The 57,671-nt window shown below is 39.2% G+C and carries 59 protein-coding genes, 2 tRNA genes and 5 pseudogenes (2 of these 66 running past the window's edge); 33 read left to right on the plus strand and 33 right to left on the minus strand.

All coding sequences use genetic code 11. The features are described 5' to 3' along the window. On the minus strand, positions 1-1,130 hold the 5' portion of the coding sequence (locus F895_RS10555; protein WP_005240956.1) for an efflux RND transporter periplasmic adaptor subunit. The gene continues 61 nt to the left of window position 1, outside the view; 1,130 of the gene's 1,191 nt are visible here — the first part of the coding sequence; its start codon is at positions 1,128-1,130; its stop codon lies beyond the left edge, outside the window. A gap of 182 nt (positions 1,131-1,312) precedes the next feature. Further along, the gene (locus tag F895_RS10550) at positions 1,313-1,765 is read right to left on the minus strand and encodes an Lrp/AsnC family transcriptional regulator (RefSeq protein ID WP_005240958.1); all 453 of its coding nucleotides are present in this window, start codon (positions 1,763-1,765) and stop codon (positions 1,313-1,315) included. A 152-nt stretch (positions 1,766-1,917) separates the two neighbouring features. Here F895_RS10550 and F895_RS10545 point away from each other — a divergent pair, with 152 nt between their 5' ends. Then, positions 1,918-2,535, plus strand: a complete 618-nt coding sequence (locus F895_RS10545) for a LysE family translocator (RefSeq protein ID WP_005240961.1) — start codon at positions 1,918-1,920, stop codon at positions 2,533-2,535. 72 nt (positions 2,536-2,607) lie between these two features. Here F895_RS10545 and dapC read toward each other — a convergent pair whose 3' ends face one another. From dapC to F895_RS10525, 4 genes are all read right to left on the minus strand, one after another. Next, positions 2,608-3,777, minus strand: a complete 1,170-nt coding sequence (gene dapC, locus F895_RS10540; RefSeq protein ID WP_005240962.1) for a succinyldiaminopimelate transaminase — start codon at positions 3,775-3,777, stop codon at positions 2,608-2,610. 25 nt (positions 3,778-3,802) lie between these two features. Further along, positions 3,803-6,466 (minus strand): [protein-PII] uridylyltransferase, encoded by a 2,664-nt coding sequence (gene glnD, locus F895_RS10535; RefSeq protein ID WP_005240963.1) that lies wholly within the window; start codon positions 6,464-6,466, stop codon positions 3,803-3,805. 71 nt (positions 6,467-6,537) lie between these two features. After that, positions 6,538-7,755 carry a formate-dependent phosphoribosylglycinamide formyltransferase gene (gene purT, locus F895_RS10530; RefSeq protein WP_171057878.1) on the minus strand — a complete coding sequence of 406 codons (1,218 nt, stop codon included), beginning with the start codon at positions 7,753-7,755 and terminating at the stop codon, positions 6,538-6,540. A 122-nt stretch (positions 7,756-7,877) separates the two neighbouring features. Next, positions 7,878-8,267 (minus strand): tautomerase family protein, encoded by a 390-nt coding sequence (locus F895_RS10525; RefSeq protein WP_005240967.1) that lies wholly within the window; start codon positions 8,265-8,267, stop codon positions 7,878-7,880. Positions 8,268-8,454: 187 nt separating this feature from the next. Here F895_RS10525 and F895_RS10520 point away from each other — a divergent pair, with 187 nt between their 5' ends. Continuing rightward, positions 8,455-8,919, plus strand: coding sequence for a hypothetical protein (locus tag F895_RS10520; RefSeq protein ID WP_026040200.1), 465 nt, complete (start codon positions 8,455-8,457; stop codon positions 8,917-8,919). Positions 8,920-8,979: 60 nt separating this feature from the next. Here the strand turns inward: F895_RS10520 and F895_RS10515 are convergent, their stop codons facing one another. Both F895_RS10515 and F895_RS10510 read right to left on the minus strand, forming a co-directional pair. Next, the gene (locus tag F895_RS10515; protein ID WP_005240970.1) at positions 8,980-9,297 is read right to left on the minus strand and encodes a hypothetical protein; all 318 of its coding nucleotides are present in this window, start codon (positions 9,295-9,297) and stop codon (positions 8,980-8,982) included. 209 nt (positions 9,298-9,506) lie between these two features. Then, complete coding sequence (locus tag F895_RS10510; protein ID WP_026040201.1) at positions 9,507-10,214, minus strand: Crp/Fnr family transcriptional regulator; 708 nt, start codon at positions 10,212-10,214, stop codon at positions 9,507-9,509. Positions 10,215-10,318: 104 nt separating this feature from the next. Between F895_RS10510 and F895_RS10505 the strand changes: the two genes are divergently transcribed. Beyond that, on the plus strand, positions 10,319-10,852 hold the full coding sequence (locus tag F895_RS10505; protein ID WP_005240974.1) for an Mpo1 family 2-hydroxy fatty acid dioxygenase: 534 nt from the start codon (positions 10,319-10,321) through the stop codon (positions 10,850-10,852). A gap of 82 nt (positions 10,853-10,934) precedes the next feature. On the opposite strand, the gene ychF is transcribed toward F895_RS10505, so the two are convergent. From ychF to F895_RS10470, 7 genes are all read right to left on the minus strand, one after another. Beyond that, a complete protein-coding gene (gene ychF, locus F895_RS10500; protein WP_004653068.1) occupies positions 10,935-12,026 on the minus strand; it encodes a redox-regulated ATPase YchF in 1,092 nt (363 codons plus the stop codon). 99 nt (positions 12,027-12,125) lie between these two features. After that, positions 12,126-12,785, minus strand: coding sequence for a methionine ABC transporter permease (locus F895_RS10495; protein WP_005240976.1), 660 nt, complete (start codon positions 12,783-12,785; stop codon positions 12,126-12,128). Further along, a complete protein-coding gene (locus F895_RS10490) occupies positions 12,766-13,836 on the minus strand; it encodes a methionine ABC transporter ATP-binding protein (RefSeq protein WP_005240978.1) in 1,071 nt (356 codons plus the stop codon). The genes F895_RS10495 and F895_RS10490 overlap by 20 nt, the downstream gene beginning before the upstream one ends. Before the next feature lie 11 nt (positions 13,837-13,847). Beyond that, positions 13,848-14,678: a MetQ/NlpA family ABC transporter substrate-binding protein gene (locus F895_RS10485; RefSeq protein ID WP_005240980.1), complete on the minus strand. Its 831-nt coding sequence runs from the start codon at positions 14,676-14,678 to the stop codon at positions 13,848-13,850. A 35-nt stretch (positions 14,679-14,713) separates the two neighbouring features. Next, entirely contained in the window at positions 14,714-16,126 is a 1,413-nt protein-coding gene (locus tag F895_RS10480) for an LLM class flavin-dependent oxidoreductase (RefSeq protein ID WP_005240982.1), read from the minus strand. Next, positions 16,126-17,349, minus strand: a complete 1,224-nt coding sequence (locus tag F895_RS10475) for an SfnB family sulfur acquisition oxidoreductase (protein WP_005240984.1) — start codon at positions 17,347-17,349, stop codon at positions 16,126-16,128. The genes F895_RS10480 and F895_RS10475 overlap by 1 nt, the downstream gene beginning before the upstream one ends. Positions 17,350-17,359: 10 nt before the next feature. Next, positions 17,360-18,571, minus strand: a complete 1,212-nt coding sequence (locus F895_RS10470; RefSeq protein ID WP_005240986.1) for an SfnB family sulfur acquisition oxidoreductase — start codon at positions 18,569-18,571, stop codon at positions 17,360-17,362. Between the two features lie 358 nt (positions 18,572-18,929). On the opposite strand from F895_RS10470, the gene F895_RS10465 reads away from it, so the two are divergent. Together F895_RS10465 and F895_RS10460 are read left to right on the plus strand one after the other, a co-directional pair. After that, positions 18,930-19,700 carry a glutathione S-transferase family protein gene (locus tag F895_RS10465; RefSeq protein ID WP_005240988.1) on the plus strand — a complete coding sequence of 257 codons (771 nt, stop codon included), beginning with the start codon at positions 18,930-18,932 and terminating at the stop codon, positions 19,698-19,700. Positions 19,701-20,157: 457 nt separating this feature from the next. Next, positions 20,158-20,628: an Lrp/AsnC family transcriptional regulator gene (locus tag F895_RS10460; RefSeq protein ID WP_004661600.1), complete on the plus strand. Its 471-nt coding sequence runs from the start codon at positions 20,158-20,160 to the stop codon at positions 20,626-20,628. Between the two features lie 43 nt (positions 20,629-20,671). Here F895_RS10460 and F895_RS10455 read toward each other — a convergent pair whose 3' ends face one another. Together F895_RS10455 and F895_RS10450 are read right to left on the minus strand one after the other, a co-directional pair. Further along, entirely contained in the window at positions 20,672-21,421 is a 750-nt protein-coding gene (locus F895_RS10455) for a YebC/PmpR family DNA-binding transcriptional regulator (protein WP_005240991.1), read from the minus strand. A gap of 141 nt (positions 21,422-21,562) precedes the next feature. Beyond that, entirely contained in the window at positions 21,563-22,108 is a 546-nt protein-coding gene (locus tag F895_RS10450) for a 1-acyl-sn-glycerol-3-phosphate acyltransferase (protein WP_005240993.1), read from the minus strand. Positions 22,109-22,387: 279 nt separating this feature from the next. On the opposite strand from F895_RS10450, the gene F895_RS10445 reads away from it, so the two are divergent. After that, positions 22,388-22,464, plus strand: a tRNA-Ile gene (locus tag F895_RS10445). Between the two features lie 416 nt (positions 22,465-22,880). After that, positions 22,881-23,282 carry a hypothetical protein gene (locus F895_RS10440; protein ID WP_005240994.1) on the plus strand — a complete coding sequence of 134 codons (402 nt, stop codon included), beginning with the start codon at positions 22,881-22,883 and terminating at the stop codon, positions 23,280-23,282. A gap of 25 nt (positions 23,283-23,307) precedes the next feature. On the opposite strand, the gene F895_RS10435 is transcribed toward F895_RS10440, so the two are convergent. The 9 genes and pseudogenes from F895_RS10435 to F895_RS10400 form a co-directional block, all read right to left on the minus strand. Further along, entirely contained in the window at positions 23,308-24,456 is a 1,149-nt protein-coding gene (locus tag F895_RS10435) for a catalase family protein (RefSeq protein WP_005240996.1), read from the minus strand. A gap of 366 nt (positions 24,457-24,822) precedes the next feature. After that, on the minus strand, positions 24,823-25,116 hold the full coding sequence (locus tag F895_RS10430) for a hypothetical protein (RefSeq protein ID WP_005240998.1): 294 nt from the start codon (positions 25,114-25,116) through the stop codon (positions 24,823-24,825). Positions 25,117-25,282: 166 nt separating this feature from the next. Beyond that, a pseudogene (locus F895_RS19455) lies at positions 25,283-25,675 on the minus strand (transposase family protein); the annotation flags it as partial. A gap of 37 nt (positions 25,676-25,712) precedes the next feature. Further along, positions 25,713-26,117 (minus strand): transposase family protein, encoded by a 405-nt coding sequence (locus F895_RS10420; RefSeq protein ID WP_000669095.1) that lies wholly within the window; start codon positions 26,115-26,117, stop codon positions 25,713-25,715. A 308-nt stretch (positions 26,118-26,425) separates the two neighbouring features. Further along, positions 26,426-27,399 (minus strand): annotated as a pseudogene (locus tag F895_RS0118890) (DUF4882 family protein). A 144-nt stretch (positions 27,400-27,543) separates the two neighbouring features. Further along, positions 27,544-28,557, minus strand: a complete 1,014-nt coding sequence (locus tag F895_RS10415) for a fimbrial protein (RefSeq protein WP_005241005.1) — start codon at positions 28,555-28,557, stop codon at positions 27,544-27,546. Then, on the minus strand, positions 28,554-31,127 hold the full coding sequence (locus tag F895_RS10410; RefSeq protein WP_005241008.1) for a fimbria/pilus outer membrane usher protein: 2,574 nt from the start codon (positions 31,125-31,127) through the stop codon (positions 28,554-28,556). The genes F895_RS10415 and F895_RS10410 overlap by 4 nt, the downstream gene beginning before the upstream one ends. A gap of 59 nt (positions 31,128-31,186) precedes the next feature. Further along, a complete protein-coding gene (locus F895_RS10405) occupies positions 31,187-31,921 on the minus strand; it encodes a fimbrial biogenesis chaperone (RefSeq protein WP_005241009.1) in 735 nt (244 codons plus the stop codon). Between the two features lie 81 nt (positions 31,922-32,002). Continuing rightward, on the minus strand, positions 32,003-32,536 hold the full coding sequence (locus F895_RS10400) for a fimbrial protein (protein ID WP_005241011.1): 534 nt from the start codon (positions 32,534-32,536) through the stop codon (positions 32,003-32,005). A gap of 490 nt (positions 32,537-33,026) precedes the next feature. Between F895_RS10400 and F895_RS10395 the strand changes: the two genes are divergently transcribed. Beyond that, positions 33,027-33,374: a hypothetical protein gene (locus tag F895_RS10395; protein ID WP_005241013.1), complete on the plus strand. Its 348-nt coding sequence runs from the start codon at positions 33,027-33,029 to the stop codon at positions 33,372-33,374. A 126-nt stretch (positions 33,375-33,500) separates the two neighbouring features. Further along, entirely contained in the window at positions 33,501-33,713 is a 213-nt protein-coding gene (locus F895_RS10390; protein ID WP_005241015.1) for a hypothetical protein, read from the plus strand. A 42-nt stretch (positions 33,714-33,755) separates the two neighbouring features. Here the strand turns inward: F895_RS10390 and bioB are convergent, their stop codons facing one another. Together bioB and queG are read right to left on the minus strand one after the other, a co-directional pair. Next, a complete protein-coding gene (gene bioB, locus F895_RS10385) occupies positions 33,756-34,745 on the minus strand; it encodes a biotin synthase BioB (protein WP_005241017.1) in 990 nt (329 codons plus the stop codon). Positions 34,746-34,836: 91 nt separating this feature from the next. Continuing rightward, entirely contained in the window at positions 34,837-35,961 is a 1,125-nt protein-coding gene (queG, locus tag F895_RS10380) for a tRNA epoxyqueuosine(34) reductase QueG (RefSeq protein WP_010590212.1), read from the minus strand. 23 nt (positions 35,962-35,984) lie between these two features. Between queG and F895_RS10375 the strand changes: the two genes are divergently transcribed. Then, a complete protein-coding gene (locus F895_RS10375; protein WP_005241022.1) occupies positions 35,985-37,472 on the plus strand; it encodes an NAD(P)H-hydrate dehydratase in 1,488 nt (495 codons plus the stop codon). A gap of 98 nt (positions 37,473-37,570) precedes the next feature. Next, entirely contained in the window at positions 37,571-38,182 is a 612-nt protein-coding gene (locus tag F895_RS10370; RefSeq protein WP_010590213.1) for a class I SAM-dependent methyltransferase, read from the plus strand. Here the strand turns inward: F895_RS10370 and ruvC are convergent, their stop codons facing one another. After that, positions 38,183-38,728, minus strand: coding sequence for a crossover junction endodeoxyribonuclease RuvC (gene ruvC / locus F895_RS10365; RefSeq protein ID WP_005241027.1), 546 nt, complete (start codon positions 38,726-38,728; stop codon positions 38,183-38,185). It abuts the gene before it with no gap. Between the two features lie 319 nt (positions 38,729-39,047). Between ruvC and F895_RS10360 the strand changes: the two genes are divergently transcribed. The 10 genes and pseudogenes from F895_RS10360 (at position 39,048) to F895_RS10335 (ending at position 43,435) form a co-directional block, all read left to right on the plus strand. Further along, a tRNA-Met gene (locus tag F895_RS10360) sits at positions 39,048-39,124 on the plus strand. 189 nt (positions 39,125-39,313) lie between these two features. Further along, complete coding sequence (locus F895_RS10355) at positions 39,314-39,547, plus strand: hypothetical protein (RefSeq protein ID WP_005241029.1); 234 nt, start codon at positions 39,314-39,316, stop codon at positions 39,545-39,547. 110 nt (positions 39,548-39,657) lie between these two features. After that, positions 39,658-39,867 carry a cold-shock protein gene (locus F895_RS10350; RefSeq protein ID WP_004653101.1) on the plus strand — a complete coding sequence of 70 codons (210 nt, stop codon included), beginning with the start codon at positions 39,658-39,660 and terminating at the stop codon, positions 39,865-39,867. A gap of 452 nt (positions 39,868-40,319) precedes the next feature. Continuing rightward, entirely contained in the window at positions 40,320-40,529 is a 210-nt protein-coding gene (locus F895_RS10345) for a cold-shock protein (RefSeq protein ID WP_005241032.1), read from the plus strand. 238 nt (positions 40,530-40,767) lie between these two features. Beyond that, positions 40,768-40,899, plus strand: a complete 132-nt coding sequence (locus F895_RS20380; protein ID WP_264641552.1) for a hypothetical protein — start codon at positions 40,768-40,770, stop codon at positions 40,897-40,899. Positions 40,900-41,034: 135 nt separating this feature from the next. Then, positions 41,035-41,196, plus strand: a pseudogene (locus F895_RS19460) (FAD-dependent oxidoreductase); the annotation flags it as partial. A gap of 216 nt (positions 41,197-41,412) precedes the next feature. After that, complete coding sequence (locus F895_RS20050; RefSeq protein WP_005241035.1) at positions 41,413-41,574, plus strand: hypothetical protein; 162 nt, start codon at positions 41,413-41,415, stop codon at positions 41,572-41,574. A gap of 2 nt (positions 41,575-41,576) precedes the next feature. Next, positions 41,577-41,849 (plus strand): hypothetical protein, encoded by a 273-nt coding sequence (locus F895_RS20260; protein WP_005241037.1) that lies wholly within the window; start codon positions 41,577-41,579, stop codon positions 41,847-41,849. A gap of 405 nt (positions 41,850-42,254) precedes the next feature. Further along, positions 42,255-42,689 (plus strand): putative hemolysin, encoded by a 435-nt coding sequence (locus tag F895_RS10340; protein ID WP_005241040.1) that lies wholly within the window; start codon positions 42,255-42,257, stop codon positions 42,687-42,689. 185 nt (positions 42,690-42,874) lie between these two features. Further along, positions 42,875-43,435, plus strand: coding sequence for an FxsA family protein (locus tag F895_RS10335; protein WP_005241042.1), 561 nt, complete (start codon positions 42,875-42,877; stop codon positions 43,433-43,435). A 53-nt stretch (positions 43,436-43,488) separates the two neighbouring features. Here the strand turns inward: F895_RS10335 and F895_RS10330 are convergent, their stop codons facing one another. Next, positions 43,489-43,674: a hypothetical protein gene (locus F895_RS10330; RefSeq protein ID WP_005241044.1), complete on the minus strand. Its 186-nt coding sequence runs from the start codon at positions 43,672-43,674 to the stop codon at positions 43,489-43,491. 242 nt (positions 43,675-43,916) lie between these two features. Between F895_RS10330 and F895_RS10325 the strand changes: the two genes are divergently transcribed. After that, on the plus strand, positions 43,917-44,174 hold the full coding sequence (locus F895_RS10325) for a hypothetical protein (RefSeq protein ID WP_005241046.1): 258 nt from the start codon (positions 43,917-43,919) through the stop codon (positions 44,172-44,174). Positions 44,175-44,233: 59 nt separating this feature from the next. Here F895_RS10325 and metK read toward each other — a convergent pair whose 3' ends face one another. Continuing rightward, the gene (gene metK / locus F895_RS10320) at positions 44,234-45,400 is read right to left on the minus strand and encodes a methionine adenosyltransferase (protein ID WP_005241047.1); all 1,167 of its coding nucleotides are present in this window, start codon (positions 45,398-45,400) and stop codon (positions 44,234-44,236) included. A 383-nt stretch (positions 45,401-45,783) separates the two neighbouring features. Here metK and tkt point away from each other — a divergent pair, with 383 nt between their 5' ends. From tkt to F895_RS10305, 3 genes and pseudogenes are all read left to right on the plus strand, one after another. Continuing rightward, positions 45,784-47,772: a transketolase gene (gene tkt / locus F895_RS10315; protein ID WP_005241049.1), complete on the plus strand. Its 1,989-nt coding sequence runs from the start codon at positions 45,784-45,786 to the stop codon at positions 47,770-47,772. A 73-nt stretch (positions 47,773-47,845) separates the two neighbouring features. Next, positions 47,846-48,379: a DUF3916 domain-containing protein gene (locus tag F895_RS10310; RefSeq protein WP_005241051.1), complete on the plus strand. Its 534-nt coding sequence runs from the start codon at positions 47,846-47,848 to the stop codon at positions 48,377-48,379. A gap of 17 nt (positions 48,380-48,396) precedes the next feature. Then, positions 48,397-48,887, plus strand: a pseudogene (locus tag F895_RS10305) (hypothetical protein). Between the two features lie 13 nt (positions 48,888-48,900). Here F895_RS10305 and F895_RS10300 read toward each other — a convergent pair. Next, positions 48,901-49,311 carry an OsmC family protein gene (locus F895_RS10300; protein ID WP_005241054.1) on the minus strand — a complete coding sequence of 137 codons (411 nt, stop codon included), beginning with the start codon at positions 49,309-49,311 and terminating at the stop codon, positions 48,901-48,903. 227 nt (positions 49,312-49,538) lie between these two features. Between F895_RS10300 and F895_RS10295 the strand changes: the two genes are divergently transcribed. From F895_RS10295 to F895_RS10280, 4 genes and pseudogenes are all read left to right on the plus strand, one after another. Next, a complete protein-coding gene (locus F895_RS10295; RefSeq protein ID WP_005241056.1) occupies positions 49,539-50,117 on the plus strand; it encodes a YceI family protein in 579 nt (192 codons plus the stop codon). 153 nt (positions 50,118-50,270) lie between these two features. Continuing rightward, positions 50,271-50,870 (plus strand): annotated as a pseudogene (locus F895_RS20430) (hypothetical protein); the annotation flags it as partial. Between the two features lie 1,208 nt (positions 50,871-52,078). Continuing rightward, positions 52,079-52,588 carry a hypothetical protein gene (locus F895_RS10285; RefSeq protein ID WP_005241059.1) on the plus strand — a complete coding sequence of 170 codons (510 nt, stop codon included), beginning with the start codon at positions 52,079-52,081 and terminating at the stop codon, positions 52,586-52,588. 32 nt (positions 52,589-52,620) lie between these two features. Next, positions 52,621-53,178 carry a hypothetical protein gene (locus tag F895_RS10280; RefSeq protein WP_010590239.1) on the plus strand — a complete coding sequence of 186 codons (558 nt, stop codon included), beginning with the start codon at positions 52,621-52,623 and terminating at the stop codon, positions 53,176-53,178. A gap of 27 nt (positions 53,179-53,205) precedes the next feature. Here the strand turns inward: F895_RS10280 and F895_RS10275 are convergent, their stop codons facing one another. Further along, positions 53,206-54,069, minus strand: coding sequence for a phage antirepressor N-terminal domain-containing protein (locus F895_RS10275; RefSeq protein WP_005241063.1), 864 nt, complete (start codon positions 54,067-54,069; stop codon positions 53,206-53,208). A gap of 142 nt (positions 54,070-54,211) precedes the next feature. Between F895_RS10275 and F895_RS10270 the strand changes: the two genes are divergently transcribed. From F895_RS10270 to F895_RS10255, 4 genes are all read left to right on the plus strand, one after another. Next, positions 54,212-54,790, plus strand: a complete 579-nt coding sequence (locus F895_RS10270) for a helix-turn-helix domain-containing protein (RefSeq protein WP_005241064.1) — start codon at positions 54,212-54,214, stop codon at positions 54,788-54,790. 87 nt (positions 54,791-54,877) lie between these two features. Beyond that, on the plus strand, positions 54,878-55,810 hold the full coding sequence (locus F895_RS10265; protein ID WP_000743262.1) for an IS5 family transposase: 933 nt from the start codon (positions 54,878-54,880) through the stop codon (positions 55,808-55,810). A gap of 276 nt (positions 55,811-56,086) precedes the next feature. Continuing rightward, positions 56,087-56,413, plus strand: a complete 327-nt coding sequence (locus tag F895_RS10260) for a hypothetical protein (RefSeq protein WP_005241066.1) — start codon at positions 56,087-56,089, stop codon at positions 56,411-56,413. Between the two features lie 101 nt (positions 56,414-56,514). Then, positions 56,515-57,671, plus strand: partial view of a hypothetical protein gene (locus F895_RS10255; RefSeq protein WP_005241068.1) — the 5' portion only. 4 nt of this gene lie beyond the right edge of the window; only the first 1,157 of its 1,161 coding nucleotides appear in the window; the start codon lies at positions 56,515-56,517; its stop codon lies off the right edge, out of view.

A 57,671-nucleotide genomic window follows, 5' to 3' on the forward strand; every position in this document is an offset into this window, starting at 1 on the left:
ATGTTGACGAGATCTCCATCTGTCAGGAAGCCAGTGCCTGACGAAACCACTTTGACATTCGGGGCTAAATTCAGGATTTCGACGCGATCACCAAGACGACGACCAACGGCAACCTTTTGTTGGCTTACACGATTGTTATTCGCAACAATAAACACATATGAAAAACCATCACGTAACAGTAGGGCGGTTTGAGGAATGGTTGTTGCTGGTTTTTGGCCTAAATCAAACTCACCTTTGACAAACATACCCATCCGGACTGCCTGTGTGGTTGGAATATCCACATAGACCAGCCCGTAACGGGTTTGTGGATCGATGACAGGTGCAATCATTCTTACTTTGCCGATAACTGCGGGCTGTGCTGGATCTGGTGAAACAATATGTGCTGCCATCCCTTGCTGGAGTTTGTATAAATCAGACGTCGTGACTTCTGCACGCCATTCCAGACGATGATTGCGAATGAGACGAAACAGTTCTTGTCCTGTTTGAGCTAAAGCACCAACAGTTGCTGTACGCGCTGAAATCACGCCATTATCAGGTGAAATCACTTGGGTTTGGGCTAGGCGTAATTGATTGCTTTCGATCTGAGCTTTAGCTGCATCAAGACGTGCTTGTGCCGTGGCCTGAGAGGTTTGGTATTGGGTGGATTCCTGAGCTGAAATTGCCCCAGTATTTTTGAGTTGCTGGATACGTTTATTATGGGTGATGGCATCACTCAGCACAGCTTGCGCTTCTGCATAACTTGCTTTGGCTACAGCGAGGTCGGCGCGAATGGTGTCACTGTTAATTTCTGCTAAGACCTGACCGCGTTTGACTTCATCACCTACATTGACGTTGACATGGGTCAGACGTTGGCCTGAGAGCTCACTGCCAATGATGACTTCTTGCCAAGCAGCGATGTTGCCATTTGCAGTCAAGGTCTGTTTCCAGTTTTGTAGCTCAGGTTGGGCTACGGTAACGGTCAAGGCCGCTTTCTGTGTCGTTGTAGTGCTACCTTTTTGTGGTCCAGTATCTGTTGTTTTTTTAGTCGCCCCAGTCTGCCAAAGAATGATGATAGCAATAATAAGTACAATAACGATTGCTAAAATCAGCCAACCCTTTTTCTTTATTTTCTTGGGAGTGTGAGAAGTCATCTTTCCATAGTCATCAAGTTTTGATGGCTAAGTATAGACGAAGATTTCAGCAGTTGGTCAAGAGAGATTAAGCAGATAAAAAAATTAATAAAGTCGCTTATGTTTATGACTTTTCAGCTTAGGAAAAGTGTGAATTGTTTCAATCCCGAACTTTTTATTCTACCCCAAATGATCATTAATGCTTAAAGAGGCAGTAAACGATTGGAGACCACATTTTTCATGACAATGGTTGAGGTCAAACGTTGAACATTGGGTAATGCAGAGAGGCTGTCATCGTAGAGTTTTTGGAAACTGGCCAAGTCTTTAGCAACCACATGCAATAAATAATCTGGATTTCCAAATAAACGTTGTGCCTGAATCACATTGGCAATTTCAATAACTTTTTCTTCAAAAGCAGAAAGGGCTTTTTTATCGCCGTCTTTTAAGGTGACAAAGATAATGGCTGAGAAATTAAGCCCAATTTTTGAGGCTTCCAAATCGGCATGATAGCCTTTGATTACTCCTGTTTCTTCAAGTGCTTTGACGCGACGGTGGCAGGGAGACAGACTTAAACCGATTCTTTCGGCCAGCTCTGTGATAGATAATCGCCCATTTGCTTGTAGTTCAGCAATAATTTTCTTATCAATGCGATCCATTTAGAAGAATCTCCCTTAGGGCTTTGAAGATGTAGAAGTATTTAGAATAACATTTTCTTCATTAAAGCATATCCTTTCTCAACAATCTTCACCGAACGGTGAAAAAAAAGGCTGTTGAAAATAGCATTTATGAATTGAGAAGGGCGTTGCTAATGGAACTCAGTGTGATTTTTGCGTTTTGGTGTGTTTCGATTTTATTCGTTTTAACACCTGGTGCGGATTGGGCATATGCCATTCTTGCAGGTGTTCGAGGGCAGTTTGTTTTAAATGCGGTCACAGGCTTGGTGCTCGGGCATCTCATGGCAATTTTATGTGTTGCTGCGGGGGTCGGTGCATTGGTACAACATTACCCGATTTTACTCACTGTAATGACAGTCATGGGGGCTTGTTATTTATTCTGGATGGGAGTGCGGCTATTTATGCATCCTGCCACTATTTCTACTGAGAGTAATACAACACAATCTTTAGATTCTGCACGTTCATGGTTAATTAAAGGGGTTGGTATTAGTGGTTTAAACCCAAAAGTGTTATTGCTATTTTTTGCTTTATTACCCCCCTTTATTCATCCTCAAATGGCATTTTCACCGACAACCCAGATTATTTTGTTGGGGATGGTTCATTTACTCAGTTGTGCTGTAGTGTATGTACTGGTCGGGATTGCAGCTAAAAGAATACTGAGAACGCGACCGCTGGCAGTGAAACGGGTTAGCCGTATTTCTGGGGGATTAATGGTTTTGATTGCCACCCTCTTGCTTATTGGGCAGGTTTGATACAGTAGGGTGCTTTATTAATAGCTGTAAGTTCCCTAGAAAAAATCCCCGAATGTTCGGGGATTTTTTAATTTAAAGGATGGCTTTCAGGCGTTTGACCACTTCTTCACATTGTGCTAAATCAGCCACTAAGGCCATTCTGACATGACCTTCACCAGGATTGCCTTGTTCAGTATCTCTTGACAAATAACGACCTGGTAAAACCTTGATATGCGCTTTTTCCATCAGCATTTTGGCAAAAGTCTCATCGTTGTCCACTTTTAACCAATAATAGAAACCTGCATCTGGTTTTTGTAATGGCAATAGATGACCAAGTTTAGACTGGAATAAATCAAACTTTGCACGGTACTGCTGACGGTTTTCTTCAACATGTGCTTCGTCATTCCATGCCGCAATCGACGCCAGTTGATTTTGTACTGGCATTGCAGCGCCGTGATAGGTGCGGTATTGCAGATATGGTTTTAATAAAGCCGCATCACCTGCAACAAAACCAGAACGCATGCCCGGTAAGTTTGAACGTTTAGACAGGGAATGGAAAACGATGCAATTCTTATAATCATCACGACCCATTTCGGCACACACTTCTAAAAGCCCAATCGGTGCTTGATCAAACCAAAGTTCTGAATAGCATTCATCCGATGCAATCACGAAACCGTATTGGTCAGATAGTGCAATCAGTTTTTTAAACTGCTCTTTTGACAGAACCGTTCCTGTTGGGTTGCCTGGGGTACACACAAACAGTAATGCTGTTTTTTCCCAGACTTCCGCAGGGACTGCATCAAAGTCACCGAGGTAACCATTTTCTTCGGTACAGTTAATGAAATAGGGTTTTGCACCTGCAAGCAGGGCTGCACCTTCATAGATCTGATAAAACGGATTTGGCATCACCACATAGGGTGCATCTTCACGTTTAATCAAGGCCTGTACAAAAGAGAAGATCCCTTCACGTGTACCAGAAACAGGCAGAATATGATCCTCTGCACTAATATGATTCAACTTGAAGCGATTGGTGAGCCACTGTGCAATACTTTGACGCAACTCAGGCAGGCCTTTACTGTTTGGGTAGGTTGATAAGTGGGCAAAATTATCAATAATCGCTTGTTTAACGAACTCTGGGGCTGGATGTTTAGGCTCACCAATCGATAAAGGAATCAAAGGTAAATTGGCAGGTTGCACATCTTTAAATAGTTGATTTAACTTTTCAAAAGGATAGGGATGCAATAACGACAAGCTAGAGTTCATTTAAACAGTTACCAAACAATAAAATTTAAGATGGATTACAAATTTGATTCGAGGCTTCATCTAAAGCGGCTTTTAAGCTTTCCGCAAAAGTTTTCACTTCTTCATCGCTGAGCAAGACACCATTTTTCTTGGTGACAAAGAAAATATCTTCCGCACGTTCACCCAGTGTGGCAATTCTTGCAGAATGGATATCCAAACCTTGCAACATGAATAAACCACCGATACGTGCCAGTAGGCCCGGATGGTCAAGGGTCGAAATTTCAACCATGTGTTGCTGTAACGTCGGGTTCAAGACAATATCCACGGTATTTTGCACATCAAAATGACGCAAATGACGGGGGATACGGCGTTGCATGATCCCTGGATATTGATCCGAATGGCTTAATGCATCAACCAAAGCGGCTTTCACTTTGCGTTCGCGATCTGGGTCAGTTAGTAAAGTACCAAAACGGTCAAGCACCAGGTAGGTATCTAAGCTGAATGAGGTTGAAGCAGTGATAATGCGTGCATCCTGAACATCAAGGTTCATACGATCCAGTACCGCAACCGTGGTGGCAAACAAGTTTGGTTGATCACGGGTATAGATAAAGATCTGAACCGCATCATCGGCCGCATTACGATGTGCACGTAATAATACCAAAGGTTCTGGATTATCGCCGTGTTGTAAAATCGCTTGGGTATGCCATGCAATTTCATTGGCGGATTCTTTGACAAAGTATTCATCGCCTAGTTCTTGCCAGACTTTCTCTACTTCAGCCAGAGAGAAGTCATTGACCAAGAGTTCACTTGCAGCAAATTTGGTATCTTCAATCAGCATTTGATAATCAACTGGACGGCCCAAGCCTGAACGAATCACATCACGTGCATACGTATACAGCTGACGCATGAGTGATGCACGCCATGTATTCCAAAGTTTTGGATTGGTCGCGTTAATATCGGCCACCGTCAGGGCATAGAGATAATCAAGATGCTCCATGTCCCCGACTTTTTCAGCAAAGTCTCTGACTTCATCTGGGTCGGAAATATCTTTTTTCTGTGCGGTAAGGGACATTAGCAGGTGATTGTTAATCAGCCATGCAACCAGTTTGCATTCACGTTCGGTAAATCCATGGGTACGACAGAATTCAATTGCATCTAATGCCCCCAGTTCACTGTGATCACCACCACGACCTTTGGCAATGTCATGGAAAATCGCGGCCATATAGACGATGTCATGGCGAGAGATACGCTGAAACACAGAGCTAACCACAGGAAATTCTTTGGCAAATTCGGGTTCTTTAAAGCGACTTAAATTACGCAGTAATAGGAGCGTATGTGCATCGACCGTATAAATATGGAATAGGTCGTATTGCATTAATCCAGTAATTTGCCCAAAAGCAGGAATGTAATTGCCCAATACGCCATAACGCTTCATCGCTACCATGGTGTCATATAAATGAGGTGAGCGAATAATCGACATAAACAAAGCTTGATGTTCTGGATTATTACGGAAGCGCTGGTCAATCCGTTTGGCTGCAAGCACAAGCAGACGCAAGGTACGGGCGCGAATCCCGGTAATTTCAGGACGGTTAGCCAACAGATAGAACAATTCTAAGATGGCAATTGGTTCTTCTGAAAAGACTTTGTGATGCTGAACAGCCAATTTGCCATCGACAATTTTAAAACGCTCATTGATGTCGATGATATGACGTTCATAATCAGGCAGACGCGGGGTAATCACCGATTCATTGAAATAGGCGAGTAGCATTTCATTCAGCGTTGAAACTTGCTGCGCAGTACGATAGTAGCGCTTCATGAACTGTTCAACGGCAAAATTAACAGGCTGACCTTCTTCACGTACATAGCCAAACTTTGCTGCGATATCACGTTGATATTCAAACAACAGACGATTTTCATCGCGTTTGGCTAAACGGTGTAAGTGGGTACGAATTTCCCATAAGAAACTTTCCGCTTCTTCCAGTACACCCAATTCAAACTCAGTAATAAAGCCTAAATGGACTAAATCATAGATGCGATTGACACGGAAATGACGTTTGGCGATCCAGCCGATTTGGTTGATATCGCGAATACCACCCGGTGCATTTTTGATATCAGGCTCTAAATTACTCTCAGTATTATTGTGTTGTGCATAGCGTTTGGCTTGTTCTGCCATTTTGGCATCATAGAAGGTTTGATCCGTCCATGTTTGCGCAACAATACGGCGTGGCCATTTGGCTAATTGTTGATTGCCTGTAATGAGACGGGCTTCAATCAAGGTGGTGGCAACAGTTAAGTCATTAATGGCTTGTTCGACACAGTTCTGAATGGTACGGACGCTGATGCCGGGTTTGAAATTACCGACATCCCATAACGATGAAATAAAGGTCGAGATCAGTTTTTCTTGTTCTTCACTGATTTCATCCTCAGATAAAATCATGATATCGGTATCAGAATAAGGCAGCATCTCATGGCGGCCATAGCCACCGACTGCAAATAAACCCAATTCAGTTTGATCTAGGCCTGCGTGGTTCCAAAGGAAGATCAAGGCTTCATCAATCGAATCTGAACGCGCACCAATCACATCACGAATGGGTTGTCCATTTTCATAACTCTCCTGTAATTGCTTTTCTACATCCGTACGCCATTGGTTAATCGCTTGAATATCATGAAGACTGGTGACGTAGTTCAACAAAGGAGAGGTCTTGATCATAAAGCTGAGTCTTCTATCAAAGCCCCTCTAAAAAAGAGGGGAAGTTGTGATGATAATAACCTAAGGTCATCTTAAGCGTTGGTTTGTACACTCACTTGGTCTGCGGCATGCTGTGCTAATTCACGTGCAAGATCGGTTGTTTCAGCACGAGCTGTTGCGACACCCATACGGCGGCGTTTAAAGCCTTCAGGTTTACCAAATAGACGTAGATCAGTGTTGGGATTGGCTAATGCAAGATTCAAGCCAGTGAAACTCAGGTTCTTGGCATCTACACCTGCATAAATCACTGCACTTGCAGCCACACTATGGCGTGCTGTATTGACAGGCAGACCGAGAATTGCACGTGCATGCAATTCAAATTCACTTTGGAACTGCGAAGCTAAAGTCACTAAACCCGTATCATGTGGGCGTGGCGAGACTTCGCTAAACCAGACTTTATCGCCTTTGATAAACAGTTCTACCCCGAAGATACCACAACCACCTAACGCAACTGTGACCTTATTTGCAATCCGTTTTGATTCTTGTAACGCAACAGGCGTCATGGCTTGGGGCTGCCAGCTCTCGACATAGTCACCAGCATCTTGACGGTGTCCGATCGGATCACAAAAATGTGTTTCGATTTCACCTGTTTCTGGATTTTTGGCGCGGACTGTGAGCAGAGTAATTTCAAAATCAAAATCAATCTGTGACTCAATAATTACTGTACCTTGATTAACCCGACCACCTTGCATTGCGTAGTCCCAGGCCGCATCCACCTCATCAAAACTCTTAACGCGAGATTGGCCTTTACCTGAAGAAGACATCACGGGTTTTACAAAGTTTGGATAACCAATGTCATCACAGGCTGCGCGGAAGCTTTCCAGTGTATTCGCGAAGCGATAAGCAGAGGTAGGTAAGCCAAGTTCTTCAGCAGCTAAACGGCGAATCCCTTCACGATTCATGGTGAGATTGACTGCTTTAGCCGATGGAATTACCGTTGCAGTTTGGCTTTGTTCAATTTCAATTAAAACTTCAGTAGCAATCGCTTCAATTTCGGGAACGATCAAATTCGGTTTTATGTTTTCAATTAATTGTTTTAATTCGGTTGGATCTGCCATATTCAGGGTGTAGGCATAATGTGCAACTTGCATGGCAGGTGCATGATCATAACGATCTGCAGCATGAACTTCTACACCTAAGCGCTGCAAAGAAATCACAACTTCTTTACCAAGCTCTCCAGAACCTAACAGTAAAACCTTAAATGCAGAAGATTGAAGTGGAGTTCCAAGAGTGACGCTCATGCGAATGATCCTATCCTGAGTAATTTGTGTTTAAGCATAGCAGAACTTTGTGCTGAATTAAGCCCGTATATCACAAAAAAACATGGTTTTTGTTAGACAAAAAAATAGCACTTAGGAGGGTATTTGTCTGTTTAAACATTGACCTGATAATTGAGCTGTAATTCATCCGCATTTTGACCACGGATTCCCCAATTGCATTTTGGTGTTTCAAAAATTGTGATTTCAATGTCTTGGGGTGAAATCCCGCATTGTTGCTCAATATTGCTGAAAATGCTTTGGATCAAGCTTTTTTTTGCTTCGATGCTTCTACCTTCAAACATCGAAATTTCGATAATAAGGTAGTACTGACTACGATCACTGGGATAAATAAAGTTTTCTTTAGCTAAAGCAATAAAACGCTGAAATTTCTTTTCCATAGGATAATTTAAGCTTTCAACCAAAGCCTGATGGATTGCATGTGAAAGTTGAGGTCTAAACTGCTCAATCGTGGACTGCAAGGCATAAATCTTGATGTGTGACATGCTGGTTTTCTTCCTTCTTGAAGTTTTATTTTTTTATATATGAGTAAGTCTGACTTTATGCTGAACAAGAATATAAAATCAATTGTTTAGAATAAAAGGTATACTGCTGAGTAAATAAGTAACAAGCATTGAGAATTATTCCCAAATTGACTAGCATAATGGCCAAATGTTTCATCGGCAATTTGATATGTCTAATCCAAACTTTCGTGTAGCTGCAATTGTGATATGCAGTACTTTTTTATTGGCTGCTTGTGGAAACTCAAGTACTGAACCAAAAGAAAAGGTCGAAATCAAACCTGCGCCGAAACTGAATAATGATGCAACAACCTATGCCAATGCGGCATGGACGTTGATGAATAACATCGATTCGATTGTTTACAATAAACAGACTGCCGATATTGAAGAAAAAGTCAGAAAACCTTTGCGTCAGCTCAGTACCGATTGGCGAATCAACGTTAAAATGACTGACTCGGTAACCGAAGGAAAATATGCACTTTGCCGTAAAGCACTGACCAGTCTGGATACATGGGCGCGTGATGTAAAAGATAATGGCAATGGGTCAGCACAAAAACAGGCTGATTACGAACGTGATAAAGCGCAATGTAAAGATGCGATTGATAATCCTGCCTTGGGGAATACCTCGCCAAAATGAGAATAAAAAAAAGCGAGATCAATAATCTCGCTTTTTAGTGGTTAAAGCTATTGCTAAAACTTAATGGGTTTTAACGGTTTTAGCTGCATCTTGTTTCACTTGAGTTGTTGTGGTACTCGCTGCTTTTTTAGTATCTGTCGTAGCCTTCATCGCTTCATGCTTGGTTGTATCTTTGGTCTTAACCGCTTCTTGTTTCGCTGTAGTGGTTGCTTTAGTTGTTTCTTTTTTGGTTTTCACAACACCAGTTGCAACACATTTTCCACCTTTATGATTTGGTCCTGTACCACCTTGGATTTGAGTTCCTTTCGGGCAGGCAAATGCGCTAGCACTTAATACTGTAAATAAGCCTGCTGTTAGAATAGTTGCGATTTTTCTCATGATTGTATTCTACATTTTAGTAAGCGATAGTGCTTAGCCTTAATTTAGATGAGTTTATAAGGAAAAAGCACAATAATTTTGTGACATATTTTAATTTGTAAGTATCATTTTATAGTGAGATTTTTTCTTTTAATTTAGCTTTAAGATTGACGCGATATTGACCAATTTAGCTCACAGGTCTGTTTAAAAATAATACAAATCACATGCTGCTAGTGCTCTTTTATATATCCCACTGCTGCTAATTGTCTCAGTCGAACTATATCAATTACTTCAATTTTTTTAAAACCGAGACGAATGATGCCCTGTTTTTCAAATAAATTGAGTTCCTGATTTACAGTCTGTCGGGAGATTGTCAGCATATTGGCCAATTGGTCTTGAGAGATTTGGATACTAAAATCCTGAATCTGAGCGCGGTTACCATAGCCTTCTAAAATAAACAGTAAGCGTTGTGCCAGACGTTGGCTAATGCTTTGGGTTTGAATTGCGATTTGCTCTAAAAACACATAGCGTAATTTTTGGCTGGTCAGCAAGGCGAAGTAATACCAGTAATACGGATTTTTAAGCAAAAAATCATTCAGTGGCTGTGCGGGGATTTTTAAGACGACACTTTTTTTCAGGGCGATCGCATCATGCGAACGGGGCTGCTGGTCAATCAGGGAAATTTCACCGAACCACATGATCGGTTCTGCAATAGCAGCAATCGCTTCATTGCCATTGACATCGATATAACCCAAGCTGATTGAGCCTTCTAGTACCCCATAAACACCATCAAACTTATCTTGTGCACTAAAAACGGCTGCATTTTTTTCAACGATCTGTTTCTTGCCATACTCAATAATAAAATTTTGAAAGGGCTCTGCCAGATGACTAAACCATGAATTTTGCTGTAAATGTTGAATATAAATGTGATCTAACACGGTTGTTCCCTTAATAAATAAGTCCATTTGTCAGCTACATGACAACTTTGCTGCAATATTTCTTATAGATTAACAGTATAAACACATGAGATGAGGAATGAGAAATGACAAATTTGGAACGTCTACTCAGCCAATATGCGGCTTATCACTTAGATCGAAATAATATTGTGACCCATTTTGTGGGGATTCCTCTAATTGTTTTTTCTATTCTATGTTTAACCGCACGTGCGGGTATAGAAATTTCCAGTGTTTCAGTCACATTGGCATCGGTGCTAATTGTATTAAGTACAATCTATTATCTTTCACTCGATAAGCTATTTGGTCTTTTGATGCTGGCTTTATTGGCCTTGGTATATCCACTGGCTGTGAAAATTGCGGCTTTACCAATGTGGAGTTGGTTAGGGATCAGTATCGGTATTTTTGTGGTGGGCTGGGTGTTTCAGTTCGTGGGGCATTATTTCGAGAAGAAAAAACCAGCCTTTGTCGATGATGTGATTGGTCTAGCGATTGGACCATTATTTGTATTGGCTGAGTTTGTCTTTTTACTCGGATTCCGTAAGCCGTTACATCAGCGCATTTTAAAAGAGGCACAAATGAAACGTGCTGAAATGGATATGAAACCACAAACAGTTTCGTAAGCCATTTTAAAAGATTAAATTCTTGATAATAAAAAACCGCCAATAAGATCCTTATTGGCGGTTTGGAAATCAAAAAACTGACTTAGACGTTAAAACGGAAGTGCAATACGTCGCCATCTTGAACGACATAAGTTTTACCTTCTAAACGCCATTTACCAGCTTCTTTGGCACCACTTTCACCGTTGTATTGAATGAAGTCATCATAAGCAACACATTCAGCACGGATAAAGCCTTTTTCGAAGTCAGTATGAATCACACCAGCCGCTTGCGGCGCAGTCGCACCGACTTTAACTGTCCAAGCACGAACTTCTTGTACACCTGCAGTGAAGTAAGTTTGTAAGCCAAGTAAGCTATAACCTGCACGAATCACAACGTTTAAGCCTGGTTCTTCCATGCCCATCGCTTCCAAGAATTCAGCACGGTCTTCATCTTCTAATAATGAAATCTCAGCTTCGATCTGGTTGCAAAGGGGTACAACAATCGCATTTTCTTCAGCAGCAAGTTTTTTAACCGCTTCAAGATGTGGGTTATTTTCAAAACCATCTTCTGCAACGTTGGCAATATACATGGTTGGTTTAAGTGTCATTAAACCAAAACCGCGAACTGCTTTACGTTCGTCATCAGAAAGGTCAGCGGCACGTGCTGGTTTACCTTCATCAAGTAAAGGTTGGATTTTTTCTAATACAGCTTTAGTTGCAAGTGCTTCTTTATCGCCACCTTTCGCCGCTTTAGTCAAACGTAACAATGCTTTGGCAACGGTATCAAGGTCAGCAAGTGCAAGTTCAGTGTTGATGGTCGCGATATCATCTAAAGGATCAATTTTACCATTTACGTGAATCACGTTTTCATCTTCGAAACAACGAACCACGTGTGCAATTGCATCCGTTTCACGGATATTGGCAAGGAATTGGTTACCCAAACCTTCACCTTTTGATGCACCAGCAACCAAACCTGCGATATCAACAAATTCCATCGTAGTCGGAATAACACGTTGCGGTTTAACAATTGCTGTAAGTTTGTCTAGGCGTGGATCTGGAACAGGGACAATACCTGTATTCGGTTCAATGGTACAAAACGGAAAGTTTTCAGCTGCAATCGCTGCCTTTGTTAATGCATTAAACAATGTAGATTTACCTACGTTTGGCAGACCAACAATACCGCAATTAAAACCCATGAAACCACTCACAAATGTGTTATTTAAAAATTGCTGCTGATTTTACATGAAAGCCATGACAAAGTCAGGTCATGGCGCGTGCGGATTTTTATTTCGGACTTAAACTTTGCGTTTATCCAGTTGTTTGGCAATATTATCGCCTGTGACTTGTACCAACATCACCAAAACAATCAGCACTAAAATTACCGCCAGCATCACTTGCATATCAAAACGTTGATAGCCGTAACGATAAGCAATATCGCCCAAACCACCTGCACCAATGGCACCGGCAATAGCAGAGGAACTGATCATGGTGACAATGGTCACGGTAAAGCCTGCAACAATCCCTGGTAAAGCTTCAGGAAGCAATACATGCCAAAGAATCTGCTTGCGGTTACAGCCCATTGCTTGTGCTGCTTCAATCAGACCTTGATCCACTTCACGCAGGCTGACTTCGGCAATACGGGCAAAGAACGGAATAGCGGCGATGGTTAAGGGCACAATCGCAGCCAATACGCCATAGCTGGTGCCAACGATCCAACGGGTAAATGGAATCAATGCCACCATTAAAATCAGAAAGGGCACGGAGCGAGTGATGTTAATGATCCAGCCCAAAGGCTGATTGATTTTCTTTGAAGGATAAATCCCAAAATCAGCAGTACTCACTAGAATTAAAGCAATCGGCAGACCAATCAAAAAGGCCAGAATCGCAGAGACACCGACCATGATTAAAGTATCGGTCGTACCTGTGAGTAATAGATCAATGAGTTGATTGTACATAACCGATCACCTCAAGTTGTGTTATTGCAGGATGTTTTTCAAATTGTGAGTGGTTGAGATCAAAGTCGAGATTGCGAATCCCGATGATCAGTGAGCCGATGGTACGCTGCTGAATGCTATCTATCTGACTGTGATAGATTTGAACAGGTCGATTAAAGCCATTCAGCAATTCATAAAGATCAGGAGCGGCTTGTGATTCACTGACATATTTCAGTTTTAAAATCTGATGTGTACTCTCAGGCAGAATGGTTTGACTTAGTTCAAAAGGTAAATTTACCTGCTCAAAATTGAGTAATTCCTGAGTGATCTGTTGTTGCGGATTGGAAAATACCGACCAGACTTGCCCAGACTCAATAATCTCACCTTGATCAATCACGATCACCTGATCACAAATCTCTTGAATGACTTGCATCTCATGAGTGATCAAGACAATGGTTAAACCGAGGTCTCGGTTGATCTGTTTTAATAAGGACAGAATATTGGCGGTACTTTCAGGGTCCAGTGCTGAGGTGGCTTCATCACAGAGCAGGATTTCAGGCTGAGAAACCAGGGCCCGAGCGATACCGACACGTTGTTTTTGTCCACCAGAGAGTTGAGCAGGGTAATCATTTCGCTTTGCCTGTAAGCCAACCAGCGTCAGTACTTCACTGACCCGTTGCTCAATTTCGGCCTTAGCATAACCCGCAATACGTAGCGGTAAAGCCACATTTTCCCATACGGTTTTTGCAGACATTAGATTAAAATGCTGAAAAATCATGCCAATTTTCTGCCGAGTCTTGATCAACTCGGCATGGCTGAGTTCAGCAATATTTTGCTGATGAATTAAAATACTGCCTGTATCAATCGACTCCAGACCATTTAAGGTACGCAGCAGGGAGGATTTACCGGCACCGCTTTTCCCGATAATCCCAACAATCTGTGCTTTGGGAATATCCACATTAATGTCTTTTAAGGCATGTAAGCGTTGGCCCTGTACATCATAAAACTTATTTAAACCGCGTATTTTCAGATGCGGGACTGAAAAATCGACCTGTGAACCAAAACTCACCATGATTGTTCTCCTTATTTCCAGCCAGGGAACCACAACGTTGGACCAAAATCGCTATCCAATGCCGCTTTGACTTTCGGTGAATTTTGATAAATCTCGACAAACTTCTGTAGTTTGCTGTCTTTATCCTGATAGTCATCACGCACCACAAATAAAATCGCATAACGCTTATTGGTATTGTCATCAAACAATAACGCACTTTCAGGATCAGCTGTTTTGGCTAGACGTAGGTAATGTGGATAGCCAAATGCCAGATCAACATCATCAATGGCACGAGCAGTTTGTGGGCCTTCAACTTCGGTAAATTTCAGGTTCTTCGGATTTGCCGTAATGTCTTTCAATGCAGAAAGGTGATTATTGCTGTCTTTCAGTTCAATCAGCTTGGCTTGTTGCAATAGCAATAAAGCACGCCCTTGATTGACAGGATCATTTGGAATGGCAACAGTTGCACCATTTGGTAGTTCATCAAAGCTTTTATATTTTTTTGAATACAGTCCGACATGTGATGCTGCGCCTGCAGCAAATGATTTTAATTTAAAGCCAGTTTCTTTAATGGCATTGTCCAGGAAGGGCTGATGCTGGAAAAAATTTGCATCAATATCACCATGATTTAGTGTAATGTTCGGCGTATTCCAATCGGAAAACTCGACCAATTTGACATTTAAACCTTGCTGTTTGGCTTCATCCGCAGCGACTTGTAACGGATGTGCAAAAGACGGACTAATCCCAATCACCAGTTCACTGCTGTGGTTCTGTCTTTGCTTATTCCAAATCAATAAGGCAATAATCGCAACAACAACGACAAGGCCAATACCCAACCATTTTTTAGAGGCTGTTTGAGCCATATATTTCTCCAATTCTATTCTTAAATGTTTAAATGCTAAGCACTAATTTCTTCAATTGTTTTTAAGTCATGTGTGTTGTTCTGCGCTCTACATCGAAACTGATCGGCAGGATGGCTTGCAGCTAAATGATCCCCTTGGGCAAACAGTTTATTGCGTAATGAACCTGTGGCATATTCAGTTTTATAACGTCCACGTTGCTGTAATTCTGGAATTACCAGTCGAATAAAATCATGATGAGATTCTGGAGCAACCGTACGAGTCAGGTTAAAACCATCAATGCCAGTTTGATCGAGTAGCTTAATCAGATATTCCGCAACTTCAGCACCACTGCCGACAATCAGCGGATAACGTCCACCCAGCACATGTTGCGCTTTTAAGTCATTCTTGCTGATACGTTGTTCTTTAAACTTCTCATTGACGGAGGCAATGCTATTGCTCTTTTGATAAGGAATCGCTTCATCATCTGCAAACTTGGCAAGATCAATGCCGACTGAGCTGGCGTAATGCGCTAAACCTGCTTCTGGACTGGCATATTGGCGATATTCAGCCAGTTTTTGTTGAGCAAGCTCATGTGTTTCAGCGACCACCACGGTGATGCCGACAAAGATTTTAATCGCATTTTCATCACGGCCTTGCTGTATTGCTTGTAAGCGTATTTTATTGACTTGCTGACGAATCTTTTCAGGTTGATCACCACCAATAAAAATACATTCGGCATGACGCGTGGCAAATTGCAGACCTTTCGGTGATGCACCTGCTTGGAAGAGTGTTGGGGTACGCTGTAACGATGGCGCAACCTGAAACACTCCTTGGCTTTGGTAATATTGGCCTTGATGATTGATCGAGTGGACTTTATTTGGATCTGTAAAAATACGCTGTTGCTTATCTTTCTTTAAGGCGTCATTTTCCCAAGAGCCTTCCCAATATTGATAGCAAAGCTGTAAAAACTCCTCGGCCTGATCATAACGCGCATCATGATCTTTCAAGCCTTTTTGCCCAATTAAGCGTTCAGCACTGTCCAGATAGCCTGTGACAATATTCCAGCCCAAACGACCTTGGGTTAAATGATCCAGACTGGCAAATCGCCGTGCAAATTGATAGGGCTGCTCATAGCTGAGATTGACCGTGACACCAAAGCTTAAATTCTGCGTGACCAAGGCCATGGCCGAAATCAGGGTAGAAGGATCATGGCTTGGCAGTTGAATGGACTCTTTTAGGGTCAGCTCAATCCCATTCTGATAGACATCATAAACCCCTGTAATATCCGCAAGGAATAAACCATCAAAAAGACCTTGTTCCAGCGTTTGGGCTAACTCAGTCCAATAATTGAGTTCATTAAATCGATGTGATTGATCACGCGGATGCGTCCATAAGCCATGATTAATATGACCGACACAATTCATATCAAAGGCGTTCAGTAAAATTTTCTTCGGCAGGTTTTGACTCATTATAAAGTCCCCCGACGTGGTGGCAGAATGTCATTCAACACATAATTACCAATGAAGTAATATTTCCAGCGTGCAGCATCGTGCAGGGTATGAACCCGTGCATTACGCCAATGCCGATCCAGACCATCAGCACGTTGACTGCCACGACTGCCGGCCAATTCAATCAGTTTAGAGGAGGCTTTTAAGGCAGTTTCGGTACTATGCGCACGGACTTTTGCCACATCAATTGAGGCTTTAGCTAAGCTCTCTGCATTGAGATCCTGTTTTGCTTTATCGACGGATAGAGCTGCCTGTTTGAGGAGTAATTCGCTGGCTTTGACATCGGTTGCGATACGACCCAGCTCAGACAGGGTTAAAGGGTCTTGTGTGGCGGAATCAATATTGGCATCAATCCAAGGGCGGGCAACACGCACACGCTCCAGTGTTTCCTCAAAGGCAGCACGAGCAATGCCGACTTCAATCGCAGCATGCATAATTTGAGCAAATGGGCCAACCAAAGACTGTTGCTTAAAGGCAGTATCAAAAGGAATCACATCTTCTTTGGCAACGAAGACCTGATTAAACTTGACTGTGCCGCTGCCCGTGGTGCGTTGCCCAAAGCCAGACCAGTCATCAATCAGTTCTAAGCCTTGACTGTCGCGTTGTACTAAAGCCAGAAACTCATTACCCTTTTCATCAACCACTAGGGTAGGAATACGATGTGCAAACAAGCTACCCGTGCAATAAAACTTTTCTCCCTGAATCAGATAACCGTTTTCGCTTGGGATTATGGTGGTTTGTTTATGTGCAGAAGTGCGGGTTTTAAATTCAGCTAAGGCATTGCCAAAACGTGCACCCTGTAATACTTCGTGATAAAGACGTTTCTTTTGCGCTTCAGTACCAGTATTGCGCAATACTTCCAGTGCATAGAAGTGATTTTGTGGAATTTGTCCAATCGAACCATCCGCACCACTAAACAGCGCAATCACTTTGGCAACAGTCAGGCTGGAAACTTCTGCACCGCCATACTGTTTTGGAACAGTAATCGCCCATAAACCTGATTGACTATAGGCTTCGATTTCAGTGAACGGCAAGTTTCGATTGGCATCGCGCTCAACCGCTGCTTGTTTAAACTGCTGACTCAGTTGCGTGGCAATTTCAAGGGCTTCGGCATCGCTTTCAATAATGTGAGCCGCTTTTAAATGGGTTTTGGCAAAACCTTGTAATTCTTGGTATGAGGTCATGATGTACTCCTTAAATCCAAGCATGGCGGGCAGGGTGGGTACCATTGAGGTAATAGTCACCGATGGCATGGAATTTCCAACGCACAGGATCATGTAGGGTATGCACACGAGCATTGCGCCAGTGTTGATCAAGATTATGTTGGCTCAGGCTGGCACGGCTTCCACCAAGTTCGAGTAGCTTTTCGGAGATATGTAGGGCGGCGTCATTGGCATAAATCTTCGCTTCTGCTACTAAAATAGACGCACGTGCGGCTTGTTCGGCAGAGATTTCTGTAAGTTGATCCAGTTCATCCAGATATTCGGCAGCATCATCGAGTAATAATATGGCCGCATCGAGCAAGATATTGAGTTTGCCAACTTCTTGTAGGGTGTAATGTTCTTCACTGGCTTTTTCTACACCTGCATCAATAATTGGGCGTGCTTTACGAATGCTGGATAAAGTGTCATCAAAGGCTGCTTCAGCAATCCCGACATCAATGGCAACTTGAAGAAGTTGAGAATACGCACCGCGAACGTTGGGGGTATCTGCAATAATACGCTCATCAAAAAATAAGGACGGATCGGCAATGACGTTATGAAGTTTAACTGTTCCGCTGGCTGTAGTACGTTGACCAAAGCCATTCCAGTCATTAATCACTTCAACACCATCGGCATGACGGTCAACCAGAGTCAATACGATATAACCATCTGGATGAAGTGCTCGAATCGCAAGCCAGTCTGCAAAGCTGGTTCCAGTTGAGTAGAATTTTTCCCCGTTTAAGAAGTATTGACCATTTTCCAACCTTAAAGTGGTTTGGATGGCTTTGGTATCTCTAGAATTTTTTTCAGGCCCACCATTGGCAAGGCGTTTTCCTGCGAGTATTTCAGCGTAAATAAACTGTTTTTGCGCATCTGAACCTGTGATATTAATAAAATTTAATAGTCCGAACTGGTTTTGTGGGATTTGTCCAACGTTGGCATCGGCTTTACTTAAAATACGAAACACATGTGCCAAGGTTTTATTCGAGACAAAAGCACCGCCATATTGTTGTGGCACACGAATTCCACCAAGCCCCTTTTGGCTAAACTGAATAATTTGTTCTGTGGGCAAAACCCGATTTTGATCACGATTATTTCGATCTTCTAATGCAAAGTCAGCAACTTGATAGGCAGCATTGATGGCCTGCTGATCATTTGAAATCAGTTGTGTTTGAGCTTGAATCACTGATTGATTACTGGACATGTGAGCACCTCTAATAGATAAGAGAGACTTTACAAAAGTTTTACTTTTCCACTAAACCATCAGTTATGGCTTGTATATCATAATAATTCCTAAGCATTTATTATGAGAAAAATAACAGAAAAGTAGATATTAAATATTTATTAAAAACATAGATTTAAGGCTTCTGTTTCTATATTAATCAATGCGAAAAGTCTTTTCCTATGAAATAAAGGAATAATCTCACCACGAATATTTATAAAGCAAACTCGCTGAAATTATGAAAAATCGAGCTAAAAGGACATTGTATTCATTCATTTTTACTTCTACAGTAAGGAAAACCTTCGGTTTGATTGAGTAGAAAAATAAATTTGGAGAGTCTATGCGGGTTTTATACCAATTTCCTTTGTCTCACTATTGTGAAAAAGCTCGCTGGTTGTTAGATCATAAGGAATTGGACTATGTGGCACATAATTTAATTCCTGGTTTTCATCGTGCTTTTACCTATCTGAAATCTGGGCAATACTTATTGCCGATGTTGAAAGATGATAAACATTGGATAGCCGATTCAACACAAATCGCTTTATATCTGGATAGTACCTATCCTGAGCATGCTTTGCTTAGACGGGATGAACAGTTGCGCGAGCAAGCTTTAGAAATCGACAAATTGACTGATGAACTTGGTGTACATGTTCGTCGCTGGTCATTGGCACATGCGTTGTCAGTGGGTGATCATCCGCTTGAAATCATGATGGGTGAGCAAGGTTATTTACGTCAGTTTGAAAAGATTTCTAAACCAATATTAAAAAGTCTGGTGTCGACCAACTATAAACTGAGTCCTGAAAAAGTGGAGCAGTCCAAGCTACGTATGACGGAGTTGATTACCGATCTCAACCAGCGTTTGATCGATAATCAAGGCCGTTATATGGTCGGTGATCGTCTGGGCTTGGCCGATATAGCTGTTTGTTCTATTCTTGCGCCGTTATTGGTGATTAAAGGCACACCGTGGGAATTGGAGAATGATGATAATGAGCAATTTAATGGCGAATTGAAACAATATCATGATTATTTATCTGATTTGCCGATTGGACAATATGTACAGCGTATTTATGCCACTGAACGAAACGCACGTGTCGATTGGCGCGGTTTATAAATGATTTTTTGAGTTAAAAAGCCCTGATTGTTGAATTGGGGCTTTTTTATGGGAAATAAAATAGAAAAATGACCAATAAAGTAAAAAATTATTAATGAATAAAATTAATTTTTAAAAGAAAATTCGTTTTAAGCAGAAAATATTAGAAATTATTGCCAAATTTACTTTAAAAAAACTGAAAAGAGGGAAATAATTATAAAAAGGCTTTGTTATCTTATGTTTCAGGGTGTGATGGGGATCGAAACGAGTTGTTCAACTATTGGGAGATCAGTTGAACAGTTGCTCAAAAGGTCTTGTTTCGGCTTTGAGACAGAGATAAATCAAAAGTTTATCGGAATCATGTTTGCGTTATCCATGCAGCATTGTCAAAAGTTAAACGAATGTTTTCCCTTGACCCTTAAAAATTACTGAGTGAGCAGTTCCGATAAAAACATAAATTCAGAGTGAGAACTGTAGAATGGAATTGGATCGTTTTGATAAACAAATTCTTGAAATTTTAACCCATGAAGATGTCAATCTGAATGAACTATCAGAACGCATCAATCTTTCGGTGAGTTCAGTGCATCGTCGGATTAAGAACTTGATTGAATCCCAAGTAATGGGGCAATTGAAACGAGAAATTAATTTTAATAAACTCGGTTTTAGTTTACATATTCTGTTACAGGTTTCATTGAGCAAACACGACAGTGAAACCTTTGATAAGTTCTTACAAGAAATCGAAGATATTCCAGAAGTGACCAATGCCTTTCTCGTAACGGGGCAGAGTGCTGATTTTATTTTGGAATTAGTGGCACGTAATATGGATGACTATAGTGAAATTCTATTACGCCGTATTGGTAAAATAGACAGTGTGGTTGCACTGCATTCAAGTTTTGTGATTAAAGAATACAACGTATTTAACTGCTATAAACTTTTAAATAAGCTATAAAAAATGCATCTAAAAAGATGCATTTTTTATTCGTCTGAGTGGCTTAAGCATCAAGTTGCGTTAATACATCTTCAGAGAATTCAACGTTGGTATAAACGTTTTGAACATCGTCAAGATCTTCAAGCATATCAATCATTTTCATGATTTGTTTAGCTTGATCGATATCATTGATTTCAGCTTTAGTCGATGGGCTCATCACAACTTCGGCATTATCGGATTTTAAACCTGCAGCTGTAAGCGCATCTTGGACATCACCAAAACTTTCAGGACTCGTGATAACTAAGATCGTATCTTCATCAATCTCGATGTCGTCAGCACCTGCTTCTAAAGCAACTTCCATGACTTTGTCTTCCAAAGAAACATCTTCAAAAGAAATTTCGCCACGCTTGGTGAATAGGTAAGCCACTGAACCATTGGTACCCAAGTTGCCATTGGTTTTAGAGAAGCAATGACGGACATCTGGTACAGTACGGTTTAAGTTATCGGTCATCGTCTCAACGATAACCGCAACACCACCAACACCATAACCTTCATAGGTGACTTCTTTTAAATCATCGTTATCTTCGCCACCAGCGCCACGCTGAATCGCACGATTGATGGTATCACGTGTCATATTCACAGAAAGTGCTTTTTCAACAACAGCACGTAAACGTGGGTTGCTTGCAGCATCTGGCCCACCCAAACGTGCAGCGGTTACGATTTCACGGATATATTTAGTAAAAACTTTACCGCGACTGGCATCTTGTTTAGCTTTACGATGCTTAATATTGGCCCATTTAGAATGACCCGCCATGGAAGTAACTCCAAAAAATAAAACTTAAAAAAGTGCAGGAATATTAGCATAGCGATGGTTTTGTTGAAAACTAGCATCGCTCATATTCAAACTTTAAAATCCTGATCAGGCGTTAAAGATTGATCAAATAGATTGAATCAATTAGCTAATTTTGACGTCTATGTCGTATTCGGCATAAAGTACTTTGATCTTTTCTAGATCTGATTGTAAATCGCTTGGATAAATTTTCCCTAGAATGCCGCCTTTCTTGGTACGTGCATTGGCATACATTAAAATAATTGGCACATTGGCAGCTTTAGCGATATGCCAGAAACCCGTACGAATGGGGTTACGTACTTCACTATCTTTGGCACGCGTTGCTTCAGGTGCAATTACCAGATTAAAACTGTCATTTTGATTAAATAGTTCAACCATTTGCGTGACAATATCTTTGTTGGCTTTACGGTCAACAGGGATGCCACCCAAACGTTCTAAAATTGGTTTTAATGGACCTTTAAACAATTCTTTCTTGATTAAGGTATGAATTTTTAACTCTAAAATTTCAAATAATGCGAGTGATAGAATGGTATCTAAATTGGAAGTATGTTCGAAGCCGATAATGACTTGTTTCTTTTCTAAAATGGCCGGATCAACCTTGTATTCCCAACCTGTTGCTTTAAAAATAGATTTTCCTAAAAATTTTTTCATGTTTGTCATCATAGGCTTTGAATTGCAGCAGTGTAATACGACTTTTCAGGAAAATACATATCCGAAAATACCAGATAAAAAGAAATTTAGATGGCTTATTAATGATCAAAATAGCACATTAAGATCTTTACTCAAGCTGGGGAGATCAGATAGAATCAGCGCAGTTTATGATTTTTAACATTATTTTGGTAATTTGATAAAATCATCTGCTTGTAATTTAAGTTAAATTTAACTAAGATCAGGCAGTATTCATCATATACACAATATGATTCAAGTTTTGGGCCTATAGCTCAGTTGGTTAGAGCAGCGGACTCATAATCCGTTGGTCCCGTGTTCAAGTCACGGTGGGCCCACCATACAAAACAACCACTTAGGTGTACTAATCCTAAGTGGTTTTTTAATATTAAAATCCACGCAAGTGGTACTTTGACATCAAAAAATACAGCCGGATTATCTGAATACTCTAATCATTTAGAAAATAATGGATAAGTGAAATGATTGAATTAAAAAGATAAAATTGTATTCGAGTTTTTGAGTGATTTTCATTGTATAAGCAAGCTAGTTCATATCAAGAATCTCTAAAATAAAGTTATTGATTTCATAAAATAGAGTCAAGATTTTTAAGGGTTTAATTAAAATTTAAAACAGAACTCCAGCGGATTTAGTTTATTAGCACTGGATGTATTTTATTTTGCTATATCAGATTATTTTTGCTATCTTACACTTTTTAATTTTATAGATTATTTAAGTGAAGAATGTCTTAGCTTTCACCATGATACTAGGTTTGTTGGGGTGTGAAAGTTTTGATGAGTATAAGAGCAATGACTCTAATATTGTCGCGAATTTAGATCCATATATAGTTGAGAATAACAATCAAGATAATGAGCGAGATTTGAGTAAAAGCTCTTCTTTTATTCGTCACTCTGAAATTAACTTAAATAAGGAAAAGCTGATTGAAAATTGCAAAAAATTAGTAATTTCTAATGTTGCAAAAAAAAAGACCGTTAGTTTTCATGATAATGTAGGGAATAATTATTATATAAATCAAAATAGTGGAGATATTTACCTTTATTTAGAATTCTGCGCTGAGAATCACTTAGGTAATGCTCAAGAGTTTAAAGGAAAATGTATATTTTCAGTAGATGGTCAGCGCAAAGTTTATATTTTTGAATAGTTGCGTTATTGATGAATCGTATGGTTTATAGCGGCTCCTTTCTTTGCACAGCATTCATTTCATGTCGAACGGTACTAATCTTTTCGTAAATCACTTTACGTAATCGATTGATCGCGCCTAAGGGTTTATGCTCAGGGAGAGAATGCCACGGCGTAAAAGAAAGATTTTCACAAAATGTATTTTGATCAGGAGTGTCAAAAACCTGTTTAGGTATATGGATTGTTGCAACTTGATAAAAAGGGGCTTGCGATTCTTTCCATTCAGTCATGGAATCTTCTATAAGCATTTTGTTGGAGGTTCTCGGCTGTATAAGAAACTCCATACATGCCTCATCTTTTTCTAAACTATTTCGAAGTGCAATTCTTAAAAAATCATGACTAGGATGGTTAGGTATGGAAGTTAAGGACGGAGTACAGGGCCTTGCTGAATATTTTACGGCTTGTCGCTTGTCACCTAATCCTAGCTGATAAGGTACCATTGACCAATATCTGGCTTGTAATGGATTGGAAATTTTCGAATTATTGGCTTTAACGGCATTGAATGTTCCTTGAAAGCCTAAAGCAAAAGGGATCTGTAATTTTTTGAACATACTTTTGCTATTCACATCCTTTATAAAAGATAAGTAGCGCTGAGGATCGTTCACAAAAAATACTGGATGATTAATCATAATAAAGTCTTGCGTCATTGCTTGATCATCATTTTCCAAAATCTTTTTACCAGAAACATCGAGAATTTTGATCGCCATGCCTCGTGCATCATTCTTATCATCAGCTTGTGTGGCATCTCCTGATGCATTAGAAAAACGAATCCATGCTGAATAAGTTTTATCTGGTATAAAAATGCCTTGTGTTAAGTTTGTCGGTAATGATTTTAAAACATGGAATTCTGCACGAACACACCCATGAGCTTTAGGGTGTGCGTCTCGCAGAGCCTGTCCTGCAATGTATTGTTTACGAATATGCTGTTCAATTTGTTCAGATATTTGTTGAGCCAGAATATTTTCGTTTGGTTGTAGTTTTTCACCCAATGCTGTATCAATGCTTGGATAAGGGATTTTATGAGGATTGGCTAAACTTTGTGATGCTAGAGGATGAGCACAGCCACTTGTACTAATCAGTATAGGTGTTATTGTAAGTAGTAAACTAAAACGTATCAAAGAGATAAAATCTGACATAAATATGCTCCTGAGCATAAAACCGTTAAGCAATGTACCTATACGTATTGCAGGCATTTGGGGAGAAAGAAGATGCTAAATTATTTTAAAGTTTTCTCATCAATCAAAAAATTATAGAAAATATTTTAGGTGGTCAAGATATGTTCTCTAGTATGTGTGAAATAATTTTGCATTATTTAAAACAATTTTCTTGGGTTGGCGTAGTTAGCAGGATGAAAATTTAAAATTTGGCTGTATATTAAATAGAACTAAATAAAAAGCTGATTTTCTTTAATATTATTATAAAATGTAGATTTTGATCATAAGTCAAATGTGAACTAAATATTTAATGTTAATTAGTTCACATCTTGATAAGAAATCTATTAACTAGTAGTAACTTGCAATAATAACCGCATTCTTTTGGTCAGGAAATCGTTCAATACTAATATCTGTTGTTGTATTTTTTTGGGTGTTCAAATTTAAATCACTGAGTGAAATTAATTGAGAATCAATCTTATCACGAAGCGTATTCAATTGATGACAATCATTAGTTTGAAGTTGCTGAGAACAAGTGTCTTCTACAATACTTCCATTCATTTGGATTGTGCTTGTTGAATAACTCACCGAAGCAAACGCCATTAATGATAAAAGTAGGGCAGATTTATAAATATTGTTATACATGTTTATTGCCTTTATAAAATGCATTAAGTATTAATTAACATAAAATTTATTATTAAAGCAATCTTAAAAAATAATATTGATTAAATATTTGGTTTAAGTGTGATCTGTTTAAGGTTTTAATCTAAAATTGATAATTAATAGACTTCCTTCATAAATCATTTTTCAATCAATTTAATTGTTTATCTTTCACCCAATCTAAATTGTATATGCCAGCAAGTAAATTAAACCGCAGGTTTAATCTTTTACGACGATTTCTATATACACAAGATAAAATCTTAAAACATTTCATCCTTCCAAATACATGCTCTACTTGAATTCGTCTACGACCAATCTCTTTATTTAACTTTTTTAATTCAGAATCTAGTTTTTCAGTTTTCTTTGCTTTAGATGGCATGAGGCATCCAAAACCCAATTTCTTTATCCCTAAATAACCCTTATCAACGATAAAAAAGGGCTTAAATTTTAATTTCCTCATGCTTTTTTTAAATATTTTAAAATCATGCATGCTTCCATGACTTCCACATACACTCAGTATTTCACCTGTTATATAGTGCATAGATAGCTGAAATTTAAAGGTATGTCGCTTTTTTTTACCGCTATACCATTTCTTCTGTTTTTTTTGGACGTTGAACTAATATTTCAGTGGCATCAATCACAACAACTTCCCAATCCACTTCATCTCGATTAGGAAGTTGTTTTGGCAAGTTGAATTTTCCAGAACGGATTAAGGTATCTTCAATAACACGTGTGATACGAATTGCACTCGTTTCAGATACACCGTAACTCATACCAAGATGGAAAAATGTTCGATATTCTCTCCAATATTCTATACATAAGAGCAAACGATCTTCCAACGGTAATTTATGCGGTCGTCCTTTACCAATATGACGAGGTAAATGCTTATTTAGCTCGGCCAACATGAGGTTAAATGTAGCCCAACTAACACCGGTAAGCCTACGAAACTTAACGTTTGATAATTTTTGAATATCTTTGAATTTCATCCAAGGATTATCTCTTGAATTAAATAATTTTGCTGATTAATTTAAGATCAAATAAATTGTACGTTTTTTGATTTATGACGGAAGTCTAATGTATTTATTTTGAATTGTTAATTACATCACGTTTTTTTATTGTATTGAGAATTATAAATTTGAGTTGTCGGGTTGCTATTACATGGTTGGAAGAATCTATTTTTGTTGTTGAAATAGGGAAGTGTACTTGTATTTGTGTCGCTAAAATATACTTTCGCTAGTTTGGTAAAATATAAAAAACCTAATCTGGTGATTAGGTTTTTTAAATCTGATCTAAGTTAAATGACATTACCACAGATATCAGTTGCACCTTGTGGGTAGTTGAACTGTAGAGCATTTCGGTCAGTGATCATTTCAGATGATAGTTCTTGCCCATCTAAATGATTAGAATATATCGAGACTCCGCTATCAATGTTAAAACTAAGATTTTCAAGTGCTGCAGGTAGGGTAGATTGAAGCCTTGATCAACACCATTGACAATAAAGCCAACCTGTTTGCTATTTTGGTTAATATAAACACCTAATCGATGATATTTGCTTTGGTACTCTGTCAATTTACTGTAGTAATAAGCGGCTGAACTATACTCTGTATGATTGCTATTTGGGTAATCGAGGGTAAATAATACAAAGGGAGGATTCTCACCAAAATCTGGATCAGCACTGCCTGCAGCAAATGAATAGAGGGATCTTACGATATAGCCATTATCGGTTTCCCCACTGAAATTGATATCTGTAAAATATGATGAACTAGGTTCACCGTAGTAACCACCGTTAAGAGGAACTGCTGGAATGTCTATTTGCATTTCTTAGGCAAGAATCCCTGTATTTGGTAAAGGTAAATCACCTGCATTATCTAGAAATGGAGGGCGAAATCCTTCACTGCCTCTTACTGTTTGTAGTCGTTTCTTACTTGCTGATAAGAAGTCAAAATAATTAAAAGTTATATTTTCTTCAGGGTAATGGTCCCTAAAATAGGGTGGGGTAACAGTAAAGCCAAACTTTTGCCCATCAATCGTAGGAAATACACCGATCAGATAGTCTGAATTTTGATTGTTCCATAAATCATCATAATCTTGTTGTGTTGCATCGAAGTTATATTGGCATGTCTGTGGTTGACTAAAACTAAGTGAACTAAAGCTTGTAGAGGTTGTTGCAGTTGTTTGGGCGTTGGGATTATTTTGTGAACTATTCTGGTTTTCACCACAACCAAAAATAGTGAGGCTAAGTGCCAATATACTCAGTTTTTCATTAATTGTTCCTCTGGTATGTGAGTCAAGCTTTATATCAAAAACAAAAAAGAGAATTTTTTTAATGAATTAAGATTAAGGGCTTAGATAACTTTCATTTTAGCTATATAAAAAAAGACCTCTTGTTTGGGAAGAGGTCTTATAAAAGGTTTAATCGTATTGTATGGTTACAGTTGCCATTGCACGGACTTTACCTGCAGTGACATTCGTTGCGGTTTGATAATAGCGAGCAGTGAGAGGGACATTATATTGAACTGTCTGATTCGATTTCACAGTTCCTAATTCTAACTTATTACCTAAACCAATAACCTGATTTTTATTCTGATAGTTCCATACTAACTGTACCCCAACGCCATTTGCTTTAGTCGAATTTGGTTCAAGATTCTTTAAAACTTGGGTGTTATTGCCTTCTTGTTGATAGTCAAAGGTCAAACTAATGAGGTTTTTTTCTTCGTAACCTGTTGGGTTTTGACCACCATTACAAAGAATATTAAGTTCAAACGATTGTTCGCCTTGAGTCGAACCAATTCCTTTGAATCCTGACTTCATTACTGTTGGAAGCTGTACTGCTTTATTAATATCACCTCTCCATTCACAAGAGGATGATGCAATGGTAATCGCATTACCATAAACAGTACTGGTTAAAAACGGACTATCACTACGATTCCCAGCATAATAGGTACTATAAACACCTGGTACTAATGTTCCTGAGCCCGTATTTTCAGCTGTTTTCACGATTTCGACAACGAAGTAACCTTCGGCAAGGCTAATACGGGTACTTGGTACGGGACGGGTATAGGGATAATATCCAGAAAAATTTGTTGCATTAAATGCTTCACGATACAGACGAATGCCAATCCCTGGGATATTGGTGGAATAGATATTATCGCCTAGAGAACTAATTGCATAATTTTGTAATAATCGGGCGACCATCATATCACTACGATTACAACTATATGTAGTTCTAGAATCTGGGCGAATTTCAAAAAGAGATTTAACTAAGACTTTGCCAACAGGGTCACTTGGTCGAACCACAACACGCCCTACTTGCATAGACACATCAATCGTTCTGAAACCCGCGCTAGTTGAGCAAGCAGCTTGAGCTGCTGTATTGATAGCAAAACCTGCAGCAACTAAGGCGCTGCTTAAAAGTAATTTTTTCATTTGCATACTGCCTCAGTCATGATCATGCTTTGCTGATCGTTAGAAAGTTGTGCGGTAACATCATAACTGAAGTGGCACTGTTCATTGGCTTCATCACCCCATTTTACATACAAATCACCTTTTGGCTCTTGAGTACGTAAATACACCATACTGCCTTGCGCTACGATACCCACAGATTCATCTTTGGTATTAAATACTTGTGCCGCGAATGGCAAGCCTTCACCTGTTGCAGTTTTGGTGTTGATGTAAATGGCATAACCTTTTTTGGTGGAGAAATCAACTTTAGCAATCGCACCAGCAAAAGGCGCAATACGCTGACTGGTTTCTTCCAATTCAACATTGGTCGACATTTCTTGAGGATCAAGCGTGATGTCATTTAAACGATATGGTGTGACATATGGAATAACAGCATAACCTGATTTATTCACACTGAGGCCAACGGTATTGTTGACTTTGGCACCCGCAGCATCTGGTGCATAAACCAGTACCATGGTTTGACCTTGTTCTGGACCAAACAAGATGCCTTTATCATGTGCAACTATACTACCGCTGACACTGAGCATCGCTTGTTGATATGAATCAGCAATACTATAAGAACCACCAACGGTAGCAAAGTTAGTACGATAGCGGCTGTTGACGTTGAAACTTGGATTTTGTCTATCTTGATGAGATACCGATGCACCGTAGTTGAAACGATCACCCACCATACCGCTCATACCCACTGTACGACTGTTTTCTGATGCGGTTGCATTGACATTGACTGCGCTCTTTCTGAAATTCATTGGGAAAGAGAGCGTCATCAAATATTCTGTATCACGTGTTTGATTATTTGAGCCGTATTGGAGTTGACGATTGGTCGCTGAAAGACCGTAAGTTAATCCTTGATAGTGATTACTATAACCGACCTGATATTGACGACTCGTTTCATTACGATTCCAATAATCGTTCCAAGAACCCACCATATAAATATTACCCCAGCCTTCGGGTAAACCTTGGTTCAGGGTAATCTGGAATTCACTACGCTGCTTACCTACAGCAAAGGTATTCACACCTTTATCTTCTAGGTCTCGGATTAAAACAGCATCACGTAACTTTAAATAGTTTTCCGTCGAATAACGATAGGCTGCTAAGGTCAGGTTCGTATTGGTCGGTGAAATGAGCTTGCTGTAACTTAAGCGAAAACTTTGTCCTGATTGCGAGCCTTGTTTGTCAAAATCAGCATTCGATTGAGTCACGTCAAACGAAACCGCACCAATTGGTGTTGCAACAGCGGCACCTAATAATAAAGAACTATAGTCTTCAGCTAATTGAAAGCCTGTATAGCCAGTCAAATAGTTATTCAGACCGCGTTGATATTTACCTTGTGTTACCCAAGGTGTTAAATCAATATCACGGTCGCGGAACTCACCGGCAGTGACTGAGTAGCGGCTTAAACCAGGACGTAACATTTGTACGACAGATGCATAAGGAACGGCAAGCTTTTGAATTTCACCATTCGACTCAATAATCGAAACTTCAAGCTCACCACCAAAACCTGTAGGGTAGAGGTCATTAATCTCAAAGCTACCTGGTGCAACTGTGGTTTGATAAATCAACTGACCTTGTTGGCGAACTTCAACTTTGGCATTGGTTTTTGCATTACCACGAATACGTGGTGCATAGCCAAGCATACTGTTCGGCAGCATGCGGTCATCGCTTGAAAAATCAAAACCGCGATAACCGAAGGAATCAAATAATTCACCATTGGTAAAGCTATCACCCAAGGTTAAAACACCTCGGTACTGTGGGAATGCTCGCTGTAAATAAGTACTGGTCGATTCGTAAGTCGATTTCTTTGTATTGGTTGAATCTAGCTCGCTTTGCGAACCATCTTGCCACTGCCACTGACCATTGTGGCGAAGTTGCCAACCCGCAATATTGGCGCCAGCAGTAATTGCCATAAAGGCATTGGTGGTTTCTTTATTGTCATTTAAGCGGTTGAAGGTTTTATAGGCACTACCGCTATAAGATAAAAATCCAGCATTGACACCACGATCCCAAATACTCGGATCAACATAACCTTGCGCATTTTTTTGCAGAGCAATTTGCGGGATTGAAATATCGACACGTAAACGAGAGGTATCGAAATCATAATAAGCGTTTTCGATCCATTCTTCGATTTTGTAACATGCATTTGGTGCATTAGACTCAGTGCGGTTCACGAGCACATCTTGTTTAACACCATATTCAAGTAATGAGCTTGATGTGAAACAGGTATAGGCATTTTTATTTTGTTCTGTTGAACGGAACATCATTCTTCTTTTGCCAAACCAGTTACCATTGATATAAACATCAACATTATATTCACCCGGCAAAACTGGGTTACCATATTTAAAACGAGAAATATCTACTTTTTGTGCGTCACCGATTAAGAAAACAGAGTCGAATTCTGCTTCCATTGGTGGGGCTTTTTCTGCTGTCTCTTCTACTGCATAAACAGCCATAGGCATCGTCACTGTGATCACCCCAGAAGTAAGGTAATAACATATACGACGCTTCAAGAATTTAGCTGTTGCATTTTTCTTTGACATAATCCGTTCGCCTATTCAATGATAGGTACAAAATCATTTATTGATTGAAAATAAATTTGTTATTGAAGCTTGATCTGGTGTTCGATACGACCACCGTAATCATTGATGCTTACATAACTCAGCTTTTCAGTACTACCTGTTTTCAATTGGATTTTGTCCTCTGAAAAAGGTGACAGCATTAGACCTTTAGGTAGTAGGTCAACTGGCTTTCCTGCATTTTGTTGATACACCGCAGTCATGGTGACGTGAAACGGTGTTGGATTTTTTACAATAAGTGTTTGTCCACTTTTAGCCCACTGCAATTTTTCACCAGCGAGATTGGCATCGGCTTTAATGCTTGCTGGGCGATAGAAAAACTTGATACGTGAACGGATTGCAAGCTGTAAAAAATTATCAGGAACAGCATCTTTACTGTTTGCTGTTGGTCTTGGTGGAATATCTAAAACATTCAACCAAAAAACAGTTTCTTGCTTTTGATTTAATTGAGCAGCATTAGGTAATGCAGTAATACGAAGAGATTGGCTCTTCGTTGGCTCTACACGCGAAATCGGGGGAGTAATCATGAACGGAACTTTAGCTTGATCCGGTGTGGTTTTAGCATCACCTTCATCAATCCATGCCTGAACAAGCGATGGCTTAGAACCGTTGTTACTGACTTGCAAAGTCACTTCACGAGCATCAGATGGATAAATAACGCGAGTACCATGCAAGATAATTTCTGCATGTGTGTGACTTGCGATTAAAGCCGAAGACATCGTTAGACCAAGCAAAAAATTGTAACTGTTCAGTGCCATTAAAATTTACTCTATGATTGCGTGAAGTATACAACTGCGAATTTCTAGCTAACTAGAAATTCGCATAGTTTATCAATAAGATTATTGATAAATAATAGTGTACTGAACTGAAGTGTTTACTTCACCAGCAGTAGAAGCGCCAGTTGCATAGTATTCAGCATAGTAGTTAAGGTCAGCTTTACCACCTTCTACAACGTCAACCCATTGAGAGTTAGTTTGAGCACCATTGCTACCAGCAGCAAGAACAGGAATTACTTGGTTGTTGTTACCCAATAATTGAACATCAACGTTTTTAGCACCAGCAGCGTTTTGGTTTAATAAACGACCAGTGTTGAAATCAACAGTTGCACCTGGTTCGAAGTAAGTTGCAACTTTACCTTCTGAACAGTTACCTAAGTTAATTTGGAATGGAGTACGACCTGCAACATCACCTGCATTAGCAAGTGTTTGTTTTGAAACAGTTGGAAGCGTTACAGTAAAGTCTTTACCCGCTGGAGTTACGATGTCACAAGTTTTGTCTGTTACTAGACCATTAATTGTAATCGTTCCATCAGCAGCTTGAGCGTTAGCGATACCTACAACTGAAAGAGTAGCGATCAAAGCAAGTTTCTTCATAATAGTTTCTCGAATACATCAGCTAAAAGTTTGAATTAAAATTACTTCTCAGTTGAATTTTTGCGCTGAACAAGTAATGTGCGAAATATATATCAGTAGGTTGTGAAATTGCAAACTGCATCACATTTTTTACAGGGGTTTTGATCAGAATTTCCGATCATAAATAAGTTGTTGATATGAGGAAACTTTATTTTTGCTGAAACTTACTTTCAGAGCTGGTTTGTTTAATATTGCTTAAGACTGATTGTTTTTTCCTTTTATAAAAAAGGCCTATTTGATTATTTTTTGATCTAAAAATAGCAGGAATTATATTTTTATGTGATTTTATTCGTATAATTTGAATAATAATTTAGATGAATAATCAAGTTTTTAGCTGAATTGTTAAGCTCGTTAACAAAAAGCGCAAAGTTCTTTTAAGAAATTTTTAAGGTTAAATCCTTAGTTTTTTAGTCATGATTAGATGAAAAAAACACCGTTAAAGGAGCTTTCAATGAACATGCTTTATACCCACAAACCGAACTATTATTTCTTTGCACACAAGTTTGTTTTATTCCTAGAAAGTCATTTAAAAAGCCATCCTACGGAACAGCAGGCAAGCTTTAATTTGCAGACAATTTATGACTTATTCAGTCATGATCGTGCCTCAAGTACCACCAATCTAGAAGGTATTTTAAATATTGCAGATGAATACGTGCTTGAAACGGATGAGGGGCAGCAGTCATTGATCCAATCTTATCATGTCCATTTAGATAATCACGTGCTAACACTAGAGTTCAACCCAAAAGCTGTTGCAAGCTTGAAAGCGGGTCAAAGCATTGTAAGTCCACAAGTGGCTTAAGCATTAAGAGCAAATAAAGAGTTTATACACTTAGCAATATCGTTTACTAAGTGTTTTTTTAACAAGCTGCGTTAAATCTGTTGATCCGTTATGATAAAAAGATCAATAGAACATATACAACGTGTTATGAATAAAGATTTTAAGGCAGAAACCTATACGGTAGATGACAGTATTACTGACACCATTCTATGGCTGATGCAGCATCAAGACATTTTTGATTCATTTCATTTTGATGTACATACACAGGAATTGTCAGTGACACATGCAGCAGGTGTTGATGTTATTCGTGTTGGAATGTTTTTAAATGCCAAATACGGCATTTTGGTGACATCAATTTAATCATATCTAAAAAAGCCTTGTCATCTGACAAGGCTTTTTCGTTTATGCGCTCATGGCATCGACAGAGAGTTCTGCAACCGATGGCTTGGGTTTTTCTGCGGTTAAACCTAATTTGGCAAATAAGACCTGATCTTTGCCTTCACCCGCATTTGGGGTGGTAAGAAGTTTTTCACCAGAGAAGAGGGAGTTTGCACCAGCCATAAAGGCAAGCGCTTGATCTGAATCGCTCAATGACTCACGACCTGCTGAAAGGCGAATATAACTGTGTGGCATGATGATACGTGCAACAGCAATGGTACGAATCCATTCAATGACATCTAATTTCTCAACATTCGCCAGTGGGGTACCTTCGATTGGAACCAGCATGTTAATGGGCACGGATTCTGGATGTACTGGCATAGTTGCAAGTTCATGTAACAAACCGATGCGGTCATTACGGCTTTCACCTAATCCCACAATACCGCCGCTGCATACTTTCATACCTGCTTGGCGAACATGATCTAAAGTATCCAGACGGTCGTCAAAAGTACGTGTGCTAATGATATGTGAATAGTATTCACGAGATGTATCTAGGTTGTGGTTGTAATAGTCCAAACCTGCATCTTTTAAGCGTTCCGCTTGAGACTGGTTCAGCATCCCTAAAGTCATACAGGTTTCTAGGCCCAATGCTTTGACTTCACGCACCATTTCCAACACATAAGGCATATCACGCTCATGTGGGTTACGCCAAGCAGCGCCCATACAGAAACGCGATGAACCCGATTCTTTTGCTGCAAGTGCTTCACGAATGACTTTATCAACAGCAATACGCTTTTCTGCTTCTAACTTAGAGTCGTAACGAGCAGATTGCGAGCAGTACTTACAGTCTTCAGGACATTTCCCTGTTTTGATTGAAAGTAATGTGCTGACCTGAATCGAATTCGCTTGGAAATGCTGACGGTGCACACCTTGGGCTTCAAATACTAAGTCTAGAAAAGGTTGGTCATATAAAGCTTGGATTTCATCACGAGTCCAGTCATTACGTAAAGTCATTGTTATATCCATGATGATTGATTACAGACATTGAGATTCATCATACAGAAATCGTGCCAAAGCCAAAGGGCAAAAAACATCATTTTTCTATTCAATGTACTTTTATTTGCTGCAATTGCTGTTGAATTGCCCAATCTATATGTACATTAACGATCTCGTCGTGCCGCGTTTTTGCATCTTGCAATTGCGTCACGATCTCAGCCGAGTATGGAGCATTTCCTAAGCCAATTGCAATATTGCGCTTAAAGGATTGGTAGCCAGTACGGCGGATTGGGCTGCCTTCAGTATTGGCGAGAAAAGTGGCTTCATCCCATTGCCAAATCTCTAATAGACTGATGTTATCCAGGTTATGTCTCGGGTCAAAGTCTGGAATTGAAGCCTTTTTAGCAAAGCTATTCCAAGGGCAAATCAACTGACAATCATCACAGCCAAAAATACGGTTACCGATACCCGATCTTAATTCCTCAGGAATGATGCCTTTATATTCAATGGTTAAATACGCAATACATTTTCTGGCATCCAGCATATAGGGTTCAACAATCGCCTGTGTTGGGCAGATGTCGATACAGGCTGTACATGAACCACAATGTGCAGTAGCAGGCTGATCAAAAGGCAGATCAAGCGAAGTGAATAATTCGCCTAAAACAAAAAAAGAACCTGATTTTTTATGGATCAGCAAAGTATGTTTACCCGTCCATCCCATACCCGCACTTTCAGCCAATGATTTTTCAAAGATAGGGGCTGAATCAGCAAAAGGACGAGATTCAAAATCGCCCACTTTTTCTTTAATACGAGTCGCTAATGTCTTTAAGCGTCCACGCATGACTTTATGATAGTCACGACCACGTGCATAGCGCGCAATAATGGCAGAATTGGGTTCAAATGGCACATAACGGGGCTTGGGTGATGCCACAAGATAGTTCATGCGCACACAAATAATGCTTTTTGTACCAGGAACGAGCAAGGTTGGATCAGCGCGCTTTTCCAAGTTTTCTTCTAAATAGTGCATATCGGCATGATAACCGCGTTCTAAATATTCTTTAAAACGCGGCATTTGATCTTGAGCATCTGGTTTGGCAATGACACAATCAGCAAAGCCCAAGTCTAATGCCTGTGCTTTGATCCAGTCTTTCAACGCTTGAGAATCAAGCTGCTGTAGCTCGATTTTGTCAGGCATTTTCTGGGACTGTGTTTGAAAAGATGTGCTTGAAGCCATAAACCGATAATAAGGAGAAAAACATGCAAGCTGTAGTTTACCATAGCCAAAGTATCCAAGCATGGGAGCAGCGTTGGTTTGCTCAGCAAAATTCATCTTTAGGACTCATGCAGCAAGCAGCTTGGACAATCTCCCAACAGTTAATTCCTCAATTCCAACAAAATAAAATTCAAAAGATCGCAGTTTGGTGTGGGCAAGGCAATAATGCTGGCGATGGCTATTATATTGCTGCATTTCTGAAGCAGCAGGGATTTAACATCACTGTTTATGCGACTGAACTCGGCCAATCAGTAGATTTAAAACAAGCCGCAGATTATGCACAGTCTCATCAAGTTGATATTCAAAGCATTGATTATTTATTGTCAGAAAACGCAGTTCAGCAAAAAATCCCTACTTTTGATTGTCATATTGATGCCTTATTTGGCATTGGTCTCAATCGAGCACTTGATCAAAAGTGGCAAGAAATTATTCAGCTTTATAATTTGCAAACAGGTTTAAAAGTTTCAATCGATATCCCCAGCGGCTTACAGGCCAATACAGGACAAACGTTGCCCTGTGCAGTACAAGCAGATCAAACCTTTACCATTCTGGGCTACAAAGCGGGCTTGTTTACGGGTCAAGGCAAGCAATATGTGGGAAAACTACATTTGCTGAGTTTGATTCCAGTTGACCAAGAGTTAAAACCATTTGCCTATCTGTCACCCGAAAAAATCGTTTTGCCAAAACGTCAGGCTTTTGGGCATAAAGGTAGTTATGGTCATGTATTAGTTGTAGGTGGACATGCCGAGATGGGGGGTGCTGTTATTATGGCGGCTGAAGCTGCTTTCCATGCAGGGGCAGGCAAAGTCAGTGTGGTCTGTCATGCCAAACATCATCAAGCCATTTTGGCACGTTCACCGAATATTATGCTGCGTGATATTAATAGCTTAGACCAAGAAGGTATCCAACAGCTATTAACACAGGTGGATGCCGTCTGTTTTGGGATGGGCTTAGGTCGAGATGAATGGGCAGGGCAGATATATTTGCAATGGTTTGATTTACTCAAGCAAAACTCTCATTTAGAGGTTGTACTTGATGCCGATGGCTTGTGGTTTCTGGCCAAGCATCCGCAACAATTAAACCAGCATCTCTATGCAACGCCACATTCAGGTGAGGCCGCAACACTTTTGGGGTGTACTGCTGCGGATATAGAACAAGACCGTATCGCTGCCATTCAACAGTTACAGCAAAAATATGCAGGGCAATGGGTGTTAAAAGGCGCGGGTAGTTTAATTTTAGAAGAACAATTATTTATCTGTACGCAGGGTAATGCGGGGATGGGAACAGGAGGCATGGGCGATGTACTGGCAGGCATGATTGCCAGTTTAAAAGCTCAATTTCATCAACAGATTGCTTTGCATGAAATCGTCAGTTTGCATGCGCAGGCAGGTGATCTGCTGGCGGAGAAGGGCATGCGAGGATTGCAAGCGCATGAAATGGGAAAAATGATTTATCATGTAGTGAATTATTGAAATGATAATTATTCTCAAATATGATGTTAATAAATACAAGAAGGAAAGAAAATAACATGGTATCTGAATAAGGCTTTACCCCTGCAATGGGGCGTTTTATGTTTAATCGTCTATATGATCCAGTCATTCGCTTTACCCGGGAAAAGTATTGGCGGCAACGCATGCTGCAATATCTTAACCCTCAAGCTGGGGATGTGATTGTTGATGTGGGGTGTGGCACTGGTACTCTATTGAATCTTATTGCAAAAATTCAACCTCACGCCACCCTGATTGGTATAGACCCAGATCGGAAAATTTTAGATATAGCGAAAGAAAAGTCTAAGAAACAGGGCAATACGATTATTTGGCAACACACTATGGGAGATCATTTACAACAACTTTGCCATGCTCAGAAAGTCAATAAAATCTGCTCAAGTCTGGTATTGCATCAATGCCCAGTTGTAATGAAGCAGGCAATTTTACAATCGATGTATGAGCTTTTGCCAGATGATGGTTTGGTTGTAATTGCTGATTTTGGAGAGCAGCGTACAAAGATCATGCGCTTTTTATTTAACATCATCCAATTGGCCGACGGTAAGCAGGATACACAGCCGAATGCTGATGGGATCATCCCAATATTGTTAGCAGAAGCTGGATTGCTGAATGTTCAGGAACATGAGGTCGTGGCGACATTGGGCGGCTCTATTTCGATTTATACTGCCTATAAATAATTAACGTCTTCGAGTACTGGCACGACTACGTCCACGCGCCATACCCCCTAAAGCATTGAGTACTGCCATTTTGCTCATACTGCCAGAAGCATGGGCATGACAAATTGCAGCAGCAAGCGCATCGGCAGCATCGGCCTGTGGTTTAATGGTTAAATTGAGTAGACGCATGACCATCATTTGTACTTGTTCTTTATCTGCAGCGCCGTAACCGACAACCGACTGTTTAATCTGGCGAGCGGTGTATTCTGCAACCTGTAAGTCCAGATTGACCAATGCTGCAATGGCCGCGCCCCGTGCCTGACCAAGTTTTAAAGCCGAGTCGGGATTTTGTGCCATAAATACTTGTTCGACCGCTGCTTCTGTCGGGCCATGAAATTTAACAATACGTTCCACACCTGCAAAAATACGTTTTAAACGTTCGGGCATACCTTGTGTTTCAGTACGAATGGTTCCTGCATCAACAAACCGCAGCTTATTGCCATCTTTTTCGATAATTCCATAACCTGTTAAGCGTGAACCAGGGTCAATACCAATAATTAATGACATGAAGCACTATAAAAAGAAAAGATTGCCAATATTGTTACATAATGGGGTTTTCACTGCATAATTTTTTTGTAGTATTTTGAATTATAAGAGAATAGTTGTTTTATTGAACAATTCTTAAAATTACATGTAAACAATCTCAAATTGAGGGGAGGTTTAAGTGCACTTTAGAGAATTATATAAAAGAATGAAAAATGATCAATTTGTACTTAATTTAGACGTTAGTAAGGAAAATATGCGATTTTTATAAAAAAAATTTGCATTGTGGGGGAGATGGGCGTATAAAGCATCTCATTGATCAGATGTGATGATCAAATGTTGATGCGGGATGGAGCAGTCTGGTAGCTCGTCGGGCTCATAACCCGAAGGTCGTTGGTTCAAATCCAGCTCCCGCTACCAATTTAAAAGTTAATTGAATATTAGCTCTGTGATTATTGAATTGTTGTTATCTTAAAGAGTAGGCAGCAATTAAGTTAGCTGAAATAACCCTAAAGAAAGCTAAAAATTATTAGATTCTAGAATTGTAGTTATCCTCTCTCAATTAATCTAGCGTTATAGTAAATCCAAATCGATCACTTGAGCTCAGGAATGAGTGATTTTGTGTTGAAAATTATTAATGAATGGCGTGTAGCCAAAGCCATAAATGGCAATGAGATTTGTGTGCGAATCATCCCGTTAAAGCGTCAGCAAAATACGTTGAATGGCTTTAAATGGGTGGAAGTAGGAAAGAAAGTACTGTTGGAATCAGGTCGAGAGATTGACTTTAATTTAGACGGGAATAGTTTCTATACCGATGTTAATCAACTTTATCGATTGACATAAATGGTTCACATACTTGTAGTATCTATTTAATACAGATAGATTGTATTAAATCATTATGTAAAAATTTTGATTTAATTCATAAATGAACAAAGTTTAAAAGGTTTAAAGGTATGTCTGATACAGTTACTGGTACTGTTAAGTGGTTCAACGAAACTAAAGGTTTTGGTTTTATTCAAGCTGACTCTGGTGAAGATGTTTTTGCTCATTTCAGCGAAATCCAAAGCAAGGGCTTCAAAGTATTGAATGAAGGCCAACGTGTTTCGTTTGTTCTTGGTCAAGGTAAAAAAGGACCACAAGCAACTCTAATTACTGTTATCTAATTACTTTAGACCAGTGAAAAAAAAGCTCACACTCTGTGGGCTTTTTTTGTGCCCCCAAAAAAAGCTTGAAACTGCCAGTGAATGATAGATATTTGCGAGCCAAAGGAAATGAAATAATATGTTAAAAAATTATATAAAAAGCATGATTTGGAATTTGTAGTTGCTTAATCTTATGAATATTAAGATAAAAAAATAATGATGCTTACTCTTCGTTGTGAAAAATTCTGTAGAAAAATCTCATTTTAGCTGATGTAAAGAGATAGAGATTGCGTGAAAAATGTAAATTCGTGTATAGTTAAATGGACTAGAAGAATAACACTGTTGATTCAGAAAATCTTTGATCTCGTAGTTTTTAGACAAACCTTTCGTTTTATCAGATTTCCTTTCAAAGTTTATGATTCCAAGTTGCTTGCTGCTAAGCGTCCCAATTTTTTAAATATAGGTTTAAGTATATGTCTGATACAGTTACTGGTACTGTTAAGTGGTTTAACGAAACTAAAGGTTTTGGCTTCATTCATGCAGATTCTGGACAAGATGTTTTTGCTCATTTCAGCGAAATTCAAAGCTCTGGCTTTAAAGTTCTAAAAGAAGGTCAACGCGTTTCATTTATTTTAGGTGAAGGCAAGAAAGGACCACAAGCAACTCAAATTACTGTGATCTAGTAATCATTAGGTCATGCGATAAAAAAAAGCTCACGATTGGTGGGCTTTTTTTATCGCGATTCTTTTCAACAGGCTTTTGTTTGGCGTATTTGTTTTTCTTTTAATTAATTTTAATAAACTGCCACTTTTTGTCATAAATTAACGATTTGGTTGAAAAATTGCACTAGTCAGATATACGACTTTTTGCTAATTTATTCTTGTTAATTTATTAGGCAAATTAACAAGTGTAGTACATTTAATGAGCGTTAAAGTTATGGAAAACTTGGAGCCGTATGCTCAAGGGTTTGAGCAAGAAGTTCATGTACATTGTAAAAGATCTTTGGGTTCGTTGTTGTTCAGCTTTGTGGTCTTGATTGCGACCAGCCTATAAGAGAGAAAAGCACCTTCGGGTGCTTTTTTAATTTCTAGTCGATGCTTTTAAGCAACGATCAATTTTAACTTGCCGTTTCTTCTGATTTTAGCTGGCAATTTGTTGCTAGCTGTCGATTAACGCTATCTAAAATAGAGTGGGCATGGTGTAGCGCAAACGGTGCGTATCAGTAAGGCTATTGCGGATGATTTGTCTGGTGTGAATACGGATTATGAAATGCTCACTAAAATGCAGCGTAGCGATATTCTATTTGGCCGTTTGTTGGCGCCAATCGCGCTTGCGATGTCTAAAGGTTGATACGGCGTTACAGGAATGTTGAATACAGGGGAAAATGGTATCGTTTTAACCCGTATTCTTATTTTGGGAAAATGCCTCTTAAGTGAGAGGCATTCTTCTATTTTTCAAGGAAAAACTGCATGATGGAAGGCTATGACGAATGACTGATTAGGCTTTATTTTGTTCTATATATGAATAAATATAATATGTTAGGCTAAATAAAAAAGGATGAAGTCCATGGATATTATACAAGTGAAAGATTTTTCAGCAGTAACGGGGTACACGCAGGCCATTATGGAAATGGATGAGTGGATTGATACACGACCTTATTTTTATATCATTAAAGAGCATTATTTGGTTGATGAGGCAATTCGGTTGGAGTTTATTATTATTCAATAATCATGATGAGTATCTTAAAGGTAGATTTAGTTTCGGATTTTTATGCAAAAGTAGATGCATTCTGGGGAAGTGTGAATATTGCTGGTAAAAATAAACTCACTTACTTGATTGAAATGTTTGAGCGTGGTGTTCAGCAAAGTGATGCTGATATGCTTGAATTTGTGGCTGATTTAGTATTTGAGATGGAGAATCAAGAGATCAGGGTTTCTGCTTTAAATCATTTATTATTGTTAGATGGGCATGACCAGCATCAAATGGTAACAAAAGAGCTGTAAGATATTGCCCATCCATCAAGTGTGGCTAGTATTGCAAAGGTTCTAGAGTAGTGTTTTAAGCGGTTTAAGTATACGGCTTCTGATGATGATGGGGTCATCACAAAATGGTTTAGTCATGCCTTAGCGGATATTGGTACTGAAGAAGCGATAGCTTTAATAAGGCAATATGCACAAAGCGAAAATGAAGAAATAGCCTGGGAGATGAAATACCGCTTAAGAAAGATAACAGATAAACAATATGGTAGTCTGATAAACAAACCTAAAATGAATGTATTTAAGAAGTTTATGAGTGCTTTAAGTAAATTATGATGAGGGGAAATATGGTTTCTTCCTGTTTCAAATCATAGACATAATAATCTAAATTATTTTGTTATCTTTGCTTTTTACTTTATCAGAATTCAAATCATGAAAAAGATCTTACTTTTAGGTGCAATTGTAGCCTCATTGGCAGCGTGTTCAGCAACACCAAATAAAGAGATGACGCCACCAAAAATTGGTATGGCAAACCCTGCCAGTAAATATTGTGTAGAGCAAGGTGGCCAGTTGGAAATTCGTAATGAAGCTAATGGTCAGGTTGGATACTGTAAGCTGCCAAACGGTAAAGTGGTTGAGGAGTGGGCATTGTTCCGTGCAAGCCAGCCAAAATGTCTAGCTGATGAAGCGACAAAGCTTATTGGTCAGTCAGGATTAAGCGAAGAGCAGATCAAACAAAAGACCAAGTCGGAAATTGTTCGCAGTGTTGGACCAAATCAGCCTGTTACTATGGACTATCGTGAAAATCGTGTAACGGTAACGATTGATCCTAAGTCTAAAAAGATTATTCAGGCGACTTGTGGCTAATTGTTAAAAGAGTATTTGGGCTCTCAATTAGATTAAATTTAATTGGGAGCTTTTTTATACGAGTGGTTATAGAAGACTTGATAAATTGAGAAATGTACCCATCAATTAGTTTATTAAGTTTATTTTATTTGTTGTGTCAAGACTGATTCATCAAGATTGCACAAGGTTTAATTTCGAGATTTGACATGAATCTACTTCTTATCGTGGTATTTGGCACAATTGCTGAAGTTTTGGTCTGGATTGGCGTGGGTGACCTCGTTGGAAGTATGTGGTATGTGTTTTTCTGGTTTATTATCGCATTCTTCATTGGCTTGAATATGGTTCGTTCAAGTACATCAAGCATTATGCCGCAATTACAGCAAATGCAGATGAGTGGTCAAATGGGTAATGATCCAGCAGTCACCAAGAAGCTTGCAATTGCAATGTCTGGTTTTCTGTTAATGATTCCAGGCTTGATTTCTGATGTTTTGGCGGTATTGATATTGATTCCATCGGTTCAGACAGCATTCCGTAATGCTTTAATGAAAACCATGGCGAAACGTCAACAAGCCATGATGGAAAAAATGATGGGTGGAATGGGGGGAGGTGCTGCTGGCCAGAACCCGTTTGCTGATCTGATGCGTCAAATGCAGGATATGCAAAATCAGCAGAGTGGTGGTCAATACCGTGATTCAAGCATTATTGACGGTGAAGCACGTGAAGTGAAGCCTGATCAAAAGAAAATTGAATTTAAAGATGTGAACTGATTTTTTAATAGGTTTCAAATCAAGAAAAGCACACTCTCTAAAGTGTGCTTTTTTTATGCGTCATCTTTTTTATCTTGCTGGTTTGATGTTTGGTTTAAACCGGCAGGTTGGCCTATCTCTTTAGTTTGTGGCTGGTAATGGCTTGGCGGTAGTGTGGTGATTTCATTTTCAGACTGTTTGTATTTTCGACTGCGATTGGCTCGTTCCCGAAATCCACCTTTGTTGATTAGTTGGGTCATGCTTATCCCACAATTCGTAAATAGCTTATTTTAGCAAATTACGTGAAAGATCAAAATAATATTAATAACTTAAAGATTTTATCGAAAATAGGAGTCTAACCAAATTGTCATAAAAATTTGTTAATTTGAATGCGTAGGTCAGAAAACAAGATTGAATTCTCGTTTTTTTTCTCTTAGGATAAAATTGCAACATTTGAAATTGTTGTAAAAAGAAAATAAAAAATAAGTGGTAGGAGGAATAAATGATGTTATATCAATATCATTGTGCATGTTGTGACAAGGTCGTCGCATCAACAGATAAAGAGTGCCCATATTGCGGTTCTCATCATATTCGTAGCCCGTATGGTTTATGGATGTTTTGTGTTGCAGCTTGTTTGGCTGTAGTTGTGGTGATCAAGCTTGCGCATTTATATACTCAACATCATCAAGAAGATCAACCTGTTCAAAACACCTCTCTATTTGAAATGTTTAAGCAAGATAATACCAATTCAAGTAAATAATCTTGGGGGAAATAAAAAAGCTCGCATTTGCGAGCTTTTTTATGAAAGAGCAGTGCGGATTACAATCCAGCAGCATCTTTAAGGATTTCAACTTTGTCTGTTTTTTCCCAAGTAAACGCAGAATCAGAACCTTCGCGACCAAAGTGGCCATAAGCTGCAGTTTGCTTATACATCGGCTGAATCAGATTCAACATACGTGTGATTCCGTATGGACGTAGATCAAAGTGTTCACGCACCAATTGAATGATTAGTTCATCTGATACTTTACCAGTATTGAAGGTATTGATAGAAATCGATGTTGGTTCTGCCACACCAATTGCATAACTCACTTGGATTTCACATTTGTCTGCCAAACCAGCAGCAACAATATTTTTTGCCACATAACGGCCAGCATAAGCAGCAGAGCGGTCAACTTTCGATGGATCTTTACCAGAGAAAGCACCACCACCATGTCGTGCCATACCACCATAAGTATCGACAATAATTTTACGGCCTGTTAAACCACAGTCACCTACAGGACCGCCAATCACAAACATACCTGTTGGATTGATATGGAATTTCGTACCGGCATGGAACATTTCAGCAGGGATGATCGGCTTAACGATTTCTTCAATAATCGCTTCTTTAAGCTGAATTTGAGAAATTTCAGGGTCGTGTTGAGTAGATAGTACAACAGCGTCTAAACGTACTGGTTTGCCATTTTCATAAGCAAAAGTGACTTGGCTTTTCGCATCTGGGCGTAACCACGGTAAAATACCAGAACGACGTAATTCTGCTTGACGCTCCATTAAGCGGTGCGCATAAGAGATTGGAGCAGGCATGAGTACATCTGTCTCTCGGCTTGCATAACCAAACATAAGACCTTGGTCACCAGCACCTTGATCTTCCGGTTTCTGGCGGTCAACACCTTGTGCAATCTCAGGAGACTGTTTCCCGATCATGTTAATTACAGCACAGGTTGAACCATCAAAACCGAGGTCAGAATGGTGGTAGCCAATTCCGTTTACGGTTTGACGTACAATCACTTCAAAGTCCACATTTGCTGTGGTTGTGATTTCACCAGCAAGAACAACCGCACCTGTTTTTACTAATGTTTCACAAGCGACACGCGCATACGGGTCTTCTTTTAGGATTGCATCTAAAATTGCATCGCTAATTTGGTCAGCCATTTTGTCTGGATGACCTTCGCTTACAGATTCTGAAGTAAAAACAGCATACTCGCGCATGAACGTCCTATCATTGGTATTTTCAAAAAGACAGAGTATGTTACATCGACTTGGCGCATAGGACTAGCACAAGCTGACTAAAAAGCATGAATTTATTTCATTTTCATGATGTTTTTATTGATATGAGTATCAGTAAAAGTGATATTTGGTGTTTTCTATATGAATAAATTTGTAATTCAGAAGTAAAATTCAGGTACTAATATTATGTGAGCTGTTTATCACATGAACATTTGCCCTCAGAATACCAAATGAATGCGGGAAAAATAAGAAATATCGTGTATTGCACTTTACCCACTGTCGTTTTTTTAAGACAATAGTCTCAGTTTTTGAAAGATGGTTTCTCATCTTCTCTCATCTTATTTGATTTAATCGGATTCTGACTTATGACAACCCCTTTAAATGAACGTCGTATTGCAAACGCAATTCGTGTCTTGGCAATGGATGCTGTGCAACAAGCAAACTCAGGGCATCCAGGTGCACCAATGGGGATGGCAGATATCGCTGATGTGGTTTGGCGTGAATTTTTAAATCATAACCCAAGCAACCCGCAATGGGCGAACCGCGACCGTTTCGTATTGTCGAATGGCCATGGTTCAATGTTGCAATACGCATTATTGCATTTGACTGGTTATGATTTATCTATTGAAGATTTAAAGCAATTCCGTCAATTACATTCTAAAACACCTGGCCACCCTGAATATGGTTATGCGCCTGGTATTGAAACTACAACAGGTCCTTTGGGTCAGGGTATTGCCAATGCGGTTGGTTTCGCTTTAGCTGAAAAAACTTTGGCCGCTCAGTTCAACAAAGACGGTTTGAATGTTGTTGATCACTTCACTTACTGTTTCTTGGGTGATGGCTGTTTGATGGAAGGTATTTCTCACGAAGTATGTTCACTTGCAGGTACCTTGGGTCTTGGTAAACTTGTTGCTTACTATGACGACAATGGTATTTCGATTGATGGTGAAGTTGAAGGTTGGTTCAGCGATGATACTGAACAGCGTTTCAAAGCGTATGGTTGGCAAGTTCTTCGTGTAGACGGCCATGATGCCGCTGCCATTCGCCAAGCAACTGTTGAAGCGAAAGCTGAAACCAATAAACCAACGATCATTATCTGTAAAACGATTATTGGTCTAGGTTCACCAAATAAACAAGGTAAAGAAGATTGCCATGGTGCACCATTGGGTAAAGACGAAATCGTTTTAACCCGTGAAGCATTAGGCTGGAAAGAAGATTCATTTGTTATTCCTGAAGATGTATATGCAGCTTGGGATGCAAAAGCAAAAGGTCAAACGTCTGAAGCAGCTTGGAATGAATTGTTCGCTCAATACCAAGCAAAATATCCAACTGAAGCGGCTGAATTATTACGTCGTATCAATGGCGATTTACCTGCTGAATTTGCTGCACAGGCAGATGCATTTATTGCTGAAACCAACGCAAAAGCAGAAACCATTGCAACACGTAAAGCAAGCCAAAATACCTTACAGGCCTTTGGTCCATTACTTCCTGAGTTATTAGGTGGTTCTGCTGACTTGGCGGGTTCTAACTTAACACTTTGGAAAGGTTGCCAAGGCGTACAAGACAACCCTGCGGGTAACTATGTGTATTACGGTGTTCGTGAATTCGGTATGACCGCAATTGCAAACGGTGTGGCTTTACACGGTGGTTTTGTTCCTTACGTTGCAACATTCTTAATGTTTATGGAATATGCACGCAATGCTGTACGTATGTCTGCATTGATGAAGCAACGTGTGATTCATGTGTATACGCACGACTCGATCGGTTTAGGTGAAGATGGTCCAACGCATCAACCAATCGAACAAATTGCATCGTTACGCGGTACGCCGAACTTAAATACTTGGCGTCCATGTGACACAGTTGAAGCAGCTGTTTCTTGGAAATCTGCACTTCAACGTAAAGATGGCCCATCAGCGTTAATCTTCTCTCGTCAAAACTTGCCATTCCAAGCACGTAATGAAGCTCAAATTCAAAACGTTGCAAAAGGTGGTTATGTACTTGCTGAAGAAAAAGGCGAGTTAAAAGCAATTATCATCGCAACAGGTTCAGAAGTTTCATTGGCGATGGAAGCATATGCACAGCTTGAAGGTGTGCGTGTTGTGTCTATGCCGTGTGCTGAAGAGTTTATGAAGCAAGATGCTGCATATCGTGAAGCGGTATTACCAGCGCATATCCGCGCGCGTGTAGCGGTAGAAGCGGCTCATGTGGATTACTGGTGGAAGTTTGTTGGTTTAGACGGCAAAGTGATCGGTATGACGACTTACGGCGAATCTGCACCAGCAAAAGACTTGTTCCAATTCTTCGGTATCACCACTGAAGCGGTTGTTGCTGCGGTTAAAGAATTGACTGCTTAATTGAATGAAGTAGTATAAAAAGGCGTCCTGATTAAGGGCGCTTTTTTTTATGATGATTAAATGGAATATAAAAATGAGACGGTTTGGATTATCAAATAAAAAAGAACGGGGAATTCCACGTAAACTAAGAAATTTTAAGTGTTGGAGTGAAAGTTTTAAAGGATATTTTCCTGATTTAGAGGGGGATGAAGAGCGATATTATAATTGGAAGATACCTGTACCCATGAATATGGTTCAAGGAAAACATGCTCAACAAGAAATAAAGGCTGAGTGTGCTCAATATCTTATTAATGCTTGTCAGTATTTAATTGAAGCAAAACCTCAAGGACTAAAATTCTGTAAAGTGGCATGTGTCATTGTGCAACCAGATATGTTTGCTAGTGAAATTTGTTTATATTTAGATGAAGATTATTTTAATGCCCATACCTTATCGGCAGGTTCTTATGATCCCCAATATCTTTTAGCGGACAGGCTAAGTTTGGCCAAAAATTGGAGGCTACAAATTCCTGATCACATGTATGAACGAGGAATACGTATTCATTATATTGATCTGAAGGATGAATCAGCGAATTATATAGCTGATCAGTGGTACTTTATTGAAACTTAAAAGAGTGAGATATTGTGATGAGAAAGGAATTCGAACTTCATACTTTTGATGAAATATTAAATATTGGTATTTGGAAAATCTAAGTAAAAAAGAAATATTTTGGCAGTGTGCAGAATATAATTTTTTATATCGTGCATTACAAGAAAGTTTCAAAAACAAAAATGGTGATCCAGCATTTGGTGGTGATTATGCTTATCTTATGCATGCCTATTTTGAAGAGGCTATCCAAGCTCGGGTTAAATATCATCACATGCCAAGTTGGACAAAGTTACAGGGAAAAATATTAATATTTGATGTGCACTCATCAATGTTTGACTGTTTGGGTGAAAAAGAAACAGGTGGATTTATAGATGGTTGTGATACACCACCACCCGAGTTTTGGATTCATTTCGATGGAAAAAATTTATATTCATTTATTCCAAATGAGCTCACAAATATTGTCGACTTAGCAATAGATATCTCGATGAGTGGCTCATTGGAATGGTATACGGATGTGATTGAAATTTAGTGTAATCGGTCATTCATCCAATACTTAATTCACTCTGAATCGAAATATTTGATGTTAATAACTTATGAATCGGGCAGCTTTCTGCGACTTTTAACAAACGTTTATGCTGATCCTCGGTAAATTCACCTTTTAAGATAATTTTACGCTCAATATTATTCTGTCCTGATTCTGGCTCACCATTGGGATTCAAGGCTAAATCGACCTGAACATGATCAATCTTAATCCCTTTGTGATTGGCGTACATTTCCAAAGTAATGGTGGTACAGGCGCCTAAAGCCGAAAGTAAAAGCTGAACAGGGTTCGGTGCAGTATCTTGACCACCTTTGTTGGCAGGTTCATCTGCATACCAGGTATGGCCAGCAGGATCTGTCAACGTAACGCGATAAGATGTAGATGTACTAAGTGCTTGAGCTGTATGAGTCATATTTTACCTTGTTGTTTATCGTGAAGTATCTAAATCAAAATAGACCGATTGACCACATCTGCTTGCTGATCAATTGTCCTGTATTGAGTTGTCTTATGATATTGATTTTTGATAAGTGCTGTAACGCTTTTATTGTTGCACTGGTGAAACATATCGTTTTATAAAGACTAGTGAATAAAAATACTTGATCTATACACTAATCACTATATCAAACAAGGATATGAAAAATGCAATTTAAAACATTAAGTCTCGGGTTAGCAATTACTTTAGCAAGTTCGGTTACATTGGCTGCGCCAGTCGACTATAAAATTGACCCAACGCATACGGCGACAGTATTCAGTTGGAATCACTTTGGTTTCTCTACACCAAGTGCAAATTTCACCGATATTCAAGGGACAATTAAAGTTGATAATGCAAAACCTGCAAATTCATCTGTAGAAGTGACGATTCCTTTAAGCAGTGTAAATACCAATGTTGCTGCGTTGGATAAAGAATTCCAAGAAGAAGCTTGGTTTAATGCTGCAAAATATCCAAACATTACCTTTAAAAGTACCAAAGTAGAAACTAAAGACAAGAAACACTTTAAAATTACAGGTGATTTAACCGTTAAAGGCGTAACTAAACCTGTAATATTAGATGCTGTACTGAATAAGCAAGGTGAGCATCCAATGGCGAAAGTACCTGCAATTGGTTTCAATGCTACAACAAGCTTTAACCGTTCTGCATTTGGTATCGGTAACTATGTGCCGAATGTTGGTGACAAGATCACTGTGAATATTACAACCGAAGCAACTGCTGCGAAGTAATATTAAGTAAATACAAAGGCTTATAAGGTAAATAGCTCTTATCTTATAGGCCTTTTTTATCGTCTATGCTTTTTAAAAAGATGATTATTTTGTTTATTTCACCAATAAAATAGCTAAAATAAAAAGAAAATTACGCCAAGATTACGCCATAAAATGAAGATACCTAAACCTCGTAAACGAGGAAATTCTTACCGCATTGAATTAATGTTTAATGGTAAAAGAATCAGTGCAACTCGTGACACAGAAAAAGAATGTGAACAATGGGCAGCACTCAAGCTCCTTGAACTTAAAACAGGAAAGGCTCAGGAAGAAAAGGGCATTAAGCCGCCTTTACCTTTCAAGCAGCTTTGCGAGAAGTATTTTATTGAAAAAGGTTCAAAGCTAAAGTCTGGACATGTGATTAGAAACAAACTGGACAATTTAGAGCGTATCACAGGCGAATTGGCCACAAAGTCAATATATGACTTCAAACCAAATGATATTGTACGTTGGCGCAATAAGCGTGTGTTAGAGGTACAGAGTAGTACAGCTCTCCGTGAATTTGCTATGTTCTCGGCGATCTTTACGTATGCCCAAAAAGAACTATTTCTTATTGAAAGTAATGTTTGGAGTTCTGTTGTTAAGCCAGATAAAGGCAAGGGAAGAAGTCAGCGAATTTCGCTTGAAGATCAAGAGAAGATTGCAAAACTGCAATTGGACAATGAACTAAATGGCTATAAGTGGACTGAAGAGCAGAAGCTAGAATTCACTAAGCAGATCAATATTTTACGCTTGGATGCTGAAGGTAAACTTTCAGAGGATCAGAAGGCGATTGCGAAGAAGGCTTACGATGATATCTATCAGTACGACATTGATGCCTTTAGACGAACTAAAGCCTTAAAGTTCGCAGAATTTCAGCAAAGCATGCTGAATGAAATTAACTTTTCGCGCGATCTAATTGCTAAAAACACGATGATGCCTCATCGCTATCAGCAGTTCTCTTTAATGCAATCTTATTTAGAAGCAATCCGTCAAACAAATATGGATGAATTATCTAAAAAGGATGCTGTATCTAAAGATAAAGATCTAACTGACACTGAGAAATATGATCAACTTCTTCAAATTGAAGCGGCATATCAACAGAAACGTTTTGCGTTGATTAGTGATTTTAGTAAGAGGGAGCAGGATCTTAGAACGGAGCAAGCTCAATCAACACTTAATACTTATGAAAGTATTATGGGTGGCTTAGCTGGAATGCTTGATAAAAACTCCAAAGAGTACGCAGTGGCTATAAGTGTGCAACGAGGAATAGCTGTTGCTTCAGCAACAATGGCAGCTTGGCAAGCATATACACAGGCTTTTGCGGACCCTACAGCCATGACTTTGCCACAAAAGTTTGCTGGTGCGGCTAGTGTTTTAGCTGCTGTTATGCCAGCTATTCAAGCAATTAGCTCAGCAAGAATGCCAGCCTATAGGAATGGCGGATTGGTAACGGGTGCTGGTACTGGTACAAGTGACTCTATTACAGCAAAACTTTCAAATGGTGAGCATGTGGCTACTGCATGGGCCGTCAATAAAATTGGAGCTGAAAACTATGATTACATGAATAGAACAGGTCAACTGCCACCGAATCGCGACGATGCTCAACTGAATGCAATTCAACGGCAGCAAAGGCAAACTAATTTGATTAATGAGTCTGTTAGTCAAAGGAATGCATCTAGCAATCAAGTGCAGCAAGAGCCTCCCCAAGTTTATGTTAATCCTAATATTGCAATTATTGATGATCGCAAAACTTATAGAGAATATATGAGGAGCCAAGCTGGGCAACAAGACATACTTTATGTTATAGATCAAAATAGAACTAAGTGGGGATTGAAAAGATAAAACTACTTATTGAAATTGGTTCTGGTCGATAATCAAAGTTGACTAAAACTACTCCTGTGGTAGTTTTAGTCTTATTTTTATAAAAACCCGAGTTAGATATGAAAAAAATCTTATTACCAATCTTGGTATTGGGGGTGGTTGGGTGCTCTTCAAACCAAAGTACATCTTCACCACAAATAGCCAAAAATAATTTTGATGGCAGCTCAACCGTTTTGTACAAACCATCTAATATTGTTTGTGATTCTTTATCTTTATGTCCTAATATTGGATTTGCTTATAACAGCAAGAGCAAAGATTATATTGGTGTTAATGTGGTAGTACCGTCGCAGATTAAAGCTATTAATGAGCTTTCAATTAATATTGATGGGAATACAAAAACATTTAGAGCTCAAACTACCTCAGATATCACACTGCTCAACAATTACAACTATAGTGCCCAGACTTTTTTAGTACCTACAGACTTTTTGGCTAAATCCAAAAACGCTAGAACTGTAACACTAAGAATTGCAGGTCCAAGCTACATTCAGGATGGTTCCTTAAGAAGCAAGAAGGGCGAAAAAATACTTGCTGCTAGAAATTTAGAAGCTCTATTAGAACAAGTGCAGTAAGCTCCCTTAAATATTGGACTAAAGCTATCTGTATGGTAGTTTTAGTTTTATTTACTAATAACGAGAATGGGGAAATGAAAAGATTATTTTTATGCTTTGCTTTAGCTGCATTTGGAACTTTTGCAAACGCCGAAGAGCCTAAAGGGGTTAAAGTTCTAACAAGTGGGTTTGATGGTACTAAAGAGGTTACTTTAAAACCTTATGGTTCATCCTCTTGTATGAGCTTTTCAAAGACATGTATTTCTGTGGGTGCTCTTTGGAAAAGCAATTTGCCAGATAAAGTTGCACTTGATCTTTATTCCCTGGGAAAGTTTGTGAATATGACAGATTTATTCATAAATGTAGATGGTGAGATAGTGAAAGCGGATCGAGTTTCCTTTGCGAATGACCACCAGTTAACGGGTCTTTATAAGGAGTCATTCCAGCGGTTTGTGATTCCTAAAGAAGTTTTTAATAAAATTTTGTCTGCGCAAAAAGTCTGGTTGAAAATTGAAACAACTTCAGGATCCTATATTGAGACTAATTTAATAGAAGAAAGTAAATCTACATTAGCTCTAGATGGTTTAAAGCGATTTGCAACTCAGTTTTAAAAGAAGCCCCTTACGGGGCTTCTTTACTTATCGTGCTTGACGATATCTGAAGAAATCGACTCGATCATACATGTTCATATCGAAGGGCAATTCCTCTCGAATGCGAAAGCGTAACTCTTTGGCTTTTGCACCCAATACCAGTGAGGCTACAAAAGAACCATCGGTAAAATGATCATTAATTTGACCTGCCATATAGGGATTAATTAATCGAAATGCTTCTGCATAGCAGCTCCACCAAGCCGCAACCCATGCCATGTGGATTGCTAGAGCCTCTATATTGTTTTTATGGATATTGGTGGCGGTTTTAATAAATCCATCACTAAGCCAAGACATGGCTTCATCATAATTACTTAATGGCAATTCTTGATAGCGAGGAATATCAAAAACACGGTAGAACTCGTTATAGACCGCCTGATAGTGTTTTCCTTCACGGTGACACTTGTTTAATACTGCCTGCTTAATGTGCTGTTGCTGTTCAATCGTAATAGTGTTCGGATGTTGCTCTGCAACTTTCGGCATAAAGTGCTTGTATAGGACGTCAAAGCATTCAAGTTGATACTTAATTAAAGTGTCTTTGATTTCTGGTTTAACACGATTGACGTCAATACCAAATAGCCAACCATTTAGGTAGCCTACAGGTAGACAAGAATACTCCTGTTCACCACCATTTGAAGGTGTTCGTATCATACGAATACCCTGACTGAGTATATGGTTGCGTTTAATTCGCTCAAATTGCCCATTCCAAGCCAAACCAATATTTTCACATATTGGTTTCATTGCTACATATGGTTTGTCTTCATGCATGAAGACGGGTATGGATTGATTATTAAACTTTACTGTTTCACATTTAACTTGAGAAAAAGTATTGCTCATTTGTGGTATATTGTTCATATCAATATCCTTACGTGGTTGTTGATAGAGATAGGTTGTATGCTTGCAGGCGCAGCCTATCTCGCTATTAAGTTATAAAAACCTATTTACAACTTGTTTTATTAAGTTATGATACCTTTATTGGTATGTCAATAGGTGTTTTATGGAAAATTTTGCACAACGTTTGAAGTTTTTTAGAACTAGAGCTGGCTTAAATCAACGTGATTTGGCTGATATAGTGGGAATTTCGCAAAAACAAATCTCTGATTATGAAGTTGGGTTGTCCAAACCCAGACCAAATACTTATATAAAGCTACTAGAGACTTTAGGGGTTGATGAAACCACATTTGTATCGACAATTATTCCTGATTCCAATGAGCCAATTAAATTAAAAATATTGAATAGACCAGCAGGTGAATACATATATTTGCCTTATTGGATTAAGGATGTTTTGATGGGTACTGTAGATGACTTAGAGGCATTAGTGTTTTGTAGTAATGCTCTAACTCCATATCTTAATAAAAATGATATTATGGTTATTGATAAAGCAAATAGACATTTAGAAAATGGTTCTATTTATGCTTTTGATATGTCAAAAAGTTTAGCAATAAGAATTGTTCAAACAAAAATTTTAGGGGGGGTTGAATTGAGTGCAACAGATCCTAAAATTCTTAATGAAAACTTTGACAATGACAAGTTGCCAGTTTATGGAAAAGTAATTTATAGACAAGGGCTAATGTGATTGTAATGAGCGTTTGACCTCTTAATGCTCAAAGGCTTTGTTGCACAAACCTATCTGTAAAGGCTTTTTCAGCGATATAATTTTCAAATGAAGAAGCCTACACACAAAATCTACCGCACAACCAATTGGCCCGCATATAACCGAGCACTCATTAATCGCGGAAATATTGCCCTTTGGTTTGATCCTGCTACGCAATGGTATGCTCCATCAAAAGGCAAACAAGGGCGAAATCAAACCTACTCCGACGCAGCCATCCAATGCTGCTTAATGATTAAATCCTTATTCCGTCTATCTTTACGTATGGTCACTGGCTTTGTGCAAAGTCTGATTAAACTTTGCGGATTAAATTGGACCGCACCAGATTACAGTACGCTTTGTAGAAGACAAAAGCATATTGATATTGCAATCAGCTACCAAAAAAGTAGCGATGGGCTGCATCTACTCGTAGACTCTACAGGGATGAAGTTTCTAGGTGAGGGCGAATGGAAACGCAAGAAACATGGAGCTGAATATCGTCGCCAATGGCGTAAACTACATATTGGTATAGATGCCAAAACCCTACAAATACGCGCTATTCAGCTCACAACCAATAATGTCTGTGATTCACAGGTGCTTGGTGATTTACTTAATCAGATTCCACAAGATGAGCAGATTGACTCTGTTTATACCGATGGAGCTTATGACACCAAGCAATGCCGTCAGGTCATTGCAGATCGGCAAGCACATGCGGTGATTCCACCTAGAAAAAATGCGAAACCATGGAAAGATACAAAGAGTAGCTCGCTAGAGCGAAATGAATTACTTCGAACAATTAAACGTTTAGGTAGGACACTATGGAAAAAATGGTCAGGCTATCATCGCCGAAGTTTGGTTGAGACTAAAATGCACTGCATCAAATTATTAAGAGATAAACTCAGTGCAAGGAGCTTTGATAGCCAAGTCAATGAGGTTCATGCACGTGTAGCAGTCCTCAACAGATTTACGGAATTAGGTCGACCACTTACCCAAGTTACGCCTTAAATTTGGCTCAATTAGGGGCGCTTTGCCTTTCAAATCTTTGTGCAACAAAGCCAAAGAGAAGTATTTTTTAAACAGGGGAATGTTGATTTGAGTAAATATACTAGCTGTATGGACACAAATATGAAGCCTTTAAGTAAAGAGCAAGTGCAAGATATTATGGATAAAATAAAGTAATTGTTAATCTATGCGACATAGGTTGTCTTTTAACTTTAAAGCGATGAATGAAGAAGTAAATATTTTTGCTAATCTCAGGTTTTAAAATAAAAAGAGGTGAATATGATTGAATGGGTTAAGGGGCGGTTAGGCCGAATGAAGTATGCTTTTATCGAATTTCCAGAATTAAAATGGCTATCCATTTTTAATTTTTTTATATTCTTAATGAGCATTGTACTGTATCAGCCTTTAATGGTTTTCCTTTATAAGTTAAACCTTATGGGTGGGTATCTTTTTCAAGATCTAATCCAACAGAATGTTAAGTTGGTAATTTGGGGGCAATTTATTGTCCCATTATCTTTCGCAATTTGGGGTTACTTTGATGTGGTTTCATCCTACGAAAGCAAGCACCTTAAGAAGTATAAGCAACTACCTAAATGGGCTAATTGAGACAAAAGATAAGCTACTTTCGGGTAGCTTTTTTTATTCTCTTATTTTTATAGTTTTTCACTAAAAAGTAAAATAAACTAATTGAAAATAAGGGGGAATAAATGAAAAAACTAATTTTATTAGCAATGATGTTAGGTTTGACGGGGTGTGGTGATAATAACCAAAGCGACAATCAATCTAATACACAAGTAAATACATTACAGAAAACGGAAGCGGCACCAACTGTAGCAAATTACAGCTTAGCAGCGCCACGAGCGATGAGTGCTGTGGCTCCTTTGCAGGGTTGGAGTATTACTCAGTCAATTGTAATGGGTGCATCGACATTAATTGATGCAATTAAGGACACTAAAGTATCAGCAGCATTAGTTACACCAAACGCTAAGCAAGTGGCTGAGGTATTAAGAGGTGGTGCAGCAGGTGTTGCTTTAAGTATTGCGGTTGATCAACTGCTTGATGCTGTAGATTGGGTGATGGATCCAGCAAATAATAGGATTGTTTACAAGGTTCAACCAGAAGTAAATCCGAATATACCTAGATATTGGGTGATTTCGGATAGATTTATAAACCCAAATGCATATGGTTATGCCACTCCTCAGTTGGCTTGTAATGCCCATTTAGGAAAAAAAGTGTGGGCCACTTCACCAATTGTTTCGTCTGTAAAAGATGAAGGTATCAATCCAAATAATCCTTATATATCTGGTTGTTTGCTATATAAAGATGATGGAAGCTTATTTGGAAGTAGTTCAGTAAGTTACGAAATTAATCCTGCATATGATCCTAAAAAGCAGCCAGAAGAAGAATTCTTATCTCTCGAAACTGTAGCCGAACAAGTCATATCTAATGCCCAAGTAGGCAATCTAGATGCTCAGGTTGCTACTAATATTGCAGCTCAGAATATTCTTAATGATGAGGAGTTGGCTAAGCCTGTTGTTCAAAAGTTAGAGGATAATGCAAGAGATAAGGATCCAAAATGTAAAGAGTATGTGGATGAGATAGTTAATCATGTTTCTGACTTAAAAGATCGACATTACATGATGCTAACTGACCCGCTGAAATTATATAAATACTATAGATATGTAAAAAATAAAAATCCTAATGGAGATGGCACTTATGAGGGGCATCAACAAAAATATTTAGCTGTCCAAGGGCAATTAAAATTAGTTATGGCTTATGCTGATGCTAGGCAGTGTAGGTATGACAAAGTTGAAGCAAGTTATTGGGCGACAAACCCACCTCCGAAATCCCCACTTTACGCACA

Origin of the sequence: Acinetobacter sp. CIP 64.2 (genome assembly GCF_000369645.1) — a bacterium.
GTDB lineage: Bacteria > Pseudomonadota > Gammaproteobacteria > Pseudomonadales > Moraxellaceae > Acinetobacter.

Coding starts and splice junctions, on each gene's coding strand:
- F895_RS10550 (WP_005240958.1), bottom strand. CDS start 1,765: ATGGATCGCATTGATAAGAAAATTATTGCTGAACTACAAGCAAATGGG.
- F895_RS10545 (WP_005240961.1), top strand. CDS start 1,918: ATGGAACTCAGTGTGATTTTTGCGTTTTGGTGTGTTTCGATTTTATTC.
- dapC (WP_005240962.1), bottom strand. CDS start 3,777: ATGAACTCTAGCTTGTCGTTATTGCATCCCTATCCTTTTGAAAAGTTA.
- glnD (WP_005240963.1), bottom strand. CDS start 6,466: ATGATCAAGACCTCTCCTTTGTTGAACTACGTCACCAGTCTTCATGAT.
- F895_RS10525 (WP_005240967.1), bottom strand. CDS start 8,267: ATGTCACACATCAAGATTTATGCCTTGCAGTCCACGATTGAGCAGTTT.
- F895_RS10520 (WP_026040200.1), top strand. CDS start 8,455: ATGTCTAATCCAAACTTTCGTGTAGCTGCAATTGTGATATGCAGTACT.
- F895_RS10515 (WP_005240970.1), bottom strand. CDS start 9,297: ATGAGAAAAATCGCAACTATTCTAACAGCAGGCTTATTTACAGTATTA.
- F895_RS10505 (WP_005240974.1), top strand. CDS start 10,319: ATGACAAATTTGGAACGTCTACTCAGCCAATATGCGGCTTATCACTTA.
- ychF (WP_004653068.1), bottom strand. CDS start 12,026: ATGGGTTTTAATTGCGGTATTGTTGGTCTGCCAAACGTAGGTAAATCT.
- F895_RS10495 (WP_005240976.1), bottom strand. CDS start 12,785: ATGTACAATCAACTCATTGATCTATTACTCACAGGTACGACCGATACT.
- F895_RS10490 (WP_005240978.1), bottom strand. CDS start 13,836: ATGGTGAGTTTTGGTTCACAGGTCGATTTTTCAGTCCCGCATCTGAAA.
- F895_RS10485 (WP_005240980.1), bottom strand. CDS start 14,678: ATGGCTCAAACAGCCTCTAAAAAATGGTTGGGTATTGGCCTTGTCGTT.
- F895_RS10480 (WP_005240982.1), bottom strand. CDS start 16,126: ATGAGTCAAAACCTGCCGAAGAAAATTTTACTGAACGCCTTTGATATG.
- F895_RS10475 (WP_005240984.1), bottom strand. CDS start 17,349: ATGACCTCATACCAAGAATTACAAGGTTTTGCCAAAACCCATTTAAAA.
- F895_RS10470 (WP_005240986.1), bottom strand. CDS start 18,571: ATGTCCAGTAATCAATCAGTGATTCAAGCTCAAACACAACTGATTTCA.
- F895_RS10465 (WP_005240988.1), top strand. CDS start 18,930: ATGCGGGTTTTATACCAATTTCCTTTGTCTCACTATTGTGAAAAAGCT.
- F895_RS10460 (WP_004661600.1), top strand. CDS start 20,158: ATGGAATTGGATCGTTTTGATAAACAAATTCTTGAAATTTTAACCCAT.
- F895_RS10455 (WP_005240991.1), bottom strand. CDS start 21,421: ATGGCGGGTCATTCTAAATGGGCCAATATTAAGCATCGTAAAGCTAAA.
- F895_RS10450 (WP_005240993.1), bottom strand. CDS start 22,108: ATGAAAAAATTTTTAGGAAAATCTATTTTTAAAGCAACAGGTTGGGAA.
- F895_RS10440 (WP_005240994.1), top strand. CDS start 22,881: ATGATACTAGGTTTGTTGGGGTGTGAAAGTTTTGATGAGTATAAGAGC.
- F895_RS10435 (WP_005240996.1), bottom strand. CDS start 24,456: ATGTCAGATTTTATCTCTTTGATACGTTTTAGTTTACTACTTACAATA.
- F895_RS10430 (WP_005240998.1), bottom strand. CDS start 25,116: ATGTATAACAATATTTATAAATCTGCCCTACTTTTATCATTAATGGCG.
- F895_RS10420 (WP_000669095.1), bottom strand. CDS start 26,117: ATGAAATTCAAAGATATTCAAAAATTATCAAACGTTAAGTTTCGTAGG.
- F895_RS10415 (WP_005241005.1), bottom strand. CDS start 28,557: ATGAAAAAATTACTTTTAAGCAGCGCCTTAGTTGCTGCAGGTTTTGCT.
- F895_RS10410 (WP_005241008.1), bottom strand. CDS start 31,127: ATGTCAAAGAAAAATGCAACAGCTAAATTCTTGAAGCGTCGTATATGT.
- F895_RS10405 (WP_005241009.1), bottom strand. CDS start 31,921: ATGGCACTGAACAGTTACAATTTTTTGCTTGGTCTAACGATGTCTTCG.
- F895_RS10400 (WP_005241011.1), bottom strand. CDS start 32,536: ATGAAGAAACTTGCTTTGATCGCTACTCTTTCAGTTGTAGGTATCGCT.
- F895_RS10395 (WP_005241013.1), top strand. CDS start 33,027: ATGAACATGCTTTATACCCACAAACCGAACTATTATTTCTTTGCACAC.
- F895_RS10390 (WP_005241015.1), top strand. CDS start 33,501: ATGAATAAAGATTTTAAGGCAGAAACCTATACGGTAGATGACAGTATT.
- bioB (WP_005241017.1), bottom strand. CDS start 34,745: ATGACTTTACGTAATGACTGGACTCGTGATGAAATCCAAGCTTTATAT.
- queG (WP_010590212.1), bottom strand. CDS start 35,961: ATGGCTTCAAGCACATCTTTTCAAACACAGTCCCAGAAAATGCCTGAC.
- F895_RS10375 (WP_005241022.1), top strand. CDS start 35,985: ATGCAAGCTGTAGTTTACCATAGCCAAAGTATCCAAGCATGGGAGCAG.
- F895_RS10370 (WP_010590213.1), top strand. CDS start 37,571: ATGTTTAATCGTCTATATGATCCAGTCATTCGCTTTACCCGGGAAAAG.
- ruvC (WP_005241027.1), bottom strand. CDS start 38,728: ATGTCATTAATTATTGGTATTGACCCTGGTTCACGCTTAACAGGTTAT.
- F895_RS10355 (WP_005241029.1), top strand. CDS start 39,314: ATGAGTGATTTTGTGTTGAAAATTATTAATGAATGGCGTGTAGCCAAA.
- F895_RS10350 (WP_004653101.1), top strand. CDS start 39,658: ATGTCTGATACAGTTACTGGTACTGTTAAGTGGTTCAACGAAACTAAA.
- F895_RS10345 (WP_005241032.1), top strand. CDS start 40,320: ATGTCTGATACAGTTACTGGTACTGTTAAGTGGTTTAACGAAACTAAA.
- F895_RS20380 (WP_264641552.1), top strand. CDS start 40,768: ATGAGCGTTAAAGTTATGGAAAACTTGGAGCCGTATGCTCAAGGGTTT.
- F895_RS20050 (WP_005241035.1), top strand. CDS start 41,413: ATGGATATTATACAAGTGAAAGATTTTTCAGCAGTAACGGGGTACACG.
- F895_RS20260 (WP_005241037.1), top strand. CDS start 41,577: ATGATGAGTATCTTAAAGGTAGATTTAGTTTCGGATTTTTATGCAAAA.
- F895_RS10340 (WP_005241040.1), top strand. CDS start 42,255: ATGAAAAAGATCTTACTTTTAGGTGCAATTGTAGCCTCATTGGCAGCG.
- F895_RS10335 (WP_005241042.1), top strand. CDS start 42,875: ATGAATCTACTTCTTATCGTGGTATTTGGCACAATTGCTGAAGTTTTG.
- F895_RS10330 (WP_005241044.1), bottom strand. CDS start 43,674: ATGACCCAACTAATCAACAAAGGTGGATTTCGGGAACGAGCCAATCGC.
- F895_RS10325 (WP_005241046.1), top strand. CDS start 43,917: ATGATGTTATATCAATATCATTGTGCATGTTGTGACAAGGTCGTCGCA.
- metK (WP_005241047.1), bottom strand. CDS start 45,400: ATGCGCGAGTATGCTGTTTTTACTTCAGAATCTGTAAGCGAAGGTCAT.
- tkt (WP_005241049.1), top strand. CDS start 45,784: ATGACAACCCCTTTAAATGAACGTCGTATTGCAAACGCAATTCGTGTC.
- F895_RS10310 (WP_005241051.1), top strand. CDS start 47,846: ATGAGACGGTTTGGATTATCAAATAAAAAAGAACGGGGAATTCCACGT.
- F895_RS10300 (WP_005241054.1), bottom strand. CDS start 49,311: ATGACTCATACAGCTCAAGCACTTAGTACATCTACATCTTATCGCGTT.
- F895_RS10295 (WP_005241056.1), top strand. CDS start 49,539: ATGCAATTTAAAACATTAAGTCTCGGGTTAGCAATTACTTTAGCAAGT.
- F895_RS10285 (WP_005241059.1), top strand. CDS start 52,079: ATGAAAAAAATCTTATTACCAATCTTGGTATTGGGGGTGGTTGGGTGC.
- F895_RS10280 (WP_010590239.1), top strand. CDS start 52,621: ATGGTAGTTTTAGTTTTATTTACTAATAACGAGAATGGGGAAATGAAA.
- F895_RS10275 (WP_005241063.1), bottom strand. CDS start 54,069: ATGAACAATATACCACAAATGAGCAATACTTTTTCTCAAGTTAAATGT.
- F895_RS10270 (WP_005241064.1), top strand. CDS start 54,212: ATGGAAAATTTTGCACAACGTTTGAAGTTTTTTAGAACTAGAGCTGGC.
- F895_RS10265 (WP_000743262.1), top strand. CDS start 54,878: ATGAAGAAGCCTACACACAAAATCTACCGCACAACCAATTGGCCCGCA.
- F895_RS10260 (WP_005241066.1), top strand. CDS start 56,087: ATGATTGAATGGGTTAAGGGGCGGTTAGGCCGAATGAAGTATGCTTTT.